The organism is Pseudomonas sp. AK181, from assembly GCF_051122975.1.
Taxonomy (GTDB): Bacteria; Pseudomonadota; Gammaproteobacteria; order Pseudomonadales; family Pseudomonadaceae; genus Aquipseudomonas; species Aquipseudomonas lactis.
The window spans coordinates 6,466,739-6,522,020 of the sequence record NZ_CP146348.1; the positions used below are offsets into that span (position 1 = coordinate 6,466,739).

At 60.6% G+C, this 55,282-nt stretch carries 57 protein-coding genes and 1 pseudogene (2 of these 58 cut by a window edge); 21 read left to right on the forward strand and 37 right to left on the reverse strand.

Annotated features, from left to right (window positions below):
* The 5 genes and pseudogenes from V8689_RS29335 to V8689_RS29355 form a co-directional block, all read right to left on the reverse strand.
* Positions 1 to 1,489, reverse strand: partial view of a GGDEF domain-containing protein gene (locus V8689_RS29335; protein WP_056790623.1) — the 5' portion only. It extends 557 nt beyond the left edge of the window; 1,489 of the gene's 2,046 nt are visible here — the first part of the coding sequence; the start codon lies at positions 1,487 to 1,489; the stop codon falls past the left edge of the window.
* Positions 1,486 to 2,364 (reverse strand): endonuclease/exonuclease/phosphatase family protein, encoded by an 879-nt coding sequence (locus tag V8689_RS29340; RefSeq protein ID WP_003187377.1) that lies wholly within the window; start codon positions 2,362 to 2,364, stop codon positions 1,486 to 1,488. The genes V8689_RS29335 and V8689_RS29340 overlap by 4 nt, the downstream gene beginning before the upstream one ends.
* Positions 2,365 to 2,374: 10 nt before the next feature.
* On the reverse strand, positions 2,375 to 3,010 hold the full coding sequence (gene dsbA, locus V8689_RS29345) for a thiol:disulfide interchange protein DsbA (RefSeq protein ID WP_003187375.1): 636 nt from the start codon (positions 3,008 to 3,010) through the stop codon (positions 2,375 to 2,377).
* Between the two features lie 167 nt (positions 3,011 to 3,177).
* Entirely contained in the window at positions 3,178 to 3,789 is a 612-nt protein-coding gene (locus tag V8689_RS29350) for a c-type cytochrome (protein WP_056790626.1), read from the reverse strand.
* A gap of 33 nt (positions 3,790 to 3,822) precedes the next feature.
* Positions 3,823 to 4,030: pseudogene (locus V8689_RS29355) on the reverse strand (cytochrome).
* Positions 4,031 to 4,222: 192 nt separating this feature from the next.
* Here V8689_RS29355 and yihA point away from each other — a divergent pair.
* The gene (yihA, locus tag V8689_RS29360; protein ID WP_003187369.1) at positions 4,223 to 4,864 is read left to right on the forward strand and encodes a ribosome biogenesis GTP-binding protein YihA/YsxC; all 642 of its coding nucleotides are present in this window, start codon (positions 4,223 to 4,225) and stop codon (positions 4,862 to 4,864) included.
* Between the two features lie 271 nt (positions 4,865 to 5,135).
* Here yihA and polA read toward each other — a convergent pair whose 3' ends face one another.
* Positions 5,136 to 7,931 carry a DNA polymerase I gene (polA, locus tag V8689_RS29365; RefSeq protein WP_056790628.1) on the reverse strand — a complete coding sequence of 932 codons (2,796 nt, stop codon included), beginning with the start codon at positions 7,929 to 7,931 and terminating at the stop codon, positions 5,136 to 5,138.
* Between the two features lie 74 nt (positions 7,932 to 8,005).
* On the opposite strand from polA, the gene V8689_RS29370 reads away from it, so the two are divergent.
* Together V8689_RS29370 and V8689_RS29375 are read left to right on the forward strand one after the other, a co-directional pair.
* Entirely contained in the window at positions 8,006 to 8,296 is a 291-nt protein-coding gene (locus V8689_RS29370; protein WP_016978788.1) for a DUF2782 domain-containing protein, read from the forward strand.
* Between the two features lie 56 nt (positions 8,297 to 8,352).
* A complete protein-coding gene (locus V8689_RS29375) occupies positions 8,353 to 9,306 on the forward strand; it encodes a homoserine kinase (protein ID WP_056790632.1) in 954 nt (317 codons plus the stop codon).
* 107 nt (positions 9,307 to 9,413) lie between these two features.
* Here the strand turns inward: V8689_RS29375 and V8689_RS29380 are convergent, their stop codons facing one another.
* A complete protein-coding gene (locus V8689_RS29380; RefSeq protein WP_056790634.1) occupies positions 9,414 to 10,343 on the reverse strand; it encodes a zinc ABC transporter substrate-binding protein ZnuA in 930 nt (309 codons plus the stop codon).
* 58 nt (positions 10,344 to 10,401) lie between these two features.
* Between V8689_RS29380 and zur the strand changes: the two genes are divergently transcribed.
* From zur to V8689_RS29400, 4 genes are read left to right on the forward strand one after another with little or no spacing between them, the layout of a single operon-like run.
* Positions 10,402 to 10,884, forward strand: a complete 483-nt coding sequence (zur, locus tag V8689_RS29385; RefSeq protein WP_056790636.1) for a zinc uptake transcriptional repressor Zur — start codon at positions 10,402 to 10,404, stop codon at positions 10,882 to 10,884.
* Complete coding sequence (gene znuC / locus V8689_RS29390; RefSeq protein ID WP_003187361.1) at positions 10,884 to 11,654, forward strand: zinc ABC transporter ATP-binding protein ZnuC; 771 nt, start codon at positions 10,884 to 10,886, stop codon at positions 11,652 to 11,654. The genes zur and znuC overlap by 1 nt, the downstream gene beginning before the upstream one ends.
* Entirely contained in the window at positions 11,647 to 12,435 is a 789-nt protein-coding gene (znuB, locus tag V8689_RS29395) for a zinc ABC transporter permease subunit ZnuB (protein ID WP_003187359.1), read from the forward strand. The genes znuC and znuB overlap by 8 nt, the downstream gene beginning before the upstream one ends.
* A 37-nt stretch (positions 12,436 to 12,472) precedes the next feature.
* Complete coding sequence (locus V8689_RS29400) at positions 12,473 to 13,192, forward strand: PA5502 family lipoprotein (protein WP_014716334.1); 720 nt, start codon at positions 12,473 to 12,475, stop codon at positions 13,190 to 13,192.
* 86 nt (positions 13,193 to 13,278) lie between these two features.
* On the opposite strand, the gene katE is transcribed toward V8689_RS29400, so the two are convergent.
* A complete protein-coding gene (gene katE / locus V8689_RS29405) occupies positions 13,279 to 15,420 on the reverse strand; it encodes a catalase HPII (protein ID WP_056790639.1) in 2,142 nt (713 codons plus the stop codon).
* 265 nt (positions 15,421 to 15,685) lie between these two features.
* Between katE and V8689_RS29410 the strand changes: the two genes are divergently transcribed.
* From V8689_RS29410 to V8689_RS29420, 3 genes are read left to right on the forward strand one after another with little or no spacing between them, the layout of a single operon-like run.
* Entirely contained in the window at positions 15,686 to 16,693 is a 1,008-nt protein-coding gene (locus V8689_RS29410; RefSeq protein WP_034129230.1) for a methionine ABC transporter ATP-binding protein, read from the forward strand.
* Positions 16,693 to 17,367 (forward strand): methionine ABC transporter permease, encoded by a 675-nt coding sequence (locus V8689_RS29415; protein ID WP_003187354.1) that lies wholly within the window; start codon positions 16,693 to 16,695, stop codon positions 17,365 to 17,367. The genes V8689_RS29410 and V8689_RS29415 overlap by 1 nt, the downstream gene beginning before the upstream one ends.
* A 51-nt stretch (positions 17,368 to 17,418) precedes the next feature.
* Positions 17,419 to 18,189, forward strand: coding sequence for a MetQ/NlpA family ABC transporter substrate-binding protein (locus tag V8689_RS29420; RefSeq protein ID WP_056790642.1), 771 nt, complete (start codon positions 17,419 to 17,421; stop codon positions 18,187 to 18,189).
* A gap of 129 nt (positions 18,190 to 18,318) precedes the next feature.
* On the opposite strand, the gene V8689_RS29425 is transcribed toward V8689_RS29420, so the two are convergent.
* The 5 genes from V8689_RS29425 to V8689_RS29445 are packed head-to-tail and all read right to left on the reverse strand — an operon-like array spanning position 18,319 to position 22,242.
* A complete protein-coding gene (locus V8689_RS29425; RefSeq protein WP_056790646.1) occupies positions 18,319 to 18,954 on the reverse strand; it encodes an SCO family protein in 636 nt (211 codons plus the stop codon).
* On the reverse strand, positions 18,951 to 19,850 hold the full coding sequence (cyoE, locus tag V8689_RS29430; protein ID WP_044270274.1) for a heme o synthase: 900 nt from the start codon (positions 19,848 to 19,850) through the stop codon (positions 18,951 to 18,953). The genes V8689_RS29425 and cyoE overlap by 4 nt, the downstream gene beginning before the upstream one ends.
* Positions 19,838 to 20,917 carry a COX15/CtaA family protein gene (locus V8689_RS29435; RefSeq protein WP_056790649.1) on the reverse strand — a complete coding sequence of 360 codons (1,080 nt, stop codon included), beginning with the start codon at positions 20,915 to 20,917 and terminating at the stop codon, positions 19,838 to 19,840. Before V8689_RS29435 ends, cyoE begins: the two co-directional genes overlap by 13 nt.
* Before the next feature lie 10 nt (positions 20,918 to 20,927).
* Positions 20,928 to 21,512, reverse strand: coding sequence for a hypothetical protein (locus tag V8689_RS29440; protein WP_056790651.1), 585 nt, complete (start codon positions 21,510 to 21,512; stop codon positions 20,928 to 20,930).
* Positions 21,478 to 22,242 (reverse strand): SURF1 family protein, encoded by a 765-nt coding sequence (locus tag V8689_RS29445; RefSeq protein WP_056790654.1) that lies wholly within the window; start codon positions 22,240 to 22,242, stop codon positions 21,478 to 21,480. The genes V8689_RS29440 and V8689_RS29445 overlap by 35 nt, the downstream gene beginning before the upstream one ends.
* A 32-nt stretch (positions 22,243 to 22,274) precedes the next feature.
* On the opposite strand from V8689_RS29445, the gene V8689_RS29450 reads away from it, so the two are divergent.
* Positions 22,275 to 22,478: a twin transmembrane helix small protein gene (locus V8689_RS29450; RefSeq protein ID WP_003187345.1), complete on the forward strand. Its 204-nt coding sequence runs from the start codon at positions 22,275 to 22,277 to the stop codon at positions 22,476 to 22,478.
* 6 nt (positions 22,479 to 22,484) lie between these two features.
* Here the strand turns inward: V8689_RS29450 and V8689_RS29455 are convergent, their stop codons facing one another.
* From V8689_RS29455 to coxB, 4 genes are all read right to left on the reverse strand, one after another.
* Complete coding sequence (locus V8689_RS29455) at positions 22,485 to 23,372, reverse strand: cytochrome c oxidase subunit 3 (RefSeq protein WP_003187344.1); 888 nt, start codon at positions 23,370 to 23,372, stop codon at positions 22,485 to 22,487.
* 35 nt (positions 23,373 to 23,407) lie between these two features.
* Positions 23,408 to 23,959 (reverse strand): cytochrome c oxidase assembly protein, encoded by a 552-nt coding sequence (locus tag V8689_RS29460; protein ID WP_003187340.1) that lies wholly within the window; start codon positions 23,957 to 23,959, stop codon positions 23,408 to 23,410.
* A 135-nt stretch (positions 23,960 to 24,094) separates the two neighbouring features.
* Positions 24,095 to 25,678, reverse strand: a complete 1,584-nt coding sequence (gene ctaD, locus V8689_RS29465; RefSeq protein WP_056790658.1) for a cytochrome c oxidase subunit I — start codon at positions 25,676 to 25,678, stop codon at positions 24,095 to 24,097.
* A 58-nt stretch (positions 25,679 to 25,736) separates the two neighbouring features.
* Positions 25,737 to 26,864, reverse strand: a complete 1,128-nt coding sequence (coxB, locus tag V8689_RS29470; protein WP_056790661.1) for a cytochrome c oxidase subunit II — start codon at positions 26,862 to 26,864, stop codon at positions 25,737 to 25,739.
* A gap of 369 nt (positions 26,865 to 27,233) precedes the next feature.
* On the opposite strand from coxB, the gene V8689_RS29475 reads away from it, so the two are divergent.
* Positions 27,234 to 27,881 carry a hypothetical protein gene (locus V8689_RS29475; RefSeq protein WP_056790662.1) on the forward strand — a complete coding sequence of 216 codons (648 nt, stop codon included), beginning with the start codon at positions 27,234 to 27,236 and terminating at the stop codon, positions 27,879 to 27,881.
* 166 nt (positions 27,882 to 28,047) lie between these two features.
* Here the strand turns inward: V8689_RS29475 and V8689_RS29480 are convergent, their stop codons facing one another.
* The 6 genes from V8689_RS29480 to V8689_RS29505 all read right to left on the reverse strand — a co-directional run bounded on the left by V8689_RS29480 (position 28,048) and on the right by V8689_RS29505 (position 35,626).
* On the reverse strand, positions 28,048 to 29,589 hold the full coding sequence (locus V8689_RS29480; RefSeq protein ID WP_014716321.1) for a SulP family inorganic anion transporter: 1,542 nt from the start codon (positions 29,587 to 29,589) through the stop codon (positions 28,048 to 28,050).
* A gap of 85 nt (positions 29,590 to 29,674) precedes the next feature.
* Positions 29,675 to 30,406, reverse strand: a complete 732-nt coding sequence (locus tag V8689_RS29485) for a carbonic anhydrase (protein WP_003187331.1) — start codon at positions 30,404 to 30,406, stop codon at positions 29,675 to 29,677.
* Positions 30,407 to 30,634: 228 nt separating this feature from the next.
* Positions 30,635 to 31,693, reverse strand: coding sequence for a PA0069 family radical SAM protein (locus V8689_RS29490; protein WP_056790665.1), 1,059 nt, complete (start codon positions 31,691 to 31,693; stop codon positions 30,635 to 30,637).
* 82 nt (positions 31,694 to 31,775) lie between these two features.
* The gene (locus V8689_RS29495; protein ID WP_056790668.1) at positions 31,776 to 33,074 is read right to left on the reverse strand and encodes a cytochrome c; all 1,299 of its coding nucleotides are present in this window, start codon (positions 33,072 to 33,074) and stop codon (positions 31,776 to 31,778) included.
* 12 nt (positions 33,075 to 33,086) lie between these two features.
* On the reverse strand, positions 33,087 to 34,871 hold the full coding sequence (locus V8689_RS29500) for a GMC family oxidoreductase (RefSeq protein ID WP_032894333.1): 1,785 nt from the start codon (positions 34,869 to 34,871) through the stop codon (positions 33,087 to 33,089).
* A 2-nt stretch (positions 34,872 to 34,873) separates the two neighbouring features.
* Positions 34,874 to 35,626, reverse strand: coding sequence for a gluconate 2-dehydrogenase subunit 3 family protein (locus V8689_RS29505; RefSeq protein ID WP_003187325.1), 753 nt, complete (start codon positions 35,624 to 35,626; stop codon positions 34,874 to 34,876).
* A gap of 275 nt (positions 35,627 to 35,901) precedes the next feature.
* On the opposite strand from V8689_RS29505, the gene V8689_RS29510 reads away from it, so the two are divergent.
* Entirely contained in the window at positions 35,902 to 36,552 is a 651-nt protein-coding gene (locus V8689_RS29510; RefSeq protein ID WP_056790671.1) for a dual specificity protein phosphatase family protein, read from the forward strand.
* A 108-nt stretch (positions 36,553 to 36,660) separates the two neighbouring features.
* Here the strand turns inward: V8689_RS29510 and V8689_RS29515 are convergent, their stop codons facing one another.
* Together V8689_RS29515 and prlC are read right to left on the reverse strand one after the other, a co-directional pair.
* Complete coding sequence (locus tag V8689_RS29515; protein ID WP_010207776.1) at positions 36,661 to 36,936, reverse strand: YheV family putative zinc ribbon protein; 276 nt, start codon at positions 36,934 to 36,936, stop codon at positions 36,661 to 36,663.
* Entirely contained in the window at positions 36,933 to 38,984 is a 2,052-nt protein-coding gene (gene prlC / locus V8689_RS29520; RefSeq protein WP_056790675.1) for an oligopeptidase A, read from the reverse strand. The genes V8689_RS29515 and prlC overlap by 4 nt, the downstream gene beginning before the upstream one ends.
* A gap of 101 nt (positions 38,985 to 39,085) precedes the next feature.
* Here prlC and V8689_RS29525 point away from each other — a divergent pair, with 101 nt between their 5' ends.
* Positions 39,086 to 39,628 carry a gamma carbonic anhydrase family protein gene (locus V8689_RS29525; protein WP_044270245.1) on the forward strand — a complete coding sequence of 181 codons (543 nt, stop codon included), beginning with the start codon at positions 39,086 to 39,088 and terminating at the stop codon, positions 39,626 to 39,628.
* The gene (locus V8689_RS29530; protein WP_056790678.1) at positions 39,625 to 40,284 is read left to right on the forward strand and encodes an HAD family hydrolase; all 660 of its coding nucleotides are present in this window, start codon (positions 39,625 to 39,627) and stop codon (positions 40,282 to 40,284) included. Before V8689_RS29525 ends, V8689_RS29530 begins: the two co-directional genes overlap by 4 nt.
* A gap of 95 nt (positions 40,285 to 40,379) precedes the next feature.
* Here V8689_RS29530 and V8689_RS29535 read toward each other — a convergent pair whose 3' ends face one another.
* On the reverse strand, positions 40,380 to 41,423 hold the full coding sequence (locus V8689_RS29535) for an aminopeptidase (RefSeq protein ID WP_056790681.1): 1,044 nt from the start codon (positions 41,421 to 41,423) through the stop codon (positions 40,380 to 40,382).
* 109 nt (positions 41,424 to 41,532) lie between these two features.
* Here V8689_RS29535 and V8689_RS29540 point away from each other — a divergent pair, with 109 nt between their 5' ends.
* Positions 41,533 to 41,955 (forward strand): hypothetical protein, encoded by a 423-nt coding sequence (locus V8689_RS29540; protein ID WP_056790685.1) that lies wholly within the window; start codon positions 41,533 to 41,535, stop codon positions 41,953 to 41,955.
* A 1-nt stretch (position 41,956) separates the two neighbouring features.
* Here V8689_RS29540 and V8689_RS29545 read toward each other — a convergent pair whose 3' ends face one another.
* Positions 41,957 to 42,196, reverse strand: a complete 240-nt coding sequence (locus V8689_RS29545; RefSeq protein ID WP_056790688.1) for a DUF1161 domain-containing protein — start codon at positions 42,194 to 42,196, stop codon at positions 41,957 to 41,959.
* Between the two features lie 211 nt (positions 42,197 to 42,407).
* Positions 42,408 to 42,839, reverse strand: coding sequence for an OsmC family protein (locus V8689_RS29550; protein ID WP_003187311.1), 432 nt, complete (start codon positions 42,837 to 42,839; stop codon positions 42,408 to 42,410).
* A gap of 220 nt (positions 42,840 to 43,059) precedes the next feature.
* Between V8689_RS29550 and V8689_RS29555 the strand changes: the two genes are divergently transcribed.
* Positions 43,060 to 44,061: an LLM class flavin-dependent oxidoreductase gene (locus V8689_RS29555; RefSeq protein WP_034129211.1), complete on the forward strand. Its 1,002-nt coding sequence runs from the start codon at positions 43,060 to 43,062 to the stop codon at positions 44,059 to 44,061.
* A gap of 57 nt (positions 44,062 to 44,118) precedes the next feature.
* Here V8689_RS29555 and V8689_RS29560 read toward each other — a convergent pair whose 3' ends face one another.
* Positions 44,119 to 44,346: a DUF1161 domain-containing protein gene (locus V8689_RS29560; protein WP_034134138.1), complete on the reverse strand. Its 228-nt coding sequence runs from the start codon at positions 44,344 to 44,346 to the stop codon at positions 44,119 to 44,121.
* 116 nt (positions 44,347 to 44,462) lie between these two features.
* Entirely contained in the window at positions 44,463 to 44,678 is a 216-nt protein-coding gene (locus V8689_RS29565; RefSeq protein ID WP_005783406.1) for a dodecin, read from the reverse strand.
* 157 nt (positions 44,679 to 44,835) lie between these two features.
* Between V8689_RS29565 and V8689_RS29570 the strand changes: the two genes are divergently transcribed.
* A complete protein-coding gene (locus V8689_RS29570; protein WP_003187304.1) occupies positions 44,836 to 45,162 on the forward strand; it encodes a DUF883 family protein in 327 nt (108 codons plus the stop codon).
* Between the two features lie 8 nt (positions 45,163 to 45,170).
* Here the strand turns inward: V8689_RS29570 and V8689_RS29575 are convergent, their stop codons facing one another.
* Positions 45,171 to 46,067, reverse strand: a complete 897-nt coding sequence (locus V8689_RS29575) for a LysR family transcriptional regulator (RefSeq protein ID WP_056790691.1) — start codon at positions 46,065 to 46,067, stop codon at positions 45,171 to 45,173.
* Positions 46,068 to 46,176: 109 nt separating this feature from the next.
* Here V8689_RS29575 and trpB point away from each other — a divergent pair, with 109 nt between their 5' ends.
* From trpB to V8689_RS29590, 3 genes are all read left to right on the forward strand, one after another.
* Positions 46,177 to 47,403 (forward strand): tryptophan synthase subunit beta, encoded by a 1,227-nt coding sequence (gene trpB / locus V8689_RS29580; RefSeq protein ID WP_014716306.1) that lies wholly within the window; start codon positions 46,177 to 46,179, stop codon positions 47,401 to 47,403.
* Positions 47,403 to 48,212, forward strand: coding sequence for a tryptophan synthase subunit alpha (trpA, locus tag V8689_RS29585; RefSeq protein ID WP_044270232.1), 810 nt, complete (start codon positions 47,403 to 47,405; stop codon positions 48,210 to 48,212). The genes trpB and trpA overlap by 1 nt, the downstream gene beginning before the upstream one ends.
* A gap of 327 nt (positions 48,213 to 48,539) precedes the next feature.
* Positions 48,540 to 50,198, forward strand: coding sequence for an FAD-dependent oxidoreductase (locus V8689_RS29590; protein ID WP_150073522.1), 1,659 nt, complete (start codon positions 48,540 to 48,542; stop codon positions 50,196 to 50,198).
* A gap of 32 nt (positions 50,199 to 50,230) precedes the next feature.
* On the opposite strand, the gene V8689_RS29595 is transcribed toward V8689_RS29590, so the two are convergent.
* The 6 genes from V8689_RS29595 to V8689_RS29620 all read right to left on the reverse strand — a co-directional run.
* Entirely contained in the window at positions 50,231 to 51,535 is a 1,305-nt protein-coding gene (locus V8689_RS29595; RefSeq protein ID WP_032894350.1) for an MFS transporter, read from the reverse strand.
* Positions 51,536 to 51,697: 162 nt separating this feature from the next.
* Entirely contained in the window at positions 51,698 to 52,846 is a 1,149-nt protein-coding gene (gene dgoD, locus V8689_RS29600) for a galactonate dehydratase (RefSeq protein WP_003187297.1), read from the reverse strand.
* 48 nt (positions 52,847 to 52,894) lie between these two features.
* On the reverse strand, positions 52,895 to 53,515 hold the full coding sequence (locus V8689_RS29605) for a 2-dehydro-3-deoxy-6-phosphogalactonate aldolase (RefSeq protein ID WP_056790697.1): 621 nt from the start codon (positions 53,513 to 53,515) through the stop codon (positions 52,895 to 52,897).
* Between the two features lies 1 nt (position 53,516).
* Positions 53,517 to 54,476 (reverse strand): 2-dehydro-3-deoxygalactonokinase, encoded by a 960-nt coding sequence (locus V8689_RS29610; protein WP_056790700.1) that lies wholly within the window; start codon positions 54,474 to 54,476, stop codon positions 53,517 to 53,519.
* Between the two features lie 176 nt (positions 54,477 to 54,652).
* A complete protein-coding gene (locus V8689_RS29615; protein ID WP_032894353.1) occupies positions 54,653 to 54,979 on the reverse strand; it encodes a DOPA 4,5-dioxygenase family protein in 327 nt (108 codons plus the stop codon).
* 30 nt (positions 54,980 to 55,009) lie between these two features.
* Positions 55,010 to 55,282 carry the end of a choline sulfate utilization transcriptional regulator gene (locus V8689_RS29620; protein WP_032894354.1) on the reverse strand. Its footprint extends 678 nt past the window's final position, so 273 of the gene's 951 nt are visible here — the last part of the coding sequence; its start codon lies beyond the right edge, outside the window; its stop codon occupies positions 55,010 to 55,012.

Below are 55,282 nucleotides of genomic sequence, written 5' to 3' on the forward strand. Positions count from 1 at the left end.
CCAGGCCTTTTAGGCGTGCGGCCACTTCCTGTTCGCGCAGGTCACGCTGCTGCTGGTGTTCGTCCATGGTGCCGAGCAAGCCTTCAAGGTGGCTTTCGAGCACCTGCTTGAGGCTGTCCAGGTCGGCGGCGTCCTGCACGCTGCTTTGCAGGCCGTCGACCTGCTCACGAATCTGTGTGTCCAGTTCCCGCGCAGCCAGGCTGCTATCGGCGTGGCCCTCGCTGGCGACCTGCAGATGGCCCTGGAATGCCTCGAGACGCTCGTTGAGCTGCTTGAGATAAGCCTCGAACTCATGCTGGCCACTGTCGGTGATCGCCAGCATCAGCACCGCCAGGTCATCGAGGATCGGCAGCAGTTCGTACCAGTTCAAGCCGTGGGCGAGACGCTCACGCATTGCCTCGGCCTGGGGTTGGTGACGTTCGGGCAGGGAAAGATCTTCCAGCAGGCCGAGCAAAGTGCCTTCAATGTGCTTGGCCACCGAGCTGTAGGACGGTTCAGGCGAATCGGGCAGGGCGTAGGTGCCGTCCGGTTGTAGCTCGTCAGGCTCGGGGCTTTCCAGCACGGGGGGCAATGACAAGCTGCCGATAGTGGTCTCATCCGGCGTCTCAACTGGAACCGGCGGCGGCTCGATAAAGGCGGCGAGTGCGCTTTCGTGAGCAGGTTCCGCAACCGGTGGCGCCTGCACGTCGGGTTCAGATAATTGCGCAGGCGCAATCGATGACGGCTCTGGAGCGTCGAATACCGGCGTTTCGCTGGCGACCTCTTGCACTTCGGCCGCTGCAACAGGCACAGGCTTCAAGGGTGGCAACGGTGCAAAAGCACGCAAGGCTTGGGTCAATTCTTCTGATTGCGCAGGTTCTTCCGGTTCGGGCACGGGCTTGGGCGCTGCGGGTTTGGGCGCTGCCGATTGCGCTGCCGGCAGTGGCTCGGCATCAACCGCAAGCGCTTCGCTGGCGGCTTCTTTACTGCCGAACAGGCGCTGCAACAGGCCCGGGCCTGGGCGTGCAGTTTCGCCATCAGGCTCCAGATTATTCAGCGCCTGCCCCTGCAGGCTGCTCAGCTCACTGAGTAGCAGGGGTATCTCCCGCGCTTGCGCCACGCGACCATCGAGTTGCTTGGCGAAGGTTTTCAGCGGGCGAGCCACCTCGCGGGGCAGCGGCAGCTTTTGCAACTGGGTGACCAAGGCGGTGAGCGCGGCGCTCATCTGATCGACGCGGGTTTCGCGGCGCTGCTCCGAATCCAGCACGGCCTTTTCCAGACGCGGCAGTAAAGCGGCGAGGGCAGCGTCCATGTCGTCCGTGCGCACGACATCGCGCATTTCCTTCATGCATTGATCGACGGCGCGGTCGGTGCCTTCGGCGGCCAGCGTGCTGCGCACCAGCCCGCGGCGCAGCAAATCGAGGCGGGCAGCCCAGCGGCGTTCGAGTTTGTCTTGTTGCTCGATGCTCTGGAGGTACTTCTCTTTCCAGCGCTGGGCGTCGTCGCTCATGCAAGGGGTCCGCGAGGGCCTGGGCTCAACGCGGGTAATGCATCAGCCGTGAGCGAACCCGGCAGACGAATCTCTACCGCGACCGGCAGGTGATCGGAAATGGGCTGCGCCAGCACCTGCACACTTTCCAGTGTGAGGCTTGGGCTGAGCAGGATATGGTCAAGACAGCGCTGCGGGCGCCAGCTGGGAAACGTGGCTTCGACTTGCGGGGCCAGTAACCCCAGGTCGCGCAGCGGAGAATTCTGCAGCAGGTCGTTGGCATGGGTGTTCATGTCACCCATGAGCACCTGGTGCTTGTAGTTACCAATCAATTCACGCACGTAGGCCAACTGCAGGTTGCGCGTACGCCCCCCGAGAGCCAGGTGCATCATCACCACCACCAAGGCTTCCGGGCCTTCGCCAAAACGCACAAGGATCGCCCCGCGCCCTTTGGGGCCTGGCAACGGGTGATCTTCAATGGCAGTGGGTTTGAGACGGCTGAGCACGCCGTTGCTGTGCTGTGCCAGGCGCCCTAGATTACGGTTGAGTTGCTGATACCAGTACGGAAAAGCTCCCAACTGAGCCAGGTGTTCCACCTGGTTGATATAGCCGGAGCGCAGGCTGCCACCGTCGGCTTCCTGCAGGGCGACCAAGTCGAAGTCGCTGAGCAGGTCGCCGATTTTCTGCAAGTTACCGGTACGCCCCTTGTGGGGCAGCAGATGCTGCCAGCCACGCGTGAGGTAGTGCCGATACTTCTCGGTACTGTTGCCCACCTGGATATTGAAGCTGAGCAGGCGCAAGCGGCTGTCTGCCGGCAGGCCTGTGGACTCCAGGTGATGCTCGTTGACCTGCGGTTCATGCAGGCCAACGACACGCTCGGTACCCCAGCGGCGCATGGCGAGCCCCTTACTTGGCAGCGCGTTCTTTGGCAATCAGTTGGTCAGCAACGTTCAGGGTCGCTTCAGGACCACCGGTGCTGCCCAGGTCGAAACGGTATTTGCCGTTGACGATCAGGGTTGGAACGCCTTGCACGCCGTACTTCTGCGCGAGTTCCTTGGCCTGTTTGATCTGGCCCTGGATAGCGAAGGAGTTGAAGGTCGCCAGGAACTTGTCCTTGTCGACACCCTGAGTGGCAACGAAGTCAGCCATTTCGTCCGGCTTGGTCAGGCGCTTGCCTTGTTTCTGGATCGCTTCGAAGACGGCGTTGTGGACCTTGTGCTCAACACCCATGGCTTCCAGGGTCAGGAACAGTTGGCCGTGGGCGTCCCATGGGCCACCGAACATGGCGGGAATGCGACGGAAGTTAACGTCCTTGGGCAGCTTTTCAGCCCATGGGTTGATAGTCGGCTCGAAGGCGTAGCAATGCGGGCAGCCGTACCAGAACAGCTCCACCACTTCGATCTTGCCCGGTACTGCAACGGGAACCGGGTTAGCCAGCTCAACATAGGTTTTACCGGCTTCAAGCGGCACATCGGCAGCTTGTGCGGTCATGCCGAAGAGGCTGGCAGTGACGAGAGCGGCGCTGAGGATCAGATTACGCATGCTTTACTCCTGGACAAATAAAGTCGCCTCACGCGACCTTTGTTGTGACAGGTCTACGCGGACATGAGTTCGTTAGTGTAACGGCAGCGGCCACAAAAAAGGGCGGCCTGAGCCACCCTTTTTATGCTTGCATCGCGGGATTAATCGAGCGTTAACGCCCGGCCAGGTCAGTGCAGGCCCTGGATATAACTGGAGAGGGCTGCGATGTCTTCGTCGCTCAGCTTGCGAGCGATGGTGCGCATGGTCATCGCGTCGCCATCGTTGGCCCGGCCGGCTTCTTCTTTGCGAAAGTCGGTCAACTGCTTGGCGATGTAGGTGGCGTGCTGGCCGCTCAGGTGCGGGAAGCCTGCGGTAGCATTTCCTGCGCCATTGGGCGAGTGGCAACCGGTGCAGGCAGGCAAGCCTTTTTCCAGGTTACCGCCACGGAACAACTGCTCTCCACGGGCGACCAATTTAGGATCGGCAGCTCCCACGCTACCCTTCTGGCTGGCAAAATACGCCGCGATATCCGCCAGGTCCTGATCGCTGAGATTGGTGAGCAGGCCGGTCATTTCCAGCACCGTGCGCTTGCCGCTCTTGATATCCTGCATCTGCTTGGTCAGGTAACGCTCACCCTGGCCGGCCAGCTTGGGGAAATTCGGCGCCGGGCTGTTACCATCCGGTCCGTGGCAAGCACCACACACGGCGGCTTTCGCCTGGCCCGCTGTAGCGTCGCCTGCAGCATGGGCAACACTGGTGATGCCCAAGGTCAACAGCAGACTCACGATCAGTTTGTTCATCAGCTAATCCAACTACGGCTAAGGGTTTAAGAGTTATCTACCGGGTTTACTCACCATCACATCAGCGACGGCCTGGTAATCCTCAGTACTGCAGTCCATGCACAAACCACGCGGCGGCATTGCCTTGAAACCCTGGGTCACGTGCTGCGTCAGCCTGACCATGCAAACTCGGTTGATCCTGTGTAGCCTGAGCGCCGTAAAGCGGAATCAGGGCAGCAGAAGCGAGCAACCGTCGGTCCATACATCGACCTTTTCAGGGTTTGAGAGCGTTTTGCGTTCTAATGCGCAATAAAGGTCTTTCGCTCCCGTGAACTTCATCCTTCGCTGGGACAAAGCACACACAAAATCTGCGGCATTATATACTGGCGCTACTGAAACGGAAACGACACCGCTTGCCGCACCCTTTCTCGGCACCGCCCACATCGGAAATCTCATGCAACTCAAGAACCCCATCCTCGGCCTGTGCCAACAGTCCACCTTCATGCTCAGCGCCGCCAAAGTGGACCAATGCCCCGATGACGAGGGCTTTGAAGTCGCCTTTGCCGGCCGTTCCAACGCCGGTAAATCCAGCGCACTGAACACCCTGACCCACGCCAGCCTGGCGCGCACCTCGAAAACCCCGGGCCGCACGCAACTACTCAATTTCTTCAAGCTAGACGATGATCGGCGTCTGGTCGACCTGCCGGGCTACGGTTATGCAAAAGTACCTATCCCGCTGAAGCTGCACTGGCAGCGTCACCTCGAGGCTTACCTGGGCGGTCGCGAGAGTTTGAAGGGTTTGATTCTGATGATGGATATCCGTCATCCAATGACCGACTTCGACTTGCTGATGCTCGACTGGGCGGTCGCCAGCGGCATGCCGATGCACATTTTGCTGACCAAGGCCGACAAGCTCACCTACGGTGCAGCCAAGAACACCTTGCTCAAAGTGCAGTCCGAAATCCGTAAGGGTTGGGGCGATACCATCACGATTCAGCTGTTCTCCGCCCCCAAGCGCATGGGCCTGGAAGAAGCCTACACCGTACTGGCCGGCTGGATGGAATTGGCGGACAAGGGCGCAGAAATCGCCGAATAACTTTTCTGCGGGCAAAAAAAACCCCGGACTTCTTTTGGGGAGGGGAAGTTCGGGGTTCAAGTTCCGGACCGCTAGGGCGGGGTCTGGAATTATCTGCCAACACTTAACACAACATAGGAGCATTGAAGGGCTTCACCACCCATTCAGTAACTCTGAGTGGCAGTTCACAGGTTAAGTTCCGACAGGCCCAAAAAACTATTGGAAATAACTGACCGCGGTTTGCGCTCTAAACCGCCTCGCCACCGCGCAATGTGATGGCGAAGCCGCAGAATCAGTGCGCCTCGTCCCAGTTATCGCCTACGCCTACGTCCACCACCAAAGGCACGTCCAACTGCGCCGCCGCGCTCATATGCTCGCGAATCTTCTCGCTGACCTGCGCGACCAGGTCTTCGCGCACCTCCAGCACCAATTCGTCGTGCACTTGAAGGATAACCTTGGCATCCAGGCCCGACTCGGTCAGCCAGTTATCCACCTGCACCATGGCTTTCTTGATGATGTCCGCCGCCGTGCCCTGCATCGGCGCGTTGATCGCCGTGCGCTCGGCCGCCGCGCGCTCCTGAGGCTTGTTGGAGTTGATGTCCGGCAAGTACAGGCGGCGCCCGAAGAAGGTTTCGACGTAGCCCTGATCCGCCGCCTGGGCGCGGGTGCGCTCCATGTATTCGCGAACCCCTGGATAGCGGGCGAAGTACACATCGATGTAAGCCTTGGCGGTCTTGGTATCGACGCCAATGTCCTTGCCCAGCTTCTGGGCACCCATGCCGTAGATCAGGCCGAAGTTGATCGCCTTGGCGCTGCGGCGCTGGTTGGACGTAACCTCGTTCAACTCGACCTTGAACACTTCGGCCGCCGTGGCCGTGTGCACGTCCAGGTCATTGCGGAAGGCGTTCATCAAGCCTTCGTCCTTGGACAAATGCGCCATGATCCGCAGCTCGATCTGCGAATAGTCCGCCGCCAGCAGCTTGTAGCCCTTGGGCGCGACAAACGCCTGGCGAATGCGCCGCCCCTCGGCGGTGCGCACCGGGATGTTCTGCAGGTTCGGATCGCTGGAGGACAAGCGCCCGGTCGCCGCGACGGCCTGATGGTAAGACGTATGAATACGCCCGGTACGCGGGTTGATCTGTTCTGGCAGGCGGTCGGTATAGGTACTTTTGAGCTTGCTCATGCTGCGGTACTGCATGAGTACCTTGGGCAGCGGGAAATCATCTTCGGCCAGTTTGGCCAGCACTTCTTCAGCCGTGGAGGCCTGGCCTTTGCCGGTTTTTTTCAACACCGGCATGCCGAGTTTCTCGTACAGGATCGCCCCGAGTTGCTTGGGCGACCCCAGGTTGAATTCTTCACCGGCGATCTCGTACGCCTGGCGCTCCAGTTCAACCATCTTGTTACCCAGCTCGATGCTCTGGATGCCGAGCAGGTCCTTGTCTACCAGTGCGCCCTGGCGCTCGATGCGTGCCAGCACCGGCACCAGCGGGATCTCGATGTCCGTCAGCACACTGGCCAGGCTCGGGATCGCGGCCAGTTGCGCGTACAAGTGCTGATGCAGGCGCAAGGTCACGTCGGCATCTTCGGCCGCATAGGGGCCGGCTTGCTCAAGGGCGATCTGATCGAACGTGAGTTGCTTGGCCCCTTTGCCGGCGATGTCCTGGAAACTGACCGTGTCGTGGTCCAGGTACTTCTTCGCCAGACTGTCCATATCGTGACGCGTCGCGGTGGAGTTGAGCACGTAGGATTCGAGCATGGTGTCGAAGGCGATGCCGCGCACGGTAATGCCCTGGGTAGGGTCGCCACCAATGGCGCAGTTGGCGAGGATATTCATGTCGAACTTGGCGTGCTGGCCCACCTTGAGTTTGGTCGGATCTTCCAGCAGCGGCTTCAAGGCCAGCAGCACGGTGTCGCGGTCCAGTTGTTCCGGTGCACCGATGTAAGCGTGCGTCAGCGGAATGTAGGCAGCCTCATGGGGCTGCACGGCGAACGAGAGCCCGACCAATTGCGCCTGCTGGGCGTCGATCCCGGTGGTTTCGGTATCGAAGGCAAACAGCTTGGCGTCGTTGAGCTTCTTCAGCCACAGATCGAACGTGGCCTGGTCAAGAATGGTGGTGTAAACCGTCTCTACGGGCACCGATACCACTGCTTCCACTGCGACATCCGCGACAGGCGCAACTTCATTGGCCGCCTTCAGCTCGACACGCTTGGTGTCGCGTTGGATCTCGTCGTACCAACTCTTGAACTCCAGCAATGCGTACAGCTCAAGCAGCTTTTCGCGATCCGGTTCGATCAGGTGCAGGTCATCCAGCCCGATATCCAGCGGCACATCGATCTTGATCGTCGCCAACTGATAGGACAGGAATGCCATCTCCTTATGCTCTTCCAGCTTGGCCGGCAGGGTTTTGGCCCCACGGATAGGCAGGGTCGGCACAATATCCAGCTGCTCATAAAGCTCTTTGAGGCCGCCATTGACCCCAACCAGCAAGCCGGAGGCGGTCTTGGGGCCAATGCCCGGAACGCCGGGAATGTTGTCGGATGAATCCCCCATCAACGCCAGATAGTCGATGATCTGTTCCGGAGCGACGCCGAATTTCTCCTTAACGCCCTCGATGTCCATCGAACTACCGGTCATGGTGTTGACCAAGGTAATGTGGCCGTCCACCAGTTGCGCCATGTCTTTGTCACCGGTCGAGATCACCACCGGGCGGCTCGCGGCCGCACTGCTGCGGGCCAGGGTGCCGATCACGTCATCGGCCTCGACGCCCTCGACGCACAGCAACGGGAAGCCAAGAGCGATCACGCTTTGATGCAGCGGCTCGATCTGCAGGCGCATGTCATCGGGCATGCTCGGGCGGTTGGCTTTGTATTCGGCGTACATCTCATCGCGAAAAGTCCCACCCTTGGCGTCGAAAACCACGGCAAATGGGCTGTCCGGGTACTGCTTGCGCAGGCTTTTGAGCATGTTCAACACGCCCTTGACCGCACCGGTGGGCAGGCCTTTGGAGGTGGTCAGCGGTGGCAGCGCGTGGAAGGCGCGGTACAGATAAGAAGAACCGTCCACCAGGACGAGGGGCGCTTGGCTCATGAGCAGGATCAACCTTTTCGGCGGGTCAGGCGCTAGAATAGCCGGACCAATGAAAACAAAGGGACAAGGTTATCATGCGTACATTCAATCGCCTGCTGTTGACCGGTTTGATTGCACTCGCTCCGATGGCTGCCATGGCGGCAGACAGTGCCCCTGGAGGTGATCCGGAAGTTACCATTCGCACGGAAGGCGACAAAACCATCCAGGAATACCGCCAAAACGGCTTCCTGTACGCAATCAAGGTCACCCCGAAGGGCGCACCACCGTACTTTCTGGTACGTGCGGACGGCACCGACGCGAACTTCATCCGCTCTGACCAGCCGGATATGCTGATCCCGTCATGGAAGATCTTCGAATGGAAATGATTTCTTAATTTTAACCGGCGCTGCCCACCGCAGCGCCCGTAACGGCAGTTTTAACCATGTCTGTGTTCACCCCCCTGGCTCGGCCCGAGCTGGAAACCTTTCTCGCCCCTTATGGGCTCGGCCGCCTGCTTGATTTCCAGGGGATTGCCGCCGGCAGCGAAAACACCAATTTCTTTATCAGCCTGGAGCAGGGCGAGTTCGTCCTGACCCTGGTTGAGCGTGGCCCGGTGGCGGAAATGCCGTTCTTCATCGAACTGCTCGACGTGCTCCACGACGCCGACTTGCCCGTGCCGTACGCCCTGCGCACTACCGACGGCATCGCTTTGCGCGAACTCAAGGGCAAACCGGCCTTGCTGCAACCGCGCCTGGCGGGCAAGCACATCAAGGAGGCCAATGCGCAGCATTGCGCCCAGGTTGGCGAACTGCTCGGCCACCTGCACTTGGCCACCCAAGGCGAAAAGGTACTTGAACGCAAGACCGACCGCGGCCTGGAGTGGATGCTCAGCGAGGGCGCGCAGCTTATTACGCACCTCAACGAGACCCAACAACGCCTGTTGCGCGATGCGCTGGCCGAGATCGACACCCACAAGGCCGACATCCTCGGCCTGCCGCGGGCGAATGTGCACGCCGATCTATTTCGCGATAACGCGATGTTCGAAGGCACACACCTGACGGGTCTGATCGACTTCTACAACGCCTGTTCGGGGCCGATGCTCTACGACGTGGCCATCGCCTTGAATGACTGGTGCTCGGATGCCGATGGCGTGATTGACGGTCACCGCGCCCAGGCGTTGCTGGGCGCTTACGCGGGGCTACGGGCCTTTACCGCGAAGGAAGCCGAGCTATGGCCGACCATGCTGCGGGTGGCGTGCGTGAGGTTCTGGCTGTCCCGGCTGATCGCGGCCGAGTCATTTGCCGGGCAGGATGTGTTGATTCATGACCCGGCTGAGTTCGAGCACCGCCTGGTGCAGCGTCAGCAGGTCACGCTCCACCTACCGTTCGCGCTTTAAAAGACCGACTCGGTCAATGTGGGAGCTGGCTTGCCTGCGATAGCGGTATCGACTGACACACCGCTATCGCGGGCAAGCCCGCTCCCACAGGGGTTTTGTGTTGCCTGTTAGAGCGACTCCAGGCAACCGGCGAGGTCATTGCCGAGTTTTTCCAGCACCTGCTCATAGCCCTGGGCCGTCGCCGGGGTATAGCCACCCAACGCATCCAATTCCGCCAGCTTCACCGGCAACCCGGCCACCAGGGTTTCGGCCAAGCGAGGTCGCAATGGCGGCTCGCTGAACACGCAAGTCTTGCCCACTTCCTGCAAACGCGCGCGCATCGCCGCTACGTGCTGTGCGCCCGGCTGCACTTCGGCGGCCACGCTGAACACGCCAGCATGTTTCAAGCCGTACGCCTCTTCGAAGTAATCAAAGGCTTCGTGGAACACGAAGTAAGGTTTGCCATCAACACCCGCCAAACGCTGCTTCAGGCGCGCATCCAGCGCGTTCAGGCGTTCTTCGAAGGCTTTGGCATTGCTCTGATAATGCTCGGCATTGGCCGGGTCGGCGGCGCTGAGGTCGGCCGCCATCCGTGCGGCGATCACGCGCGCATTGACGGTCGACAACCACAGGTGCGCATCCACGCTGCCTGGACGGTGATCGTGGTCATGTTCGTCGGCTTCGTCGGCATGAGAATGGCTATCTTCGCCGAAAATTCGCAGTTTCATGCCCGGCAGGTCCTGCACGGCCACCGTTGCCGCTGTACGGCTTTTAAGCACACGCGGCAAAAACGTTTCCATGTCTGGCCCAATCCAGTACAGCAGGTCGACCGACTGCACGCGCCGTACGTCGGATGGGCGCAAAGCAAAGTTATGCGGCGACGCGCCTGGCGGCAGCAATACCTCTGGAACAGCCACCCCGTCCTGCACGGCAGCCGCGATCAGCTGCAACGGCTTGATGCTCGTCAGCACCTTGACCTCGGCCTGAGCGGCACCCGCAACGAACAAACTGGTGACAAATACGACAAAAACGGGAAAAAGTCGGGACACGATGACCACTCGATGGCGTAGGAACGGGTAACATAATAACGTCTCTATCAAATATCTGTCGCCGCTCATGCCTAAAACACCGCTTGCCAGCCGTCCCCACGACCACTCTCACTGCGTGCACACCGCATTGTCAGAGGCCGACACCCTGTGCGCGAAGAAAGGCTTGCGCCTCACCGCCTTGCGTCGCCGGGTGCTGGAGCTGGTGTGGCAGAGCCATAAGCCTTTGGGCGCGTACGACATTCTTGGCGTCCTCAGCGAGCAGGACGGCCGCCGCGCCGCGCCGCCTACCGTTTACCGTGCGCTGGATTTCCTGCTGGAAAATGGCCTGGTGCACCGTATCGCCTCGCTTAACGCCTTTGTCGGTTGCAACCACCCGGAGCATGCGCATCAGGGCCAGTTCCTGATCTGCCGCGAGTGCCACGCCGCCATCGAGCTTGAACAAAAAAGCATCAGCGACGCCATTATCAAAAGCGCTGCCGACGTCGGCTTCAAGGTCGAAGGGCAAACGGTCGAAGTGGTCGGCCTGTGCGCAGGCTGCCAGGGGGTTTGATGAGCAATGCGTTAATCCGCCTGGAGCAGGTCGGGGTCACGTTCGCCGGGCAAAACGTGCTGGAAAACATCGCACTGAGCGTGGAACCGGGGCAAATCGTCACCTTGATCGGCCCCAACGGCGCCGGCAAGACCACCCTGGTGCGCGCCGTACTCGGGCTGCTCAAGCCCCACAGCGGCACGGTTTGGCGCAAGCCCAAGCTGCGCGTGGGCTATATGCCGCAAAAGCTGCATGTGGACCCGACGCTGCCGCTCTCCGTATTGCGCTTCCTGCGCCTGGTGCCCGGCGTAGACCGCGCCCGCGCCCAGGCTGCGCTTAAGGAAGTGGGCGCCGAACACGTCATCGACAACCCGGTGCAAAGCATCTCCGGCGGCGAAATGCAGCGCGTGCTGCTGGCCCGCGCCTTGCTGCGCGAGCCCGAGCTGCTGGTACTCGATGAGCCCGTGCAAGGCGTCGATGTCGCCGGCCAGGCCGAGCTGTACAGCCTGATCACCCGCCTGCGCGACCGCCATGGTTGCGGCGTGCTGATGGTCTCCCACGACTTGCACCTGGTCATGAGCACCACCGACCAAGTGGTCTGCCTCAACCGCCACGTGTGCTGCTCCGGCCACCCGGAGCAAGTCAGTGGCGACCCGGCGTTCGTGGAGTTGTTCGGCAAGAACGCCCAGAGCCTGGCTATCTATCATCACCACCACGACCACGCCCATGACCTGCATGGCGCCGTCGTCGATACCCCCCACGTTCATGGAGATAGCTGCAAGCATGGCTGATTTTCTGCTCTACGCCCTGCTGGCAGGCTTGGCTTTGGCACTGGTAGCGGGCCCATTGGGCTCGTTTGTGGTCTGGCGGCGCATGGCCTATTTCGGTGACACCTTGTCCCATGCCGCCTTGCTGGGCGTGGCCATGGGCTTTCTGCTGGACGTAAGCCCGGCCATCGCCGTGACCGTCGGCTGCCTGCTGCTGGCGGTGTTGCTGGTGACCCTGCAGCAACGCCAGCCACTCGCCTCCGACACACTGCTGGGCATCCTCGCGCCCAGCACCTTGTCCCTGGGCCTGGTGGTGCTGAGCTTCATGCATGAAGTGCGCATCGACCTGATGGCCTACCTGTTCGGCGACCTGCTGGCGATCAGCCCGACGGACCTGGCCTGGATCCTCGGCGGCAGCGCTGCCGTGCTGGTGTTGCTGGTGACCCTGTGGCGCCCGTTGCTGGCGATCACCGTGCATGAAGAACTGGCCAAGGTAGAGGGCTTGCCCGTCGCAGGCCTGCGTATGGCCCTGATGTTGCTCATCGCCGTGGTGATTGCTGTCGCGATGAAGATTGTCGGCGTATTGTTGATCACGTCGCTGCTGATCATTCCAGCCGCCGCCGCCCAGCGCCACGCTCGCTCTCCGGAGCAGATGGCGATTGGCGCCAGCCTCCTGGGAATGCTTGCAGTGTGTGGTGGCCTGGCGCTGTCCTGGTTCAAGGACACACCGGCCGGGCCGTCGATTGTGGTTACGGCGGCCGCCCTGTTTCTGCTGAGTTTTGTCCTGCCCCGTCGAGGGGTGTAGACTTGCTCGCTTTTTGCGCAAATAGAGAGTCGCAGGAATGAAGCCGTTCACCTCCCGTTATCTGCTCCTTGCCGCATTTTCACTGCTGCTGGGCGCCTGCCAAAGTACGCCGCCCGCTGCCCCCCAGGCTCCGGATCCGCGGGCTGCGGCCATCGCGCAGCTGGAACAAAACCTGGCCAGCAGCGAATTGGCCACCGCCGAAGACCAGTTGGCCGCACTGCAGGCCCAATCGCCCAATGACCCGGCACTTGAGGCCTACCAGCGTCAATTGGCCGAAGCCTACCTGCAACGCAGCCAGATCGTGCTGCAAAAAGGCGACGTCAACGCGGCCGCCACGGCCCTGAGCCGTGCCCGCGCCCTGATGCCCAAGGCCCCTGCGCTGACCGGTGGCGTCAACAGCGCCATCAGCCATGCGCGCAAAGCCGAATTGGACCAGGCAGAAGCCGCATTGAAAGCCGCTGAGGCCAAGCCTGCCGCCAAGGTCATCGACCCGGCAGCGCCGAGCACCACCGTGGCGCTGAACCTTGCGGATGTTGAAGACATGCGCCATCAGTTGGACGCCATCGCCACCGATGTGGTGAATTACCAGTGCGACGTCAGCATCCAGGTGCCACGCACCCAGGATTACCCGTGGCTGGCCACGTTGCTGACCAAACGGGTAAAGCGGATTGATTCGGGGTATGACCTGAAAATTCACCGGCAGATTCTGAAACACATTCCGGCACAGGTTGTGCTGATTCCGCGCAAGGCGGACTAAAAGCATCGCAGGCAAGCCAGCTCCCACATTTGAACAGTGTGGGAGCTGGCTTGCCTGCGATGACGACCTAACAAACAACCGATAAGTTAAGCCGGAATCGCCTTGGATTTCGGCTCACGCTCCCATACCCGATGCTGGGCAATCGCCGCAAAAAACGCTTTGAACGCCTTGGCATCCGCGCCCACGATCAACCCCGCATCCGCCTCCAGTTTCAGCAGGTCCAGCAACGGCTTCACATCGCTGGCTACCGCAATCGCCTTCAGGTGTTTGTAGGCTTCCAGTACGTAATGCAACGCCACGCCATCACCGCTCAGCGCCTTCACGGACTCTTTGCCACCCGGGATAAACACTGCGTCGAAGGCAATGGACGGCATGCCTTCCATCGAGGCGTCGACCGGCAGCGCTTTGCCCTGCGCGGTGGTCACAGGCGCCGAAGTAGGCCCCAGCAACTTGGCATGGGCGCCTTCAGCTTCCAGCGCGGCTTTTAGCGCGTCAATGGCCGCACCATCAACGCCGTTGGCTGCCAGAATCGCCACTTTGCGCGTTTTGATATCGCCCGACAGCAAGTTCACCTGGCTCAAGGCTGGCGATTCTTTCAACGACGTTTCACGGGCTGGCACGGTGCCCTTGGTCGGCGCCGGCAAGCCCAGGTTCTGCGCCACGCGCTTGGCCAGCTCCAGGTCGATATTGGCCAGGATCTCGTTGACCTGGCGCGCACGGATGAACTCGCGCTCCACCTTGCCCAGCTCAAAGCTGTAGGCCGCGATGATGTGCTCTTTCTCGTGGTGGCTCATGCTGTTGTAGAACAGCGTCGCCTGGGAGAAATGGTCACCGAAGGATTCGCTGCGCTCACGCACTTTGTTGGCATCGACGCGCTCGTAGTAGGACTCAAAGCCTCCATCGGTAGGACCAGCAGGGGTTTCCTTCGGCCAGCCACCATCAATGGAGTTTGGTTCGTAGGACGCACGGCCCTTATCGATCACCGTACGATGCTGAGCGTCGCGCTGGCCGTTATGGAACGGCACGACAGGCCGGTTGATTGGAATCTCATGAAAGTTCGGCCCGCCCAGTCGGCTGATCTGGGTATCGGTGTAGGAAAACAGACGGCCCTGCAGCAATGGGTCGTTGGTGAAATCGATGCCCGGCACGATGTGGCCCGGGCAGAACGCAACCTGCTCGACTTCAGCGAAGAAGTTGTCGGGGTTACGGTTGAGCACCATTTTGCCCAGCGGCGTGATCGGTACCAGTTCTTCTGGAATGATCTTGGTCGGGTCGAGCAAGTCGAAATCAAACTTGTGCTCGTCTTCTTCGGCCACGATCTGCACGCCCAGCTCCCACTCGGGGTAATCGCCGCTTTCAATCGCTTCCCACAGGTCACGGCGGTGGTAGTCGGTGTCTTTACCGGCCAGCTTTTGCGCCTCATCCCATACCAGGGAGCAGGTGCCGACTTTCGGACGCCAGTGGAATTTCACGAAGCTGGACTTACCTTCGGTATTGATCAACCGGAAGGTGTGCACCCCAAAGCCCTGCATGGCGCGCAGGCTTTTTGGAATGGCACGGTCGGACATGGCCCAGATCACCATGTGCGCGGATTCCGGTTGCAGCGAAACAAAGTCCCAGAACGTATCGTGGGCCGAACCGCCGGTAGGAATCTCGTTATGAGGCTCGGGTTTCACCGCGTGGACGAAGTCTGGAAATTTGATCGCATCCTGGATGAAGAACACCGGCATGTTGTTGCCCACCAGGTCGAAGTTGCCTTCGTCGGTGAAGAACTTCACGGCAAAACCGCGCACGTCACGCACGGTGTCGCCGGAACCACGCGGGCCCTGCACCGTGGAAAAACGCGCGAACACTGGGGTTTTATGCTCAGGCGTGCGCAGGAAACCTGCCTTGGTCAACGCCGAATGATCGCCGTAACTCTGGAAATAGCCATGGGCGCCCGTACCACGGGCATGCACGATGCGCTCCGGGATGCGCTCATGGTCGAAGTGCGTGATCTTTTCACGCATGATGAAATCTTCCAGCAGCGACGGGCCGCGCGCGCCGACTTTGAGGCTGTTCTGGTTGTCGGAAATCTTCACGCCCTGGTTGGTGCGCAGGGCCTGGCCGGTCGCATCGGAACGGAATTCTTCCAACGCCTGCAGTTTGGCGTTGGTGTTGCCACGGTCCAGGGTGTCGGTACCCGCAAGTTCACTCTTGGGCGGGGTGGCTGGCTTCTTGGTACTCATCAGTCAAAACTCCTTATTCAAAGTGGCCAGAGCGGTCCCCGGCTCGTTTGAGCAAAACCCCAGGCACGGCACCTGGGAAATCGAGTTGCTTAAGTAGTGACTGACGTGGTTTTGCACCGTTCCTTTTTTATGACCTTTGATCGCGTTATTGCCAAATGACTGGATGAATACGAAATAAATGCTAAGAAACGCTATACGGACAGGCTAAAATGCGCGCCCGGCTAACCGCTGATCCCTTTTCAATGCGCCCCACAAGGTTCGCTACGTGATCGAGTTTCAAAACGTCCATAAAACCTACCGCGTCGCCGGTAAGGATATCCCCGCCCTGCACCCCACCAGCCTGCGCGTCGAGAACGGCCAGGTGTTTGGCCTGATTGGCCACTCGGGTGCCGGTAAAAGCACCCTGCTGCGCCTGATCAACCGCCTGGAAGAGCCCAGTGGCGGCCAGATCAAGGTGGATGGCGAGGAAGTCACTGCGCTGGACGCCAACGGCCTGCGCCGCTTCCGGCAGCAGGTCGGGATGATCTTCCAGCACTTCAACTTGCTGGCGTCCAAGACCGTGGCCGACAACGTCGCGCTGCCGCTGACGCTCGCCGGCGAACTCTCGCGCAAGGAAATCGACCAGCGTGTGGCTGAGCTGCTCGCCCGCGTAGGCCTGTCGGACCATGCCAAAAAGTACCCAGCGCAGTTGTCCGGTGGCCAGAAACAGCGCGTCGGCATCGCCCGAGCCCTGGCGACCAAACCAAAGATCCTGCTGTGCGACGAAGCCACCAGCGCCCTCGACCCGCAAACCACGGCGTCGGTCCTGCAATTGCTGGCCGAGATCAACCGCGAGCTGAACCTGACCATCGTGCTGATCACCCATGAAATGGACGTGATTCGCCGCGTATGCGACCAGGTCGCGGTGATGGACGCCGGGGTGATCGTCGAGCAAGGCTCGGTGGCCGATGTGTTCCTGCACCCCAAACACCCGACCACCAAGCGCTTCGTACAAGAGGCCGAACAGGTGGACGAAGGCGAGCAGCGCGACGACTTTGCCCATGTGCCAGGCCGTATCGTGCGCCTGACGTTCCAAGGGGACGCGACCTACGCGCCATTGCTGGGTACCGTCGCCCGGGAAACCGGGGTGGACTACAGCATCCTTGCCGGTCGTATCGACCGCATCAAAGACATCCCTTACGGGCAACTGACCCTCGCCGTCACCGGCGGTGACATGGAAGCTGCGTTTGCGCGCTTCACCGCCGCCGACGTTCACATGGAGGTCCTGCGCTGATGGACGTTTTCCTGAGTTTCTTCGCCAATATCGACTGGTCTGAAATCTGGCTCGCCACCGGCGACACCATGACCATGCTGTTCGGCTCGCTGTTCTTCACTGTGCTGCTCGGCCTGCCCCTGGGCGTGCTGTTGTTTCTGACCAGCCCGCGCCAACTGTTCGAACAAAAAGGCCTGTACGCGCTGCTGTCGCTGATCGTGAACATCCTGCGCTCGCTGCCGTTCATCATCCTGCTGATCGTGATGATTCCGTTCACGGTACTGATCACCGGCACGTCGCTGGGTGTTGCCGGCGCGATCCCTCCGCTGGTCGTCGGTGCCACGCCATTCTTTGCGCGCCTGGTGGAAACCGCCCTGCGCGAAGTGGACCGTGGCATCATCGAAGCCACCCAAGCCATGGGCGCTACCACCCGCCAGATCATCACCAACGCCCTGTTGCCCGAAGCCCGCCCTGGCATCTTCGCGGCGATTACGGTGACGGCGATTACACTGGTTTCCTACACCGCGATGGCTGGTGTGGTCGGTGCTGGCGGCCTGGGCGACCTGGCAATCCGTTTTGGCTACCAGCGCTTCCAGACCGATGTGATGGTGGTCACCGTGGTGATGCTGTTGATTCTGGTGCAAATTCTGCAAACCGTCGGCGACCGGCTGGTGGTGCACTTTTCTCGTAAATAACGGCCATTGCCGGCACACAGCCGGCAGATGCCCGAACAAGGAGCTTGCTGGATGAAAAAACTACTGGTTGCTTTCGCCGCCGTGGCTGCGTTTTCCGCCCACGCCGAGACCATTACGGTCGCTGCTTCGCCGGTGCCTCACGCCGAAATCCTCGAATTCGTGAAGCCTGCCCTGGCCAAAGAAGGCGTGGACCTGAAGGTCAAAGTCTTCACCGACTACGTGCAGCCGAACGTACAGGTGGCTGAGAAACGCCTGGACGCCAACTTCTTCCAGCACCAACCGTACCTGGATGAATTCAACAAGGCCAAAGGCACTCACCTGGTGAGCGTCGGCGCTGTGCACCTGGAGCCTCTGGGCGCTTACTCCAGCAAGTACAAAAAATTGGCCGACCTGCCTGACGGCGCCAACGTGGTGATCCCGAACGACGCCACCAACGGCGGCCGTGCGCTGTTGCTGCTGGCCAAGAACGGCCTGATCACCCTGAAGGACCCGACCAACATCCTGTCGACCATCAAGGACATCACCGGCAACGATAAAAAACTCAAGTTCCGCGAACTGGAAGCCGCCACCCTGCCGCGCGTGCTGACCCAGGTCGACCTGGCGCTGATCAACACCAACTACGCCCTGGAAGCCAAGCTGGACCCGTCCAAGGATGCCCTGGTGATCGAAGGCAGCGATTCGCCTTACGTGAACATCCTGGTAAGCCGCGAAGACAACAAGGATTCAGACGCGGTGAAGAAGCTGGTTGCAGCCCTACACACGCCTGAAGTGAAGAAATTCATCGAAGAGAAGTACAAAGGCGCGATCAAGCCAGCGTTCTAACCCCGCCCGATCTGATCGTTCCCACGCTCCGCGTGGGAACGCCTCTTGTGACGCTCTGCGTCACGCTTGGGGACGCAGAGCGTCCCTAACTGCATTCCCACGCAGAGCGTGGGAACGATCATTAGGTGTTCACTTTCGCTGCAGCAGCCCCGGCAACTGCGCCACCAGCTTCTGGTTGTTCAACGGCGCACGAATAAACCCACGCTGAGTACCATCCGGGCCGATCAGTGCCAGGTTACCGCTGTGGTCGACGGTGTAGTTCGGCTTGCTGGTATCTGCCGGAATGAAGGGAATGCTCACCGCATTCGAGACCTTCTGCACATCCTCCACATTCGCGCCAGTCAGGCCTTGGAACTGTGGGTCGAAGTAGCCCAGGTACTGCTTGAGCTGCGCCGGGGTATCGCGGTGCGGATCGACGCTGACCAGAATCACCTGCAACTTATCCACAGCCTCTTTAGGCAGCTCGCTCTTGATCTGGCGAAGCTGGGCGAGGGTGGTCGGGCAGATATCCGGGCAGAAGGTGTAACCAAAAAACAGCAGGCTCCACTTGCCCTTCAACTCGTTGACCACCACCGGCTGGCCTTCCTGGTCGGTCATGGTCACCGCTGGCAACTGGCGGCTTTGCGGCAGCAGAATGATGCCCGCGTCGATCAGCGCGGTTGGGTCGCCCTGGCCTTTGCCCGAGAGCACTTTGTTGACGGTCAGGCCCATGATCAACGCCACCAGGGCCACGAGGATGAAGACGGTTTTTTGAGTTCGAGTCATAGGTTCAACAATAAGTAGTGGTCTACGAGCAGGGCGATAAACAGCAGCAGCAAGTACCAGATAGAGTACTTGAACGTGTTGATCGCCGCGTGCGGCTGGCTGCCACGGTACAACACCCAGGCCCATTGCAGAAAGCGCGCACCCAATACCAGCGCACAGCCCAGGTAGAGCAGCCCGCTCATGTGGATAACGTAGGGCATCAGGCTCACCGCCAGCAGGGCAAAGGTGTACAGCAGGATATGCACCTTGGTGTAGTGCTCGCCATGGGTGACCGGCAGCATCGGGATGTCGGCCTTGGCGTACTCCTCTTTGCGGTGAATGGCCAGGGCCCAGAAGTGTGGCGGGGTCCAGGCGAAGATGATCAGCACCAGCAGCAAGGGTTCGGCACTCACATGCCCGGTGACAGCCACCCAGCCCAGCAGCGGCGGCGCCGCACCGGCCAGACCGCCGATGACGATATTCTGCGGCGTCGCTCGCTTGAGAAAACCGGTGTAGATCACCGCATAACCCAACAGCGAAGCCAAGGTCAGCCAGGCCGCCAGCGGGTTGGTGAACGCCAAAAGCAGAGCCAATCCTGCAATCGCCAGGAACAACGCAAACGCTAGCGCCGCCATCGGCGAGACACGGCCCTCAGCCATCGGCCGCTTGTGAGTGCGCGCCATCACGGCATCAATCCGTCGATCAACCACATGGTTCACCGCCGCCGCGCCGCCGGCACACAGGGCAATGCCGAGGTTGCCAAACACCAGCACGGTCCAGGGCACCCCGGCGCGGGTGGCGAGGAACATGCCCACCAGCGAGGTGATCAGCATCAGCACCACCACTTTGGGCTTGGTCAGCTCCAGATAGTCACGCCAGATCGCCCGGTCGCGACGTGCGCCGATCACGGTCGCCATGGCAGTTCTCCTTTAAGAGTCATCAGGCCCGCCCCCTGTTTGCGCAGGATAAAACGCCAGCCGAACAGACGCGGGTGACGCACCCGAACCAGGCTGGTGCGCGCGTGGTAATTGACCAGCACCAGCGTCAACAACAACGTTGCCCCGCCAGCGTTGTGCGCGACTGCCACCGGCAACGGCAGGCCGAACGCCACATTGCTCAGCCCCAGGCAGATTTGCGCGGCCAGGGCGATCAACAGCAGACCGGCCAGGCGCGTCATCCCCACTGCCCGCAGTTGCCAGGCCAAACCGAGCAGCACCAGCGTGACCAGCACGGCGCCGATGCGATGCGTCAGGTGGATAGCAGTGCGCGCCTCGCTGTCGAGCTGCCCGCCCAGGTAATTGGGGCCGATGTGCTGGGTCAGGTGAAAGCCATTGGCAAAGTCCGCCGTCGGCCACCACTGACCATGGCAGGTAGGCAAATCGACACAGGCCACCGCTGCGTAGTTGGAACTGACCCAGCCGCCCAGGGCAATCTGCCCGATCACCAGCACCAGGCCCGCCGTTGCCCAATATTGCAGGCGCTTGGGCACGACCAACGCCGGCAGTACACCAGACAGCCGCAGCGTCAGCAGAAACAGCAGGCTCAAGGTCGCAAAGCCGCCCAACAGGTGCCCTGTGACCACTTGCGGCCAGAGCTTCAAGGTCACGGTCCACATGCCAAACGCCGCCTGGGCGAATACCACCGCCAGCAGGAACAGCGGCAGCTTCACTGGCTGGCCCGGATCACGCCGATGACGCCACGAACGCGCCGCCAGCAGCGCGATCATCAGGCCCAGGCTGCCCGCGAAGTAGCGATGGGTCATCTCGGCCCAGCCTTTGTCGGCCTCCACCGGCGTGTCGGGAAAGTGCAACTCGGCATGGGCCAGTTGGGCTTCGCTCTGCGGCACGCTGATAAAGCCATAGCAGCCCGGCCAGTCCGGGCAGCCGAGGCCGGCGTGGGTCAGGCGGGTATAGGCGCCGAGCAGCACGACAAACAACGCCAGTAACGTGGCAAACAGCGCGAGGCGAAATCCAGGCTTGGCCATGACGGTGCCCTTATCCGATGTTCGACAGTTTCAGCAGCAGGCGCAGGTCGTTAAGCAAGTCCTTGCCCTTGACCTTGGCGTCATAGCGCAGCACCAGATTGCCGTGGGGGTCGACGATCCACAGTTGCGCCTCACCAGGTGCGGCAGCGTTCCTGGCAAAGGTCGACACATCCAGCGGGTAGCGTTGCAGCTGTGGATATTCGGCCTTGAGCTTGGTCTCGTATTCGCGGCTCAAAGGTTGCGCGCCGGCCAGGGCATGGCTGGCACGGGATGCATCACGGCCAAGGCTGATCTGCAGCTGGCGCGCCAGGTACACCAGTTGCTGGCAATCGGCAGCGCAGGCGGTGGGGGCGGTGACCAGCAGTTGCCAGCGCTGTTCATCGGCCTGTACGCCAATGTCGTCACGGGTCTGGCCGTTGCCGATCAGTTCGCCGTGATAGCTGCGGCTGTCCGGCACCCAGAACTGCAATTTGTACATGAAGGTGGCCAGCACCATCGGGCCGATCACCATCATCAGGATCAAAATCAGCTGCCAGCGCCCCTTGCGCCGATCAGGCGTGTCAGATGTGCTGGGTGGATTCATGGCCGCTCCCATGGGGCTTCTCCTTTTTGTTATGCCATCCGAGGTAGAGGTAAAGCGCCAGCAACGCCACGGCCATGGCGAACCATTGCACGGCGTAGGCCAGGTGTTTTTCCGGGCCCATGGCGACGACGGGCCAGTGGGTTTCGTAGGTGCCGGGGCCCGCTTCGGCACGCAGCTCATAGGCAAAACCGCTGCGCCCCAGTTCGTCCCACAGTGCGGCGGGGTGCAGCGCGGTGAGCAGGCGCGGCCATTGCGTGCTGGCTGGGTCGGCATGCAGTTGGAAGGTCTCGCCGGGGGCCACGTATACCCAGGCGTCGAGGTTCAATGCATGCTCAGGGGTAGAGAAATTGGGCGCAGTGCGCCGGTCCGGCCAAGGCAGCCAGCCGCGATTGAGCAACAGCCACAGGCCGCTGGCCTGATCATGAAAGGGTTGCAGCAGCTCGACACCAGCCTTGCCGTCACGCATGCGGTTATCCAGCAATACGCTGTGTTCGCCATCCAGTTGCCCGCGAAGATGAACGCGGCGGAAGGCCGGATCAGCCATGTCATTGAGCTGCGCACTGCTGACCGGCTCGGCTGCGCGGCGCTCGGCATAACGGTCTACCAGCAGTTGCTTTTCGTGCCCCCGGGCCAGTTGCCAGAACCCCAGGCCCACCATCAAGGGCAGCAACACCAGCACCACCAGCGTCGGCGCGATACCCGGACGAAAGCGTTGCAGGGCACTGGCTATACTCGATCTCATCGCCCCTCCTTCAATAAGCCCGGAGCCAGACCATGCTCAAAGCCGCCATTGCCCTGATGCTGATCGCGACCGTCGTGAGCCTGTTCAGTGGCTTGTTCTTCCTGGTCAAGGACGAGGGCAACTCCAACCGTCTCGTCACTGCATTGACCGTGCGTGTCACGCTGGCCGTGATCACCGTGGGCTTGATCGCCTGGGGCTTTTTCAGCGGCCAACTGGTCTCTCATGCGCCGTGGTAAGCGGCGTCACAGCACATAGACAAAGAAAAACAGCCCGATCCACACCACGTCCACAAAGTGCCAATACCAACTGGCCGCCTCGAAACCGAACTGGTGCTCGGCATTGAAATGCCCGCGCAGGATGCGCATCAGCATCACAAACAAAATAATGGTGCCGATGGTCACGTGGGCGCCGTGAAAGCCCGTGAGCATGAAGAACGTCGCGCCGTACACGCCTGAACCCAGGGTGAGGCCCAACTCTTTGTAGGCGTGGATGTATTCCTCGGCCTGGAACCCAAGAAACGCCAGGCCCAGCAGCACGGTGATCGCCAGCCAGAGTTTCAGCGCACCACGATGGCCTTTGCGCAGGGCATGGTGGGCAATGGTGATGGTCACGCTGGAACTCACCAGCAGGATGGTGTTGACCAATGGCAGGCCCCAGGGGCTGATGGTGCCTTTGGGCGCTGGGTAGAGCTTGGGGTCGGGGTTGTTCAGCAGGGGCCAGGCAAACTCAAAGTTCGGCCACAGCATGTGGGCAATACCTTTGGGCCCTTCGCCCGCCAACCAAGGCCCGGCCCAGACGCGCACGTAGAACAGCGCACCGAAAAAGGCGATGAAGAACATTACCTCCGAAAAGATGAACCAGGTCATGCCCCAGCGGAACGAACGGTCCATCTGCGCGCTGTACAGCCCGGCGCGACTTTCCTTGATCACCGCGCCAAACCAGCCAAACAGCATGTAGGCCAGCAACAGACCGCCCACAAAAAAGATCCACGGCCCGTGGGATTCGGGGCGTGCGGCCTTCAAGTCGTTGAACCACACGGCCAGGCCATACACGGTGACCAGCAGTCCAATCGTGGCAATTATTGGCCATTTGCTTTGCGCTGGTACGTAGTACGTATCATGAGTCGACATGTATTCGCTCTCCTGATTGAGGGGGCAAACAGTAGCTAGCCCCCGGTCCTGACGGCCACGGGCGGCTGGCGCGCAGTGATATCGAACAGCGTGTACGCCAGGGTCAAATGCTTCACATCCTTGGGCATCGCGCGGTCGACGATGAAACGTACGGGCATCTCAATGCGCTCACCGGGCTGCAACACTTGCTGGGTGAAGCAAAAGCATTCGGTCTTGTGGAAGTACATCGCCGCTTCGGCCGGGGAAATACTGGGTATCGCCTGGGCGGTCATCGGCTTATCGGTGGGGTTGTAGGCCACGAACAGCATCTCGTTGACTGCACCGGGGTTGACCACAATCTCATCGGCCTTGGAATGAAATTCCCAGACCATATCGATAGCGTTGGTAGACAGGAATTGCACCCGCACCTGGCGCGAGGGGTCGACCATTTGCTCACCCTCGTACTGCCCGGCGGTCTTGCCGTTGATGCCGAATGCCTTGCACATCACGTCATAGATCGGCACCAGAGCGAAGCCGAAGGCGAACATCGCCAGCACCAAAATCAGCAGGCGGGTGACCAGGCGCTTGAGCGGCACGGAGTCAGCCATGGCGCCCACCCGGCTTGGGACTTTCTGTGGGAGCTGGCTTGCCTGCGATGAGGACCTCAAAGCCAGTAGATTCAGCGCCTGATATACCGCCATCGCGGGCAAGCCCGCTCCCACAGGGGGAGTATAGAGAGGGCTTCATTTGACCTCCGGCGGCGTGGTGAAGGTGTGATACGGCGCGGGCGAGGGCACGCTCCATTCCAGGCCCTCGGCGCCATCCCAGGGCTTGGCCGGCGCAGGCGGGCCGCCACGAATGCACTTGATGACAATGAACAGGAAGAAGATCTGCGTGGCACCGAACATGAAGGCACCGATGGACGAAACCATGTTGAAGTCAGCGAACTGCAGGTTGTAGTCCGGCACCCGGCGCGGCATACCGGCCAGCCCCACAAAGTGCATGGGGAAGAACGCCATGTTCATACCCACGAAAGACAACCAGAAGTGCAGCTTGCCCAAGGTTTCGTCGTACATGTGGCCGGTCCATTTCGGCAGCCAGTAGTAGGCCGAGGCGAAGATCCCGAAGATCGCGCCGGGCACCAGCACGTAATGGAAATGCGCCACCACAAAGTAGGTGTCGTGGTACTGGAAGTCCGCCGGGGCAATCGCCAGCATCAGCCCGGAGAAACCACCAATGGTGAACAGGATCACAAAGGCCACCGCAAACAACATCGGCGTCTCGAACGTCAGTGAGCCCTGCCACATGGTGCTGACCCAGTTGAACACCTTCACCCCGGTGGGCACGGCGATCAGCAGGGTGGCGTACATGAAGAACAGCTCACCCACCAGTGGAATGCCCACCACGAACATGTGGTGCGCCCACACGATGAACGACAGGAACGCGATGCTCGCGGTGGCGTAGACCATCGAGGTGTAACCGAACAGCGGCTTGCGTGAGAAGGTCGGGATGATCGAGCTGACGGCGCCAAAGGCCGGCAGGATCATGATGTACACCTCGGGATGCCCGAAGAACCAGAACACATGCTGGAACAGCACCGGATCGCCACCACCGGCCGCACTGAAGAAGCTGGTGCCAAAGTGGATGTCCATCAACATCATGGTCACGCAACCCGCCAGTACCGGCATCACCGCGATCAGCAGGAACGCGGTGATCAGCCAGGTCCACACGAACAGCGGCATTTTCATCAGGGTCATGCCCGGCGCGCGCAGGTTGAGGATGGTGGCGACCACGTTGATCGCACCCATGATCGAACTGATGCCCATCAGGTGAATGGCAAAGATAAAGAACGTCACGCTTTCCGGCGCATAGGTGGTGGAGAGCGGGGCATAGAAGGTCCAACCGAAATTCGGCCCACCGCCGGGTGTGAACAAGGTAGACACCAGCAGCAAAAACGCGGCCGGCAGCAGCCAGAAACTGAAGTTGTTCATACGCGGCAGGGCCATGTCCGGCGCGCCGATCATCAGTGGGATCATCCAGTTGGCCAGGCCGACGAACGCCGGCATCACCGCGCCGAACACCATGATCAGGCCGTGCATGGTGGTCATCTGGTTGAAGAACGCCGGCTGCACAATCTGCAGGCCCGGCTGGAACAACTCGGCGCGGATCACCATGGCGAACGAGCCACCGAGCAGGAACATGGTGAAGGCAAACCACAGGTACATGGTGCCGATGTCTTTGTGGTTGGTGGTCAGCACCCAACGCATAAAGCCTTTGGCGGGGCCGTGGGCATGGTCGGCATGACCATGGTCGATCACAGTGCTCATGGCCGTTCTCCTGCAAGCGAGTGAGCGGGGCGATTCAGGGCATTGGCAATGAAAGTCGTCATTTGCTTTCCGCCTGTTTCAAAGCCAGCACGTCTTTGGGCGTGACCATGTCGCCTTTGTTATTGCCCCAGGCGTTACGCTCATAGGTCACCACAGCGGCGATATCCACTTCAGAGAGCTGCTTGCCGAAGGCTGCCATCGCGGTGCCGGGCTTGCCGTGATACACGATGCTCAGATGGTCTTTGGCCGGCCCCGTGGCGATTTTCGAGCCCTTGAGCGCCGGGAACATCGGTGGCAAACCTTGGCCCTCAGCCTGGTGACAGGCGACGCAGGTGGTGTGGTAGACCTTGTCGCCACGGGCCACCAGCTCGTCCAATGTCCACTCCTTGGAGGTCAGTTCCTTGAGCTTGGCCGCTTCCTCCTTGCGCTCGCCCAGCCAGGTGTCGTAGTCGGCCTTGGACTTGACCTCCACCACGATGGGCATGAAGCCATGGTCCTTGCCACACAGTTCGGCGCACTGGCCACGGTAGATGCCGGGCTTCTCGACGCGAGTCCAGGCCTCGTTGACGAAGCCGGGGATGGCGTCGCGCTTGACCGCAAAGGCCGGCACCCACCAGGAGTGGATCACATCGGCGGCGGTCACCAGAAAGCGCACCTTGGCGCCCACCGGCAACACCAGCGGCTGGTCGACTTCCAACAGGTAGTGTTCGCCCTTGGTGGCCTGGTTATGGATCTGCTCGGCGGGCGTGGCCAGGTTGCTGAAGAACTCCACATCCTGTCCCAGGTATTTGTAATGCCACTTCCACTGATAGCCGGTGACCTGGATATCGATATCCGATTCACTGCTGTCGTAGATGTTGATCAGGGTCTTGGTGGCCGGAATGGCCATGGCCACCAGAATCAGCAAGGGCACCACGGTCCAGAGGATTTCCACGGTGGTGCTTTCGTGGAACTTGGCCGCTACCTGGCCCGTGGATCGGCGGTGCAGGATCATCGACCAGAACATCGCGCCAAACACGACGATGCCGATCACCACACAGATCCAGAAAATGGTCATGTGCAGGTCAAACACAGCGTGGCTGACTTCAGTAGCCCCTGGCGCCATATTCGTAGTCCAGGCGGCGTGCGCCTGGTCGAATACCGACCACAACAGGAGGCCCATCCAAACGTGTGGATGTCGCGTCATTGCGGGTTCCCCTTTATGTTTCTTGTTATCCCGCCGGTTTGCACCTGCGGCGAAGGGAGCGGCTTCCATACTGCTTACAACCGCCAAGCCTTGCCTGCGTCATGCAGTTGGGCGTCATCAGCTAATTGCGTACAAAATCGAGTATAGACAGCCGTAGCAACCCCGCAATGTGTGGGGGCAAATGAATAGAAACAGACAGACGGAGCCCGTAAAATGGGCGGCGGAATCGTTTATCCGACGAACGATGGCATTTCGATATAACCCCTGCCTATAACCATGAAATAATTATGACAAATGCGTCTTAGGCGCTCGTATAAACGAACTACCTTATCTTCTCCCTTTTCCTACGCCTGCTTCACTGGAGCCCTCATGAACACCGCCGCATTGCGCGAGCAGATTTCCCGTGCCCATCAACACGAAGCCACCACCGGCCAACTTGTCAGCCAGCTTAAAAAACAAATGCCGCACCTGCATTCGTCCATCGCCCTGGCTGAAGGTGATCGCAACTTAGTCATGACCCGCTTTGTAACCGCTTACATCGACCTGGTTCCTGATTTGCTCGACGCTGCCAATGACGTGGCCCGTGAGGCCGGGATTGAAAGCCAGATCAAACCAGTACTGAAAATCGCTGAACATTTCTTCCTGCAGCCGCCAGCGATTCTGGCCGGCCACGACGGCCTTGATGGCCTGCTGGATGAGGCCTACCTGGCGCATCGCCTGGTCGAAGAAGTGAACGACCTGTACATCAAGCATTTCGGCCAGCCGTTGATTCCAGCGGATACCACCGTGGCCAACGTGATCGCCCATCAACTGATCGGCGAAGACTTCGCCAACCAATTGGATGAAGCCGTGCACCTGGCGGTGGATGAGATGCTTAACGAGGAAAGCTTTGCGCTGGAGTCGGTCGAGGCCTATCGCGAACAGCTCAAGAGCCCGCAGACCGAAGCGTCCTGGAAGCGCTGGCCGTGCCTGTCGCGCCAGCTTGGGGTTGAGCTGTCGCTGGATCAGCCGGCATAAATCACAGCTCCAACAGGGGAGCTGGACAAGCTTTTTGTAGGAGCGAGCTTGCTCGCGAAAAACTCACAGACGCCGCGTTTATTCAGCAAGCTCGCGTTATCGTTAGCGTTTTTCGCGAGCAAGCTCGCTCCTACAAGGAACAATGACACCCACAGTATTTTGGGGGTCAGGCAGGGGCTGAGCCGATCCCCACCGTCGTTCTCACCCGACCTTCCAACCGACGCTTCAACCCACGTGCCTCGATCACCAACGTCGAACCCTTGGCCGCATTGGCTCGACCCCATTCTTCCAGCAACTCCAGGCAAGAGTGGTCGATGTAACTCAAGTTACTCAGCGGCACATGCAAGGTGGTCCCCGCAGGCACCGCCGACAGCACCTGAGTCAACGCCGGCACCTTCAGAAAGGTCGCCGCCCCCGTCAAACGCAGCTCCATCTCACCCTCTTGGGGCAGGTCGATCAGGCTGACTTTCAGGCGCGAAGCCTTGAAGGCCAACTTGAGCAATGTGAGCCCGAAGCCCACCAGCACGCCGGTCAGCAAATCGGTAAAGATAATTGCCAGCGCGGTGGCCGCGTAGGTGAACATCGGCATCCGCCCATAGCGGCCCAGCGCCTTGAACGCCTTGACGTCCACCAGCTTGATGCCGGTGTACACCAGCACACCCGCCAGGCTCGCGACCGGAATGCTTTGCAGCACGCTCGACAGCAACAGCACGAAGCCCAGCAGCCACAGGCCATGGAACATCGCCGACAGACGCGTGGTAGCACCGGCCTGGACGTTAGCCGAGCTGCGTACGATCACGCCGGTCATTGGCAATGCACCCACCAGGCCGCAGAGCATGTTGCCCACCCCTTGGGCCGACAATTCCTTATCGAAATCGGAACGTTGACCACTGTGCATGCGGTCCACCGCGGCGGCAGACAGCAGGGTTTCGGCACTGGCAATAAACGCCACGGCGAATGCCGCGATCAGCAACTGTGGATCCGCCAGGTTCAGCAAGTCGCTGGGGCGCAGCCAGTCGATAGCGTCGGCAAGGTTTTCCGGGACTTCCACGCGCTTGACCTGCAACGCCAGCACCAGGCTGGCAACAGTCGCCAGGCCCACGCCAAGCAACGCGCCAGGCACAAACCGCAGTTGTTGCGGGCGGAATTTGTCCCACAGGTACATCACCAACATCGTCGACAAACCAAGTACGCCAGCCTGCCAGCCGAGCCCGCCGCCGAAGGTAGGAATTGCTTCAGCCAGCGCTGCCGGGAAGCCTGCCAGGTTATCCAGCCCTGACGGCTTGGGCGCGCCGTCGAGCATCACATGGATCTGCGACAACACGATCAACACGCCAATCCCGGCCAACATGCCGTAGACCACCGCCGGGGCGGTAACGCGAAACCAGCAGCCCAGGCGCAAACGCCCGGCCACCAGTTGCAGGAAGCCGGCCAGCAACAGGATCGGCCCCAGCATCAGCATGCCGTGCTGGCGCACCAGCTCGAACACCAACACCGCCAGACCCGCCGCCGGGCCGCTGACTTGCAGCGGCGAGCCGGCCAGCCAGCCCACCACCAGGCCACCGATGATGCCGGTGATCAGGCCCTTGGCTGGCGGCATGCCGGAGGCAATCGCGATGCCCATGCACAGTGGCAAGGCGACCAGAAAAACAACCACCGAGGCGAGCAGCTCCCGTGGCAATACAGCTTTCAATTGAGCAGCACGCATGATGACTCTCCCGAGGCATTCGCCGGGCGCGGTAAAGCCTGGCTGCATCCATGGCAGCCACCGCATTACCCGGCAGGGAAGTGTTTTAGAAGCGCGCTTTAGGCGTCGCTGAAGGGATCGGCTCGGTGCCGTTCAGCGGTCGGAACGCCGCTTTGTCCGCATCGTAGGCCCGTATTTCGCTGGTCTCGATGTTGTAGATCCAACCATGGATAAACAAATGACCATTGGCCATGCGCGAAGCCACGGAAGGGTGGGTGCGCAAGTGTTGCAGTTGGGCAATGACGTTTTCTTCGGTCAGCACCGCCATGCTCTCGCCTTCGTTGGCGCAGTCGCAGTTGTCATGGACCATGGTCTTGGCGACCTCGGCGTGACGCAGCCAGGCCTTGACCGTTGGCATCTTTTCCAGGCTGTCGGGGTTGAGCACGGCACGCATGGCGCCGCAGTCCGAATGCCCGCACACGATGATGTGCTGTACGCCAAGGGCGAGCACCGCGTACTCGATAGCGGTGGAAACACCGCCGTTCATCTGGCCGTAAGGCGGCACCACGTTACCGACGTTACGGGTCACGAACAGGTCGCCGGGGGAGCTCTGGGTGATCAGCTCGGGCACGATGCGCGAGTCGGCGCAGGTAATGAACATTGCCCGTGGGCTCTGGGCAGTAGCGAGTTTCTTGAAGAGTTCTTCCTGCTGGGGGAAGACGTCGTGATGGAAATGCAAAAAGCCGTCAACGATATGCTGCAGCGCTGCATCGGCGGATTCCGCCACCTGAGGGGCTGAAGCCGACGCAGCCAACGGCTGTTTATCCTTGTCACTCATGATTCATCCTCTTGATCAATGCAGGGGAGGGTTCAGGTCAGTTCGACGCCATGGCGGTGAAATAGTTGTAAAACACACACCGGCCAAGCCGCCGACTCATCAGTCACTCGCTGAACAAGGTAACCGCCGAAACTTAACTCAAACTGAATGAACCGCTCTAGAACGCGGGTTTCAGTGATGTCAAAACGCGACTATTCCTACAGCAAAGGTGCACGTCTCTCCATCAGTCTACAACAAAGCCATCTGCCTGCCCGGTGGGCAAAACGCTGTGCAATCGAGGTTGAACCCTTCCCGCCGATTCAGCCCAAGGCGTTTGATTGCCTTGGTGAAACGCTGCGCCAGCAAATCGGCAAACGGCCCCTCACCGCGCATGCGAACGCCAAACCGGCTGTCATACACCTGCCCCCCGCGTACCTGGCGCACCAGACTCATCACATGGGCCGCACGCTGCGGGTAATGGGCCGCCAGCCACTCCTCGAACAACGGCGCCACCTCCAACGGCAGGCGCAGCATCATATACGCCGCGCTTTGTGCGCCGGCCGCGTGAGCTTCGGTAAGCAGGCTCTCCAACTCGCTGTCGTTGATCATCGGGATCATCGGCGAGCACAGCACGCCCACCGGGATACCCGCGTCGCGCATTACCCGAATCGCCCGCAGCCGCGCCTTGGGCGCTGCCGTGCGCGGTTCCAGGATGCGCTTGAGTTCATCGTCCAGGCTGGTGAGGCTGATCATCACCGCCACCAGGCGCTGGCGGGCCAACTCGGTCAGCAGGTCGAGGTCGCGCAGGATCAGCGAGCCCTTGGTGATGATGGTCACCGGGTGCCGGTAGCGCAGCAAGACTTCAAGGGTTTGCCGGGTGATCCGGTATTCGCGCTCGATAGGCTGGTACGGATCGGTATTGGAGCCCAGGTTGATCGGCGCGCACACGTAGCCCGGCTTCGACAGCTGCTGTTCCAGCACATCAGCCGCGTTGCTCTTGGCAATTAATCTGGTTTCAAAGTCCAGCCCGGGCGACATGTCCCAATAGGCATGGCTGGGCCGCGCATAGCAGTAAATGCAACCATGCTCACAACCGCGATACGGGTTGATGGACCGATCAAACGGCAAGTCCGGCGAGTTGTTGCGAGTGATGATGGTCTTGGCCGTTTCGATACGCACTTCGGTGCCTTGGGTCGGCGGCACTTCCTGGTACCAACCGTCGTCCTCGGCCACGCTGACGGTGGGTGCAAACCGATTGTGCAGGTTGGTGGCCGTACCCCGGCCACGGGGCGGCAGCGCAGTAGACATGAAAACGCCTCGATACTGTTTTTATATACAGTATCGAGGCGCGAGGTGTCTGACCAGTGCCGTTGGGCGGCCAGCGAACTTATCAGTGCTTTTGCGTCACCTGCCCCAAGTCATCCCCCGAGGTGGTGTGCAGATCGTTTTTGCGCAGGTCCGCCATATCGCTCGCCTTGACCGGCGCGCCCTGGTTGCCCCAGCTGTCACGGATAAAACTGACTACATCCGCCACTTCCTGGTCCGACAGACGCCAGGCGAACGCCGGCATGGTGAAGGTTGACGGCGCCGCATGGGTGGCCGGCAAGGTGCCGCCGTTCAACACAATGTTGATCAACGACGTGGCATCCGCCGTCTGCAACACCGGGTTGCCCGCCAGCGCCGGGAACACGCGGGTATAGCCATGGCCGTCGGTACGGTGGCAGGCCGCGCAGTTGTCGATATACACCGACGCACCCGGCTTGCTGTCATCGCCCTTCCACAACGCTTGCGCTACCTGCTTGTCGTACTGGTGCGGCTGGTCCTTGGGATCGACCGCCGGCAGGCTCTTGAGGTAGCGGGCGATAGCCGTCAGGTCCTCTTGGGACATGTACTGCATGCTGTGCACCACCACATCACTCATGCCGCCGAACACCGCGCTGCGGTCGCTGCGACCGGTCTTGAGGAACTGCACCAGTTGCTCCTCGCTCCAGCTGCCGAGGCCGTCCTTGTGGTCGCCGCGCAGGCTTTTGGCAATCCAGCCTTCCAACGGCGCACTGCCAGACAGGAAGGCGCTGCCGTCCGTGGCACTCAAGGCTTTTTCCTGCATGGTCAGGGCGCGCGGCGTATGGCAGGCGCCGCAATGTCCGAGACCTTCCACCAGGTAGGCACCGCGATCAATCACCGGGTCGGCAGCAGCTTGCGGCTGATGCGCCTCGACCGCCGGGGCAAACATCCAGCGCCAGGCCGCCAGCGGCCAACGCATGCTCAGGGGCCAGGGAATATCGCTGTCCTTGTTTTCTTGGGCGACCGGTTCGACCCCCTTCATGAAGTACGCATACAACGCTTGCATATCGCTGTCGCTGACGCGTGCGTAGGACGGGTAGGGCATCGCCGGGTAAAGCGTACTACCGTTCTTGGCGACGCCATGGCGCACGGCCTTGTCGAAATCCTCGAAGCTGTAGTCGCCCAGGCCGGTCTTGTCCGGGGTGATGTTGGTGGAATAGATCACGCCAATCGGGGTTTCCATCGGCAGTCCACCAGCGAAGGGCTTGCCACCCTTGGCGGTATGGCAGGCAACACAGTCGCCGGCACGCGCCAGGTACTCGCCCTGCTTGATCAAGTCGGTTTCGGCGGCGCTGATCGAGCAGCTGCTGAACAGCGCCAGAGAGGCGATAACGAGTGCTTTCATGGTCATCGCTCCTTATGCCTGAACCAGTGGGCCGGGGTTTTTGAGGTACTGCTCGCGAATCGCTCGCGCCGACCAATAGGTCAACGCTGCCACCAGGCCGGTAGGGTTGTAGCCCAGCCCTTGTGGGAAAGCGGAAGCACCGGGGACAAATACGTTGTGCACATCCCAGCTCTGCAAGTAGCGGTTCAACGCACTGGTTTTCGGGTCGGTGCCCATGATCGCGCCACCGTTGAGGTGGGTGGTCTGGTACGAGGCGGTATTGAAATGCTCACCGACCTTTTTACCCAGCACGGCGATGGCCTTGGGGTTCATGGCCTGGGCCACTTTGCCCATTTTTTCCATCATGAAGCGGTTCATCTTGATGTCGTTTTCTTGCCAGTCGAAGGTCATGCGCAGCAGCGGCAGGCCGTAGGCATCGCGGTAAACCGGGTCCAGATCCAGGTAGTTGCTGCGGTAGGACTGATGGGCGCCGTGGGAGTCCATGGAGACCTGATGGGTGTAGTAATCGGCGGTGGCGCGCTTCCAGGCGCTGCCCCAGGCCGGCGTGCCCGGCGGGTTGGACGTACCGGCAATCGGCCGGCTGCCCGCCTGGTTGACCCACATCGGCGAACCGCCCACGAAACCGTGGGGGCCATGGTCGAAGTTGTCGGCGTTGAAGTCGTCGATGGCCACGCCATTGCCGCCCGCGCCAATAAAGTTGTTGGTGTGGGTGTCCTTGTCGAAGAACGCCTTGATGGTGCCCATGTTCTGGTAGGCGAAGTTGCGGCCTACCACACCCTCGTTGGTAATCGGGTCGTAGGGTTTGCCGATGCCGGACAGCAGCATCAGGCGCACGTTATGGAACTGGAAGGCGCCAAGAATCACCAGGTCCGCCGGTTGTTCACATTCGCGGCCCTGGGCGTCGATGTAAGTCACGCCGGTGGCTTTCTTCTTGGTGCTGTCGAGGTTGACCTTGAGCACGTGGGAATTGGGCCGCAGCTCGAAGTTCGGCACCTGGCGCAAGGCCGGCAGGATGTTCACGTTCGGCGAGGCCTTGGAGTACATGTAGCACACGTAGCCGCTGCAAAAGCCGCAGAAGTTGCACGGGCCCATCTGCGCACCGTAGGGGTTGGTGTACGGCCCCGACGTGTTGGCCGACGGCAGGTTGTAAGGTTTGTAACCTACGTCGGTCGCCGCTTTCTGAAACAGCTGGGCGGAGACGGTATTTTTCTGCGCTTCCAGCGGGAACGGGTTGGAACGATCCGGCGCGTAGGGGTTGCCGCCACGGCCTTCGCCGACCAGTTGGCCCTTGACCGTCCAGGCTTGGCCGGAGGTGCCAAAGACTTTTTCCGCATAGTCGAAAAACGGCTCCAGCTCTTCATAGCTGACGCCGAAGTCCTGGATGGTCATGTCCTTGGGAATGAAGTTCTTGCCGTAGCGCTCCTCGTAATGGCTGCGCATGCGCAGCTCAATCGGGTCGACGCGAAAATGCACGCCCGACCAGTGCAGCCCCGCACCACCGACGCCATTACCCGGCAAGAAAGCGCCCAACTGACGATTGGGCAGGGCGACGTCATTCACGCTGTGGCGAATGGTCACCGTTTCTTTGGAGATGTCCTGGAACAGCTTCTTACGCACGCTGTAGGTCAATTCGTCGATGACCTGGGGATAGTTGCCGTCTGGGTATGTGTCCTGCATCGGGCCGCGCTCCAGCGCTACCACGTTGAGGCCTGCTTCTGTCAGCTCTTTGGCCATGATCGCGCCCGTCCAGCCGAAGCCCACAATCACTGCATCCACTTTCTTCATGATGGTCGCCACGTTTATGCCCTCTCGCCGCGAATGGAAACAGCCGGGAAGGGGTATTGCTCGTTGCGTTCCACCCAATCCATGAAGTCGGCGCGGGCGCCGGGGAAGCCGATCATGGTCCAGCCGACCATGCCTTTATTGCCACCGTGGATAGGGTCGCAGAAGAAGCCTTCCTTGGTGTTTTGCAGCAAAAGGTTGAAGAACATCTTGGGCGGCACGGCGTCGAAGTGCGCCGCCACTTCACTGCCGCCAGCCTCCAGACGCCTCAGCATATCGTCTCGGGTAGCGCTGTCTTGCGCAGCAAAAGCTTTACCGTTGAACGCTTTCGACCAGGCATCCGTGGCAGCAATGCCCAGGCGATAGATCTCCTTGGGCACCAATTTGCTCTGCCAGCCCATCTCCGGCGCTGCATCGGCGTTGAACGGGCCTTGCATGAACCACAGGGCGCCACTGGCGTAAGGGGTGTTCATCTGGCGGTCGATGTATTCCGGCGCGCCAGCCTCCAAGGCACCTGGGCCCTGGGCGTCAGCGGGAATCAAGCGCTCGACGGCGGCGTTGATAAACGCCCATTCCTCGGCCGTGAAATAGCTTGGCTCGTAGGCTTTATCGCTGACCGCAGGCTTGGCCGGCTCGGCCTGGGCAGGCTCCGGCGTGGCCATCAACATCGAACCGCCAAGGCCGGTGCTGGCAACCGTGACCACCGGGATCAAGGTCAAGGATTTGCGTAAAAAGTCACGCCGGGGGTTGTCTTGATCTTGATCAGACATAGGTACACCTCATCATGTGGTCACGGGTTTATCCGCCGCTTCTGGGAGCAGCGTGAAGGCTTTGCGGCTAATTGGATCCAAGCAGATACAGCACAATGGCAAACATTAGTTACAAATGATAGCAGGCTAAGAATTCAGCGGCGTCAATTGGGCGACAAAAACACCGGATCAGATCGCAAGTATCACGATTCTTTGACGCGGACCTCACGCCGTATTGACCCGCCTTGAGCAAGTCTGTGGCCCATCAGCCACTTCCTCCCTCGGTCACAACGTTCATGTTCAACACACGCATACTGCTCGTTCTCGGCCTGACGCTCATGAGCCTGCTCAACACCGTACAAGCCGATGAGGCTGCGTCGATCCGCTCGCCGGAATGGGCCCAGCCGGTGGGTCACCAATACAACCTGCATCAAATGACACCCACGCTCTATCGCAGTGCATTGCCGGACGAGCGTGCGCTGCCCCTGTTGCAAACGCTCAAGATCGCTACGGTCATCAACTTCCTGCCGGAATCTGATGCGCAGTGGCTCCAATCATCTGATATCAAACAGGTGCAGTTGAGTTATCGCACCAACCACGTCGACGATTCCGACGTGCTGGCGGCGATCAGGGCGATTCAGGCAGCAGAGGCCGATGGCCCGGTGTTGATGCACTGCAAGCATGGCGCCGACCGCACCGGCCTGATGGCAGCGATGTATCGGGTGGTGGTGCAGGGGTGGAGCAAGGAGGACGCGCTGAACGAAATGACCTTGGGCGGCTTTGGCAGCAGCAATGGTTTCAAGGACGGCGTTCGCTACATGATGAGAGCCGATGTCGACAAGTTGCGCATAGCTTTAGCAAATGGGGATTGCAGCACCAGCGCGTTTGCGTTGTGCTCAATGAAAGACTGGATCACCACAACGGGCCAGCAAGAGAAAAAACTGTAGGAGCGAGCTTGCTCGCGAAAAACTCAACAGCGCCGCGCTTATCCAGGATAACGCGCGTTATCGTTAACGTTTTTCGCGAGCAAGCTCGCTCCTACAGGGGGTGCGGGGTTAGTCTTTTTTCAGCTTCGGGTTTGGGAAGAACTGCACTGCCTGCACTTTAGGGTCCGCCGGGGCTTTCAACGCGGAGGTATTGACCCTTGTGCCCAATTCCTTGGGCACCGACAGGCCTTGATCATTGAGCGTATCGGTATACCCGCAGGCCACGCACTCGCGGTGCGGCACGTTGTCTTCGGTCCACATCTTCAATTTGTCCGGCTCGCTGCACGCCGGGCAGACAGCCCCGGCGATAAATTGCTTTTTGGTGATCACAGGCCCTTCACTCATGCTGCCGCGTCCTCACTCAGGCCGCTGTGGCGCAAGAGTGCGTCAATCGACGGCGCGCGTCCGCGGAAGTCGACGAACAGCACCATCGGCGCCTGGGAACCGCCACGCGCCAGGATGGCTTCACGGAACGCACGCCCGGTCTGGGCATTGAGCACGCCGTCTTCTTCAAACTTGGAGAACGCGTCCGCCGACAGCACTTCCGCCCATTTGTAGCTGTAGTAACCCGCCGCATAACCGCCGGCGAAGATGTGCGCGAAGCTGTTGGGGAAGCGGTTGTAGGCCGGCGGGCGCATCACCGAGACTTCATCGCGCACGCCTTCCAGCACCTGGGCCACGCTGCGACCATCGCCATGGGTGGCGTGCAGCTCAAAGTCGAACAGCGAGAACTCCAGCTGACGCACCATCATCAGGCCGGACTGGAAGTTTTTCGCCGCGAGCATTTTCTCCAGCAGGTCCTGGGGCAGGGGCTCGCCGGTTTCGTAGTGGCCGGAGATCAGCGCCAGGCCTTCAGGCTCCCAGCACCAGTTCTCCATGAATTGGCTCGGCAGTTCCACCGCGTCCCACGCCACACCGTTGATACCGGATACACCGGCGTGCTCCACGCGGGTGAGCAGGTGATGCAGGCCATGGCCGAATTCGTGGAACAGGGTGGTGACTTCATCGTGGGTCAGCAGGGCAGGCTTGCCGCTGTCGGCCGGAGTGAAGTTGCACACCAGGTTGGCGACGGGGCTTTGCAACACGCCATCCAGGGTGCGGCGGCGGTCGCGGGCGCCGTCCATCCAGGCACCGCCACGCTTGTTGGCGCGGGCATACAGGTCGAAGAAGAAACGCCCGACGTGCTCGCCGCTCTCTTTGATCTCGAACAAGCGAACATCCGGGTGCCAGGTGTCGAAGCCTTTAAGCTCGGCGATCTCGATGCCGTACAGGCGTTGCACGATGGCAAACAGGCCGCCCAGCACTTTGTCGATGGGGAAGTAGGCGCGCAAGGCTTCCTGGGAAACGCTGTAGCGCTGCTCTCGCAGTTTTTCGCCGTAGAAACCGCTGTCCCAGCTTTGCAGATCAGGGCAGCCTTGCTCGGCGGCATAGGCCTTGAGCTGTTGCAAGTCCTGGGCGGCAAACGGCTTGCTGCGCTTGGCCAGGTCACGCAGGAAGCTCAACACCTGGTCGCTGGACTCGGCCATCTTGGTGGCCAGGCTCAGCTCGGAGAACGACGCATAACCCAACAATTGGGCCAGTTCCTGACGCAGGTCGAGGATCTGTTCCATCACCGGGCCGTTATCGTTCTGACCGGCATTCGGGCCTTGGTCCGACGCACGGGTGCAGTAGGCGGCGTACACCTCTTCACGCAGGGCACGGTCCTGGGCGTAGGTCATGACGGCGTAGTAGCTGGGGAATTCCAAGGTGATCAGCCAGCCGTCGAGGCCCTTGGCCTGGGCGGCAGCGGCCATTTGCGCCTTGGCCGAGTCGGTCAGGCCGGCAAGGGTGGCTTCATCGGTGACGTGCTTGGTCCAGGCCTGGGTGGCGTCCAGCAACTGGTTGGAGAACTTGCTGCCCAACTCAGACAGCTTGCTCTGCACCTCGGCGTAGCGCTTTTGCTGCTCCGGCGGCAAGTCGATGCCCGACAGGCGGAAATCACGCAGGGAGTGTTCCAGAATGGTTTTTTGCGCCACATCGAAACCGGCAGCTTCCGGGCTGTTGGCCAGGGCTTCAAAGGCCTGGAACAGCTCACGGTTCTGGCCCATTTCGGTGGAGTAGGCGCTCAAGGCCGGCAGGCACGCCTCGTAGGCTTCGCGCAGTTCGGCGCTGTTGCACACGGCATTGAGGTGGCTGACCGGGCTCCAGGCCGCACCGAGGCGATCATTGAGTTCGTCCATGGCCAGGACCAGGCCCGCCCACGTCGGATTTTTACCCTGGCTTTGCAGGATCTCTGCGATTGCCACGCGGTTGTCGGCGAGGATCTGTTCGATGGCCGGCTGCACGTGCTCGGCACGGATCGCCGAGAACGGCGGCAGGTCGTAGGACTGCAAAAGAGGGTTGTTCGCGCTCACGGTGGGCACCTTGGCTGAAGAAACATGTAGAACAAAGATGGGGCCATCTTAATTACAATCAACACCCACCGCAGCTATCAGCAGAAGAGAGAGAGGCTATCGTGACCCTTCGCACCTATCAGAACCACACGCCAACCCTCGGCGCCGGGGCGTTTGTCGATATTTCGGCGGTGGTGATCGGCGACGTCGAAATCGGCACTGACAGCTCGGTTTGGCCGCTGACAGTGATTCGCGGCGACATGCACCGCATCCGCATCGGTGCGCGCACCAGCGTGCAAGACGGCTGCGTGCTGCACATTACCCACGCCGGGCCGTTCAATCCTGAGGGTTTCCCGCTGCTGATCGGCGACGACGTGACCATCGCCCATAAGGTCATGCTGCATGGCTGCACCGTGGGTAGCCGCGTCCTGATCGGCATGGGCAGTATCGTGATGGATGGCGCCGTGGTCGAAGACGACGTGATCATCGGCGCCGGCAGCCTGGTGCCGCCAGGCAAGAAACTCGACAGCGGTTTTTTGTATGTGGGCAGCCCGGTTAAACAGGTTCGCGCATTGACTGACAAAGAGCGCGCCTTTTTCACCTACAGCGCGGCGAACTACGTGAAGCTCAAAGACCTGCACCTGGCCGAAGGATTCGATCAATGACCCTGCATCACCCCACCGTCCTGTTCGACCTGGACGGCACCCTCACCGACCCGCGTGAGGGCATTACCCGTTCGATCCAGTACGCCCTGGCCAAACTGGGCATTGATGAACCCGACCTGACCAAGCTCGAACACTTCATCGGTCCGCCCTTGCTGCAGGCGTTCATGCAGTTTTACGCCTTCGACGAGGCCAAGGCATGGGAGGCGGTGAATTTCTACCGTGAGCGCTTCAAGGTTACCGGCCTGTATGAAAACCGCGTGTTCGACGGCGTCATGCCGTTATTGGAAGAGTTGAACAGCCAAGGGCGCCAGCTGTACGTCGCCACCTCTAAACCGTGGGAATTTGCCCGCGAGATCGCGCGGCATTTCGACTTCGCCAAGCACTTCAAGGTGATCTACGGCAGCGAGTTGGACGGCACTCGTACCAACAAGGTGGAATTGATTGCGCATTTGATGCATGAAGAACGGTTGGACCCGGCCACCACCTTGATGATCGGTGATCGCAAGCATGACCTGATCGGGGCACGCAGTAATGGGCTGGATTCGGTCGCCGTGGGGTATGGGTTTGGTAGTTTTGAAGAGCTGCATGCCGAGGCACCGACCTGGCATTTCGAGACGTTAGACCAGATGCACCAGGCGTTTTTGCAGCGGTCTTAAGAGCGATTTCGCAGGCAAGCCAGCTCCCACAGTTGACCGCATCCTCATGTTGAAAATCGGTCAACTGTGGGAGCTGGCTTGCCTGCGATAAGGCCCTAACGGCCAACCCTCTCCAACTGCCTCAACGCCGCTTTCCGCTGCTCCACCGGCAACCCACCCAACCGCTCCACTGCCGCATAAAACCTCACCCAATCCCCACCTTCCTGCGCAAACAACGCCGCAAACGCTGGCACCCATTGGTCATACAACCCAAACGGCAACAGTCGGGCATTGTTCATCGGCTGGTTAATCCAGGCGTCGTAACGCTTGTCACCACCCCATTGGCTATCGCGCAGGTGCCGGTATTCGCTGCGCAACTGTTCGAATTGCGCCGCTTTGGCCCGGCGCATGGCGTCCGCTGCCAACGGCTGCGTGTACAACGTCTCCAGGCGTTTACGGGTATCGAGAATCAGCCGGATAAATTGATCGCGTTGCTTCAACGCCGTATCGCCGACAGGCGCCAGGCCCCGCGCCGCACGCCATTGTCGGGTGCCTTCCTGCTCGACAAAACTGGCATAGGACTCGTTGAACTCGGTGTCGTCCTTCACGTAGAAGCGCTGGTGGGCCAGCTCATGGAAGATCAGCGTGGAGAGGCGCTCATCGCCCCAGCTCATCATCGAACTCATGATCGGGTCGTTGAACCAGCCCAGGGTGGAATAGGCCTCCACGCCACCGATCGACACGTCCATGCCCTGTTGCCGCAACAGCGCCGCTTCGCCGCGCGCCGCGCCTTGGTTGTAGTAGCCGCGATAGGCGACGCACCCGGCGATGGGAAAGCAATGGTTCTGTGGGGACAGAGAAAATTCCTGCGTGGCGAAGACATTCCAGACCACATAGGGTCGGCCGATATCGGCGTACAGCCGATAACTTTGGTTGTCAGGCAGATGCAGGTGTTCACTGGCAAAGGTTCGGGCTTTCTGCGCTTGAGCCAGATGCTCGCGCAGCACTGGCGGGCGAGCAGGGTCGGCGATGACCTCGGCAACCGGCTCCCGGGCTCGCAACAGCTGCCACTGGCCGCTCGCCAACTGGCTGTAATAACTGACACTGGAGCAGCCGCTGAGCAGCACAACCATCAGCCCTGGAAGAAAACGTCTGATCATGCCTGACAGCTCCTGGGAGATTGGTTCGCCAGACTATCGCGCTTGCAGGGGATTTTTCCACGGCGTGGCGTGTTTATACTCAAGCCTCTCTTCGTGTTGAGTACCTGCCATGCGCCAGCTTGTGCTTCCCCTCGCCGCTGTGCTCCTCAGCGCTTGCGCCTATACCCCCATCCCCCCTGTGGACCCGCAGCAGGCCTGGGTCGATTTCACCACGCCAACACCGGGTTCCAAGTTGGTGATGGCTCAGCGCCTGGACGGAAAAAACCTCGACGACGGGCGCTTTTTTCAAATGCCTCCCGGCCCTCATGAGCTGATGGTGCGCTTTGACTTTGAAGTGCCCGCCGGCGGCGGTTTGGGTGGCCTCAGCCAGATGATGTATCGCACCTGCTTCATGACGCTGCAGTACGACCACTTTCAGGCCGGCCAGCGCTATGTGCTGGAGGGGCGCTCACTGGCGTTCACGCCCAACATTCGGCTGTACGACTCAAGCCGCCAGTTATTGGCCGAAGAGCGCAGCGTGAATTGCATCTGAGTCAGTCGTTGTTCTTTTGGTAGAGGATGCGCTTGGTGCCGTTTTCGCAAGAACCAACAATCATGGCTTCGTCATGGTTCTTGGCTTCTTCGGCGGTGATGATTTCCAGGGTGTAGGACGGAATCGCCTTGGCCTGGATATTCACTTCGATTTCTTTCCTGAGCTCTTCACAATCTTTTGGCGCGGCCACGGCCGAAGTGGCCAATACGCCGCAGATGATTGCCAAGGCAAAACGTTTCATGTGTGGAGCTCCCTGAATGCGCTGCGCACGAGTGTGCGCCTAGGCTGCATGGGCTATTCGACCACATTTTTCGAACACGAGTTCTAATTTAACGCAGGACTAAAATGTGGGAGCGGGCTTGCTCGCGAATGCGGTGGATCAGCCGATATCTTTGGTGACTGACACTGCGCATTCGCGAGCAAGCCCGCTCCCACATAAGATGACTGCTGTGTCAGTTGACCAGCGTGGCATCCAAGGTGATGGTTGCATTGAGCACCTTGGACACCGGGCACCCTTCCTTGGCCTTTTTGCTCAGTTCATCGAACTGCGCCTGGCTTGCGCCTGGGATTTTGGCCTTCAGGATCAGATGCACTGCTGTAATCGCAAAGCCGCCCTCGACCTGGTCCAGGGTCACTTCAGCCTGGGTGTCGATGCTGTCAGCCTTGAGCCCAGCGTCGCCGAGAATCATGGAGAACGCCATGGAGAAACAGCCTGCGTGAGCTGCGCCGATCAGTTCTTCAGGGTTGGTACCCTTGCCGCCCTCGAAACGGGCCTTGAAGCCGTAGGGCGCTTCGCGCAGCACGCCGGTTTCCGTGGAAATGGAGCCCAGGCCAGTCTTCAGGTCGCCTTCCCAATGCGCGGATGCCTTTTTAACGATACTCATAGCTTTCTCCTCGAACGGTGGTTTTGCGTCGGTAAGGGTTCTGAGGATAGACGCCACGGCAAAGTTCATCTTGTCGGAAAAACCTAGCAATCCAGTAGGAAATTTCAGACCCTCCTATTGAATCTCGGGTATATGCCCTCATTGCATAGAACATGCACATGCAGCGGCAGGTTTTGGCTCGTTTACAAAAGCCTGTGCGCCCTATTGGAGAAGCAGGCTTATGAAATCGCTGTCCGACGTAAAATTTTCGACCCTCGACCTGGTGCCCGTACGCGCCAACGGCAGCCCGGCGCAGTCGCTGCGTAATTCCCTGGACCTGGCCCAGCATGTGGAGAAGTTCGGCTACCACCGTTTCTGGGTAGCCGAGCACCACAATATGGACGGTATCGCCAGTTCGGCCACCTCGGTACTGCTCGGTTACCTGGCAGGCGGCACCTCGACCATCCGCGTGGGTTCCGGCGGCGTGATGTTGCCTAACCACGCGCCACTGGTGATCGCCGAGCAGTTCGGCACCCTGGAAAGCCTCTACCCTGGCCGTATCGACCTGGGCCTGGGGCGCGCCCCCGGTTCCGACCAGATGACCGCCCGCGCCCTACGCCGTGAACGCTCCGGCAGTGCCGATGACTTCCCCGAAGATGTGGCCGAGTTGATGGCCTACCTGGGCCCACGTACGCCCGACCAACGGGTTATCGCGGTACCGGGCACCGGCACCAATGTGCCGGTGTGGCTGTTGGGTTCGAGCCTGTTCAGTGCGCAATTGGCCGGTGAGCGGGGCTTGCCTTACGCCTTCGCCTCGCATTTCGCACCGCGCTTGATGCATGAGGCGATTCGCGTGTATCGCAATCACTTCAAGCCTTCAGCAGTGCTGGATAAGCCCTACGTGATGCTCGGCATTCCGCTGGTGGCGGCCGACACCGATGAGCAGGCCGATTACCTGGCCACCTCGGTGTACCAGCGTATTCTCGCGTTGATGCGCGGCCAGAGCCTGGTGCAGCGCCCTCCAGTCAAAACCATGGACGGCCTGTGGTTGCCCCATGAAAAAGACGCGGTTGGCAGCTTCCTCGGCCTGGCCATGGTGGGCAGCCCGGCGAAGATTCGCGGCAAGCTGGAGGTGTTGATCGAGCAGACCGGCGCCGATGAGCTGATTTTTACCAGTGACCTGTACGAGCACGCCGATCGGATTCATTCCTACGAGCTGCTTGCACAAGTGATGAAGGGCTGAAATTCAGGCGAAAAAAACCGACGCACTTGCGTCGGTTTTTATATCCACAACACGAGATTAACCGCGCTTGTAGGCAATTTCCTTGGTTCCACCTTCGCAAGTGCCAACTACTTTGTGGTCACTTGGCGTAGCACCTTTGTCCACCACTTCCAGCGAATACCCCGAAGCACCCTTGGCGTCGATTTGCGCGGCAATTTCGCTTTTCAGCTCTTCACAAGGCTTGCCCGCCGCCATAGCGGTACCCGCAATGCTCAACAACCCTACCGCCAACAGAAACGTCTTCATCCGTTACTTTCCTTGCGCTGATCAAAAAGAGCGTGCCGACGCTCATCGCGTCGGCACCCGTTGTTTGTAGCGCAGGTTATGGCAATCGGCCAGCGGGCAAAGTTCAACTCTGCCGATCAACTACTGGCAATGCGGAATCCCACTTTGAGCGTGACCTGGAAGTGCGCAGCCTTGCCATCCTTGATGTGACCACGGGTTTCGGTCACCTCAAACCACTCCAGATGCTTGATGCTTTTGTTGGCTTCAGCCAGGGCATTGTTGATCGCGTCTTCGATGCTGGTGGTGGAAGAGCCTACCAGTTCGACTTTCTTGTACGTGTGATGATCACTCATGGCGTTTCTCCTTTAGGTCGTCAATCAAGACTAGCAGCGAATGTGCGTACTGCTTCAGGCGACCGTTGGGAGGCGAAAGTTCAGAATTACTGCACTTTCTGAAACCGGCGCAGTCGGTATCTACACACGCCACTCAATCACTTCAGGAGATGTCCACATGGCCAACACTTCTTTACGCAAAGCGTCGCTGGAAAGCATGGAAGCCGAGATTTCGAGCCTGCTCAAATCTCTGGAGAGCCTCAAGGACGACGCGTCCGATGAGTCGCGCAAAACGCTGAAGGCCTTGAAAAGCAATGCCGAGAACGCGCTCAAGCACTCTCGTCACCTGATCAGCGACGCCTACGAAGAAAGCAAAGTCAAAATCCGTGAAACCAGCGCTGCCACCCGTGACTACGCTCAAGAGCATCCATGGACGACCGCTGGCGTCGCCGTTGGCGCACTGGGCCTGCTGGCGGCTTACCTGCTGTGCAAGCGCGGTGACTGATTGACCGGTTAAACCGGTTGGCGCAACAGCTCAGCCTTGAGCCATTGCGCCAACTGCCCGGCGCGCCCATCCGCGGCGCGCTTGGGTAACCACAACGCCAGGTGCGCCGGGGTTTCACTGAAGCCCCACGGCGCCACCAGGCGACCCGCTCGCAAGTCTTCTGCCACCAGCGGTTCTGGCGCAATGGCCACGCCCAACCCGGCAACCGCCGCTTCCAGCAAATAATACAAATGCTCAAACCCTTGGCCGAGTTTCAACGCGCCGGGCTCGATGCCGTGTTGCTGTGCCCAACTGGGCCAGGCCTGCGGCCTTGAAGTGGTGTGCAGCAAAACTTGCTCGGCCAGTGCCGACGCCGGAGCCTGGCGCAGCTGTTCAAAATCGGCGAAGCGTGGGCTCATAACCGGGCCGATACGCTCACTGGCCAGCTCATATACCTGCATATCCGCTGGCCACGGCGGCTCAGCGAACACCAGCAAGGCATCCAGCCCAGGGCGGCGCGGGTCCAGATCGCCTTCGCCCGCCGACAGGTGCAGGCGCAAATCCGGCAAGTCGGCATTCAACCGCCCTAGCCGAGGGATAAACCAGCGCGCCAGCAAGCTGCCTGAACAGCCGAGTACGAAAGGTGCATCGGCGCCGCGCTGAGTCAATTCGGCGCACACGTCGCGCAAACGCTCGAAAGCTTCCGCGCTCGCATCGCGAAGCCTTACACCCGCATCTGTGAGTTTAAGGCCGCGCCCATCTTTGACGAACAGGCTCACACCCAAGTGCTCCTCCAGCACTTTCAACTGGCGGCTCACGGCGCCGTGCGTCACATGTAATAGCTCCGCAGCCTGGCTGACACTGTTAAGGCGAGCGGTAGCTTCAAAAGCGCGCAAGGCATTGAGGGGAGGAAGGTCGCGACTCATCTGTGAGTTTTCCTGACAGGTTGCGGCGATCTTATCGGTTTTCAGGCCAAGGCGTCACGCGTAGAGTGACCGTCATTGCCTTTAAACACATTCTTTCCTGGAGCGTCCCATGACTCAGTCCCAGACCGATCTACGCAACGGCCCTGATGCCAACGGCCTGTTTGGTGCGTTCGGTGGCCGCTACGTCGCTGAAACCCTGATGCCGTTGATCCTCGACCTGGCCCGTGAATACGAAGCGGCCAAGGTAGATCCGGCGTTTAACGAAGAATTGGCCTACTTCCAGCGTGATTATGTCGGACGCCCAAGCCCGCTGTACTTTGCCGAACGCCTCACCGAGTTCTGCGGCGGCGCCAAGATCTACCTCAAGCGCGAAGAGCTCAACCACACCGGCGCGCACAAGATCAACAACTGCATCGGCCAGATCCTGCTGGCCCGGCGCATGGGCAAAAAACGCATCATCGCCGAGACCGGCGCCGGCATGCACGGCGTGGCCACCGCAACCGTGGCGGCGCGCTTTGGCCTGCAATGCGTGATCTACATGGGCACCACCGACATCGAGCGCCAGCAGGCCAACGTGTTCCGCATGAAGCTGCTGGGCGCCGAAGTCATCCCCGTGGTCGCCGGCACCGGCACCCTCAAAGACGCCATGAACGAAGCCCTGCGCGACTGGGTCACCAACGTCGACAGCACCTTCTACCTGATCGGTACCGTGGCCGGCCCACACCCGTACCCGGCGATGGTGCGTGACTTCCAGGCCGTGATCGGCAAGGAAACCCGTACCCAACTGCAAGCCCAGGAAGGCCGCCTGCCGGACAGCCTGGTGGCGTGCATCGGCGGCGGTTCCAACGCCATGGGCCTGTTCCACCCGTTCCTGGATGACACCAGCGTCGAAATCATCGGTGTTGAAGCAGCCGGCCATGGCATTGAAACCGGCAAGCACGCCGCCAGCCTCAACGGCGGCGTACCCGGCGTGCTGCACGGCAACCGCACCTTCCTGCTACAGGACGACGACGGCCAGATCATCGACGCCCACTCGATTTCCGCAGGCCTGGACTACCCCGGCATCGGCCCGGAACATGCCTGGTTGCATGACATCGGCCGCGTCCAGTACACCTCGGTGACTGACGACGAAGCCCTGGAAGCCTTCCACAAATGCTGCCGCCTGGAAGGGATCATTCCTGCCCTGGAAAGCGCCCACGCCCTGGCTGAAGTATTCAAGCGCGCGCCAAACTTGCCCAAGGATCACCTGATGGTGGTCAACCTCTCGGGCCGTGGTGACAAAGACATGCAGACCGTGATGCACCATATGGAACAGTCCAAGCAGGAGAAACACTGATGAGCCGCCTGCAAACCCGCTTTGCGCAACTTAAAGAACAAAACCGCGCCGCCCTGGTGACCTTCGTCACCGCTGGCGACCCCGGCTATGACACCTCGCTGGCGATCCTGAAAGGCTTGCCGGCCGCTGGTGCCGACGTGATAGAACTGGGCATGCCCTTCACCGACCCGATGGCCGACGGCCCGGCCATTCAACTGGCCAATATCCGCGCCCTGGGCGCCAAGCAGAACCTGCTGAAAACCCTGCAAATGGTTCGCGAGTTCCGCCAGGACAACAACGACACGCCGCTGGTGTTGATGGGCTATTTCAACCCGATCCACAAATATGGCGTGTCGCAGTTCATTGCCGATGCCAAGGCAGCCGGCGTCGACGGCCTGATCGTGGTGGACATGCCGCCAGAGCACAACGGCGAGCTGTGCGACCCGGCCCAGGCCGCAGGCATCGACTTTATCCGCCTGACCACGCCAACCACCGATGACGTGCGCCTGCCTACTGTGCTCAATGGCAGCTCCGGGTTTGTGTATTACGTGTCGGTCGCCGGTGTAACCGGGGCCGGTGCCGCCACCCTGGAACACGTCGAAGAAGCCGTGACCCGCCTGCGCCGCCATACCGACCTGCCGATCAGCATCGGCTTTGGTATCCGCACACCAGAGCAGGCAGCGGCCATCGCACGCCTGGCGGACGGGGTGGTAGTGGGTTCGGCGCTGATCGATCACATCGCCACGGCCAAGAACGACCAGCAAGCCATTGATGGCGTGCTGACCCTGTGCGCGGCGCTGTCGGAAGGTGTGCGCAACGCACGCAAGTAACTGCCTGTTCGGTCGGTGATCAGACCGTCTAAATATCACCGACTTATACGCTAGGCTTTAGAAGGAGGCGGGCATCTCGCCTAATGTGTAAGAGCGAGCTTGCTCGCGAAAAACTTACGGGCGCCGCGTTCATTCAGCGAGCACGCGTTATCGTTGACGTTTTTCGCGAGCAAGCTCGCTCCTACACAAGGCTAGGCATCGCGTCTCTCCTTTTAACGCACTTCGTGCCCTTTGCCGTCTAACCACCTTCGCAAGCCCCGCAGTCCTTGCCCCTCGGTCGTTAAGTTAGCCGCATCAGAAGTCATTCTTGGCTCTTAGGAGTACATCATGGCATTTGATCTCATCACTGTTTCAGACCGTCGTCACTCAAGCCTGCAAAAGGGCTTCAACCTGCGCTGGCCCTTGGGCAACCTGCAGGGTCAGTCCTCGCCCAATGGCGCCAACCTGATTTACCTGTGCCGCAGCCCCCAAGACATCATGGACGCCGCCGCCCAGGCATTGGCCCTGCCCAATGGACGCATCACCGTACGCAGCGGCGGTCATTGCTATGAAGGATTTGTCGCCAACAAGATGCCCGACAGCCCGGATGAGGTGCTGTCGATCCTGGATATCAGCGCGCTGAGCCAAGTGGTGTACGACGCCAGCGGGCAGATTGGCTCTGAACTGAGCCCGACGCAGCCCTTCCGCTACCACTTTCGCCTGGAGGCCGGCAGCCAGATCTGGGACAGCTATAGCGCGTTGTACAAGCAGGCCAACAAGACCTTGCCCGGGGGCTCATGTTATTCGGTCGGATTAGGCGGGCACATTTGCGGCGGCGGCTACGGGTTGCTGTCGCGCAAGTATGGACTGGTGTGCGACTGGCTCAGTGGGGTCGATATCCTGGTGCCTGACAGCCAAGGCAAAGGGCTCGAACCGCGCCATGTCAGCAGGGACAGCACCCAACAGGACGAATTGGACCTGTTCGCCGCGTGCTGCGGTGCTGGGGGTGGTCAATTCGGCATTATCACCAGCTATTACTTCAAGGACCTGCCACCGGCCCCCAAAGAAGTACTGTGGCTGGTATTGGAATGGGACTGGTCAGTACTGACCCAGGATGCACTAAACAATCTGCTGGTGGCTTACCAGCTATGGTTCGCCAGTCATCAGAGCAACCCGGACACCTGGGGCCTGGCAACCAAACTGGAAATGCGCCACGAGCACACGGGCAATATCACCCTGGGCATCCATTATGTGGACAAGGAGGGCGAGCTGAACGACCGTGCGCCCTTCGATGATTTTGTCGACAAGATGCTCACGGCCATCGGTTTGCCTGCCACCGAGTCGCTGGTGCCGTTTCATGTGGTCCATTTGCCGCCTGGCACAGCTCGCGGGCGCCCCATCGACTCAGTGTCATCCGCCCAAGCTGCGACCCGGCGCCTGGATTGGCTGGTGTGCCAGCAAACCTTGAATGGCGCGGGAGATAACCAGCGCGGGCGCTATAAGTCGGCCTACCAGAAAGGAGAGTTCAGCCCTCAAGTGCTACAGGCCATCTGGACTACCCTGACCTGGCCAGACCCTGACAACCACCTGACACAAAGCCTGATCCAGATCCAGTCCTTCGGCGGCCAGATCAACGCCGCCAGCGCGCCCGTGCGCAAGGAGTCGTCGGCCGCCCAGCGTTCGTCCTTCCTCAAGTGGCAACCCCAATGTTACTGGCACGGCGACAGCGCGGCCGCGGATCAAGCCCATGCCGACTGGATCCGTGGGCTGTACGTCAATGCGTTTGCCGATGCTCAAGGCGTGCCGCTCAACAACGCGTTCGAAGGCTGCTACATCAATTATCCCGACCTCGACATGACCTACGCAGGCGGTAATCCGGCCAACGGTAAAAACCCCCAGTGGTACAAGATCTTCTTTCCCGACCTGATGATCGAGAGCCGCTTGCGCCGTACCAAGCAGCGCTGGGACCCGCACAATGTATTTCGTAACGAGATGTCGGTGCCGTAGAACGAAAAAGGGCGACCCGAAGGTCGCCCTTTTTACAGCTCGATCCGCTCGACCTTGCCTACCAGCAATATGTAGGAAAGCGCGCCGAGCAACGCCAAGACCGCGATATAGGTAATGGCCGGCGCAAAGGACGAGCCACTGGCCAGGAAGCCAATCACGATAGGCGTGGCAATCGCCGCCAGGTTGCCGATGAAGTTGAACACCCCGCCGGTCAGCCCCAGCAGACGGGCAGGCGCCAAGGTCGACACCAACGACCAGGTGATCGACGCCAGGCCATTGCCGAAAAACGCCACCGCCAGAAACGCGATGACCCACCCCGTGGAGTCCACATAATTGGCCCCGATGATCGCCGTGGAAATCAGCAGCCCGCTGATGATCGGCAACTTGCGCGCAAAGCCCACCGACGCCCCACGGCGAATCAGCCAATCGGAAAACACCCCCGAACACAGCACACCCACAAACGCGGCGAGGAACGGCAAGGAGGCCAGCAAGCCAGACTGGATAAAGTCCATGCCGCGATATTTCACCAGGTACGTCGGAAACCAGGTCAGGAAGAACCACAGCGTGGAGTTCAGGCAAAACTGGCCCAGGTAGATGCCCCAGAGCTTGCGTTTGCTCAGCACAATGCCTAGATCGGTCCAGCTGAAAGGTGCCTTGACGGTTTTAGCCTGCATGTCCACCAGCCCGCCACCATCGCGGATCAGCTGGATTTCGGCTTCGTTGGCGCCTTTGAAATCTTTGGGCTCGCGGTACACCGCGTACCAGATCGCGGCCCATAGGATGCCGACGCCACCGGTTACCACAAACACCATGTGCCAGCCGTACTGATGTTGCAGCCACGCCAGTACCGGAGTGAGGAACGCCAGGCCGACGAATTGCCCAGAAGTGTAGACGCCGATAGCCGTGGCGCGCTCGCGCTCGGGAAACCAGGTGGTGACCACGCGGCTATTGATGGGATAAGCCGGTGCCTCCAACGCGCCCACGGCCATGCGCAGCACGAACAGCGCGATAAAGCTGGCGGCGAAACCGAGCATCACGGTGGCAATCGACCACAGCAGCAGGGCCGCCGTGTAGAGAATGCGCGGTGGCACCCGGTCTACCAACCAGCCACCCGGGATTTGCATGGCGGCGTAGGTCCAGCCGAAGGCGGAGAAAATCAGCCCGACTTGCACCGGGTCGATCCCCAGCTCGCTGGTCAGCGCCGGCGCAGCAATCGACAGGTTGCTGCGGTCGAGGTAGTTGATGACCACGGTGATGAACAGCAGCACCATGATGAAAAAGCGCTTTCTGCTAGGCGTGACTAAAGAAGCCTGCCCGGTGAGGGATTCAGGGTGCATGGGGGTGCCTCTTTTTATATTTGTTGAGGAAGGAACGCGCTCAATGTGGGAGCTGGCTTGCCTGCGATAGCAATAGGTCAGTTACCCATGTGCTGGCTGACCCACCGCTATCGCAGGCAAGCCAGCTCCCACATTTTTTAGCGCGTTCCAATCAGGTGCAAATCACCACTCGGCAAAACTGCCATCGGCATGGCGCCAGATCGGGTTGCGCCAGCGATGGCCGATGGCCGCGCGCTCAACCACATACTCCTCGTTGATCTCAATGCCCAAACCCGGGCCGTTGGGGATCTTCACAAAGCCCTGGTCGTAGTCGAACACGCCCGGGTCTCGCACATAGTCGAGCAGATCGTTGCTTTCATTGTAGTGAATGCCCAGGCTCTGCTCCTGGATAAACGCGTTGTAGCAAACCGCATCCAGTTGCAGGCACGCCGCCAAGGCAATCGGGCCCAGCGGGCAGTGCAGGGCCAGGGCCACGTCGTAGGCTTCGGCCATGTTGGCGATCTTGCGGGTTTCGGTGATACCGCCGGCGTGGGAGGCGTCCGGCTGGATGATGTCGACGTAGCCTTCGCTGAGCACGCGCTTGAAATCCCAGCGCGAGAACAGGCGCTCGCCCAGGGCGATCGGCGTACTGGTCAGCGGTGCCAGTTCTTTCAGCGCTTCGTAGTTTTCGCTGAGCACCGGCTCCTCAATGAACATCAGCTTGTAGGGGTCGAGCTCTTTCATCAGCACCTTGGCCATCGGCTTGTGCACCCGGCCATGGAAGTCGACGCCGATCCCCACGTTAGGGCCGACCGCATCGCGCACGGCAGCGACGTTGGCCAGGGCCAGGTCGACTTTTTCGAAGCTGTCGACGAACTGCAATTCTTCGGTGCCGTTCATTTTTACCGCCGTAAAACCACGGGCCACAGCCTCTTTGGCGGCACGGGCAGTGTCGGCGGGGCGGTCACCGCCGATCCATGAATACACGCGGATTTTGTCGCGCACCTGGCCGCCCAGCAGATCGCTGACCGACACACCGAGGGCCTTGCCCTTGATGTCCCACAACGCCTGGTCGATGCCAGCGAGGGCGCTCATGTGCACCGCGCCGCCTCGGTAGAAGCCGCCGCGATAGAGCACGGTCCAGATATCTTCGATGTTGCGTGGGTCTTTGCCGATCAGGTAGTCGGACAGTTCTTCGACGGCGGCAGCCACCGTGTGAGCGCGGCCCTCGACCACAGGCTCACCCCAGCCGGTCACACCCTGGTCGGTTTCGACCTTGAGGAAGCACCAGCGCGGCGGAACGATAAAGGTCGTCAGTTTGGTGATTTTCATCTCTTGTCTCTCTTATAGATGCAGCGCCTGTGGGCGCGGAATATGCTCTCAGCCGAGGGCTTTCCAGGCGGCGACATACGCCTGGGCACGGCTCGCAACCTGATCCACTGTCATGCCCGGCTTGAACAGCCCGGAACCCAAACCGAAGCCTTTGGCGCCAGCGTCGGTAAACACCTGCATGTTGTCCGGGGTGATGCCGCCCACCGGCAGCAGCAACGTGCCCGCCGGCAATACCGCCAGCCATGCCTTGATCACTGAAGGGCCCATTTGCTCGGCCGGGAACAGCTTCAACACATCAGCGCCTTCGGCCAGCGCGGCAAAGGCTTCGGTAGGCGTGGCTACCCCAGGCGACAAATACAGACCCGCCGCTTTGGCCGCGCGCAACACCTTGGCATCGCTGTGGGGCATGACGATCACCTGGCCTCCGGCCGCCTTGACCCGCTCGACCTGCTCAGGCGTCAACACCGTGCCGGCACCGATCAGGCAATCGGCGGGCAAGCTGTCACGCAGGATGCGGATGCTGGTGTAAGGGTCTGGGGAGTTGAGCGGTACTTCGATCACGCGAAACCCCGCGTCGTACAGCACCTGGCCGACCGCCTGGGCTTCGTCGGGGCGCAGGCCGCGCAGGATGGCGATCAAACCGTTTTGTGCGAGTGCTTGCTTGAGCATGTCAGGCCTCCAGTACAGGTCGAATGAGCCCGGCGGCTAGCGCCAGTTGCCACAGGCCACGCTCGGTGGCTTCTTGCGCCAGGCTGACGTGGGCAAAGCCGCAAAGGGCGAGGGCGCGTTGATAGCGGGCGCAGAGTGGAGCAGCGCCGACCAGGATGATCGGCTGGTGTTTGGCGGAATCTGGCAGGCCGGCGAGTTCATGGCCGATGAGCAAGCCGGACAGGTAATCGGGTTGCTGGTCGGGCGCCAGCTGCGCAGTGAGCCCAAGGGTACGGGCACTGAACAGGGTTGAGAGCACGCCACGCTGGCCATCGTTGGACAGCGCCACATGCACGCCTCGATCAAACGCCTCGGCCTGGAACTGTTCGCTGGCCTGTTGGGTGCGCCCCAGAATGCTGTGCTTGCTCAACACCGCAAACACTTCGCCGGTCATGAAGGTATCGAAATGGGTAATGCGGCCTTCCACCACCTCGACCCATTTGGAATGGCTGCCGGGCAGGCCGATCAACACCTGGGGCCCAAGCCCTTGCAGCACGCCGAGCACTTGGGTTTCTTCGCCGCGCATCACATTGGGCAGCCCCACTTGCTCGATCACCCCCGGCACGATGTGCACCTGCACCCCGCGCAGGCTGCGTATGCCATGCAACGCCTGGCCCAGGCTGGCGACATCCACCGGCGTGCTGCGATAGGCCGCCTCGCTCCAACCCTGTGCGCTGCCGACCATGCCGCACGCGATCACCGGCAGCCCGGGCTGGGCGTCGAGCCAATCGCCGCAGGCGCTATCGAACGCCAGTTCAAAGCCGTCGGTGCACAGCACGCCGGAAATTTCCCGAGGCTCTGTGGGCAAATGCATGATGCCGGTAGCCAGCGAGCGCTGTTCCAGCACAACGCCCGCGGGGCCGAGTTTGTAAGCACGAAGGGAGCTGGTCCCCCAATCGAGCGCGATCAATTGCGCCTGCATCGCTTCACCTGAAATGAGTGGGTGCTGAAAAAAGCAGATGGGCGAATATAAACCTAGGGAGCTGGATATCTCAATATATAAATATCAATCCCACATAATGAGACAAGACAAGATAAATCCCACAACCCTTCCGGTTTTTACTTAGGGAACGACGCGGGTTTACCGGGTAAGAACGGTTAAAAAATCGACAGGTCCAGCTCGCGCATCGCACCCATCCAGATGGCGTAATCGGTGTGGTCCTTGAGGTCATCACCGGTTTCCGGGTGCAGGAACACCACCAGACCATCACGGTGCAGCGCCAGCCACGGCAACACCACGCCGATATATTCCGGCTCGAACGCCAGCTGGCAACTCCAATCCGGGTGCGGGCCCACCGGCCGCTCGTGCACGCGGCCCATGCGCAACGGGAACAGCCTGGCGGCGTCTTCACAGAGCGTGCGCGCCTGCTCGATCGTGCTGGCGTCGAAGTAGATATGGGCGTGGTAGCCCTTGATACGTTGCATGACGGACTCCGGTTCCACTGTGCGCCGATCCTAGACCGCAATCGATGGCAGGGCCAGCCCGGTCAACGACTGCGCACTGCTGGCCTGTTCCGCCACCAGCCACTCGACAAAGCGGTCCACCAACTGCCCACGGCGTTTGCGCTGGGGCTGCACCACGTAATAGCCAAATCGCGACGTCACCGTGGGGCTGATCGGTCGGCACAGCCAATTCTGCTCCAGCAGGTTATCCACCAGGTGGCGCCAGCCGATGGCGACACCCTGGCCGGCAATCGCGGCCTGGATCAGCAAGGTGTAGTTGTCGAA

What these genes read in the sequence shown, in the direction of transcription:
- V8689_RS29340 (WP_003187377.1), bottom strand. Translation starts at nt 2,364, where the DNA reads ATGCGCCGCTGGGGTACCGAGCGTGTCGTTGGCCTGCATGAACCGCAG.
- dsbA (WP_003187375.1), bottom strand. Translation starts at nt 3,010, where the DNA reads ATGCGTAATCTGATCCTCAGCGCCGCTCTCGTCACTGCCAGCCTCTTC.
- V8689_RS29350 (WP_056790626.1), bottom strand. Translation starts at nt 3,789, where the DNA reads ATGAACAAACTGATCGTGAGTCTGCTGTTGACCTTGGGCATCACCAGT.
- yihA (WP_003187369.1), top strand. Translation starts at nt 4,223, where the DNA reads ATGCAACTCAAGAACCCCATCCTCGGCCTGTGCCAACAGTCCACCTTC.
- polA (WP_056790628.1), bottom strand. Translation starts at nt 7,931, where the DNA reads ATGAGCCAAGCGCCCCTCGTCCTGGTGGACGGTTCTTCTTATCTGTAC.
- V8689_RS29370 (WP_016978788.1), top strand. Translation starts at nt 8,006, where the DNA reads ATGCGTACATTCAATCGCCTGCTGTTGACCGGTTTGATTGCACTCGCT.
- V8689_RS29375 (WP_056790632.1), top strand. Translation starts at nt 8,353, where the DNA reads ATGTCTGTGTTCACCCCCCTGGCTCGGCCCGAGCTGGAAACCTTTCTC.
- zur (WP_056790636.1), top strand. Translation starts at nt 10,402, where the DNA reads ATGCCTAAAACACCGCTTGCCAGCCGTCCCCACGACCACTCTCACTGC.
- znuC (WP_003187361.1), top strand. Translation starts at nt 10,884, where the DNA reads ATGAGCAATGCGTTAATCCGCCTGGAGCAGGTCGGGGTCACGTTCGCC.
- znuB (WP_003187359.1), top strand. Translation starts at nt 11,647, where the DNA reads ATGGCTGATTTTCTGCTCTACGCCCTGCTGGCAGGCTTGGCTTTGGCA.
- V8689_RS29400 (WP_014716334.1), top strand. Translation starts at nt 12,473, where the DNA reads ATGAAGCCGTTCACCTCCCGTTATCTGCTCCTTGCCGCATTTTCACTG.
- katE (WP_056790639.1), bottom strand. Translation starts at nt 15,420, where the DNA reads ATGAGTACCAAGAAGCCAGCCACCCCGCCCAAGAGTGAACTTGCGGGT.
- V8689_RS29415 (WP_003187354.1), top strand. Translation starts at nt 16,693, where the DNA reads ATGGACGTTTTCCTGAGTTTCTTCGCCAATATCGACTGGTCTGAAATC.
- V8689_RS29420 (WP_056790642.1), top strand. Translation starts at nt 17,419, where the DNA reads ATGAAAAAACTACTGGTTGCTTTCGCCGCCGTGGCTGCGTTTTCCGCC.
- V8689_RS29425 (WP_056790646.1), bottom strand. Translation starts at nt 18,954, where the DNA reads ATGACTCGAACTCAAAAAACCGTCTTCATCCTCGTGGCCCTGGTGGCG.
- cyoE (WP_044270274.1), bottom strand. Translation starts at nt 19,850, where the DNA reads ATGGCGACCGTGATCGGCGCACGTCGCGACCGGGCGATCTGGCGTGAC.
- V8689_RS29435 (WP_056790649.1), bottom strand. Translation starts at nt 20,917, where the DNA reads ATGGCCAAGCCTGGATTTCGCCTCGCGCTGTTTGCCACGTTACTGGCG.
- V8689_RS29440 (WP_056790651.1), bottom strand. Translation starts at nt 21,512, where the DNA reads ATGGGAGCGGCCATGAATCCACCCAGCACATCTGACACGCCTGATCGG.
- V8689_RS29445 (WP_056790654.1), bottom strand. Translation starts at nt 22,242, where the DNA reads ATGAGATCGAGTATAGCCAGTGCCCTGCAACGCTTTCGTCCGGGTATC.
- V8689_RS29450 (WP_003187345.1), top strand. Translation starts at nt 22,275, where the DNA reads ATGCTCAAAGCCGCCATTGCCCTGATGCTGATCGCGACCGTCGTGAGC.
- V8689_RS29455 (WP_003187344.1), bottom strand. Translation starts at nt 23,372, where the DNA reads ATGTCGACTCATGATACGTACTACGTACCAGCGCAAAGCAAATGGCCA.
- V8689_RS29460 (WP_003187340.1), bottom strand. Translation starts at nt 23,959, where the DNA reads ATGGCTGACTCCGTGCCGCTCAAGCGCCTGGTCACCCGCCTGCTGATT.
- ctaD (WP_056790658.1), bottom strand. Translation starts at nt 25,678, where the DNA reads ATGAGCACTGTGATCGACCATGGTCATGCCGACCATGCCCACGGCCCC.
- coxB (WP_056790661.1), bottom strand. Translation starts at nt 26,864, where the DNA reads ATGACGCGACATCCACACGTTTGGATGGGCCTCCTGTTGTGGTCGGTA.
- V8689_RS29475 (WP_056790662.1), top strand. Translation starts at nt 27,234, where the DNA reads ATGAACACCGCCGCATTGCGCGAGCAGATTTCCCGTGCCCATCAACAC.
- V8689_RS29480 (WP_014716321.1), bottom strand. Translation starts at nt 29,589, where the DNA reads ATGCGTGCTGCTCAATTGAAAGCTGTATTGCCACGGGAGCTGCTCGCC.
- V8689_RS29485 (WP_003187331.1), bottom strand. Translation starts at nt 30,406, where the DNA reads ATGAGTGACAAGGATAAACAGCCGTTGGCTGCGTCGGCTTCAGCCCCT.
- V8689_RS29490 (WP_056790665.1), bottom strand. Translation starts at nt 31,693, where the DNA reads ATGTCTACTGCGCTGCCGCCCCGTGGCCGGGGTACGGCCACCAACCTG.
- V8689_RS29495 (WP_056790668.1), bottom strand. Translation starts at nt 33,074, where the DNA reads ATGAAAGCACTCGTTATCGCCTCTCTGGCGCTGTTCAGCAGCTGCTCG.
- V8689_RS29505 (WP_003187325.1), bottom strand. Translation starts at nt 35,626, where the DNA reads ATGTCTGATCAAGATCAAGACAACCCCCGGCGTGACTTTTTACGCAAA.
- V8689_RS29510 (WP_056790671.1), top strand. Translation starts at nt 35,902, where the DNA reads ATGTTCAACACACGCATACTGCTCGTTCTCGGCCTGACGCTCATGAGC.
- V8689_RS29515 (WP_010207776.1), bottom strand. Translation starts at nt 36,936, where the DNA reads ATGAGTGAAGGGCCTGTGATCACCAAAAAGCAATTTATCGCCGGGGCT.
- V8689_RS29530 (WP_056790678.1), top strand. Translation starts at nt 39,625, where the DNA reads ATGACCCTGCATCACCCCACCGTCCTGTTCGACCTGGACGGCACCCTC.
- V8689_RS29535 (WP_056790681.1), bottom strand. Translation starts at nt 41,423, where the DNA reads ATGATCAGACGTTTTCTTCCAGGGCTGATGGTTGTGCTGCTCAGCGGC.
- V8689_RS29540 (WP_056790685.1), top strand. Translation starts at nt 41,533, where the DNA reads ATGCGCCAGCTTGTGCTTCCCCTCGCCGCTGTGCTCCTCAGCGCTTGC.
- V8689_RS29545 (WP_056790688.1), bottom strand. Translation starts at nt 42,196, where the DNA reads ATGAAACGTTTTGCCTTGGCAATCATCTGCGGCGTATTGGCCACTTCG.
- V8689_RS29550 (WP_003187311.1), bottom strand. Translation starts at nt 42,839, where the DNA reads ATGAGTATCGTTAAAAAGGCATCCGCGCATTGGGAAGGCGACCTGAAG.
- V8689_RS29555 (WP_034129211.1), top strand. Translation starts at nt 43,060, where the DNA reads ATGAAATCGCTGTCCGACGTAAAATTTTCGACCCTCGACCTGGTGCCC.
- V8689_RS29560 (WP_034134138.1), bottom strand. Translation starts at nt 44,346, where the DNA reads ATGAAGACGTTTCTGTTGGCGGTAGGGTTGTTGAGCATTGCGGGTACC.
- V8689_RS29565 (WP_005783406.1), bottom strand. Translation starts at nt 44,678, where the DNA reads ATGAGTGATCATCACACGTACAAGAAAGTCGAACTGGTAGGCTCTTCC.
- V8689_RS29570 (WP_003187304.1), top strand. Translation starts at nt 44,836, where the DNA reads ATGGCCAACACTTCTTTACGCAAAGCGTCGCTGGAAAGCATGGAAGCC.
- V8689_RS29575 (WP_056790691.1), bottom strand. Translation starts at nt 46,067, where the DNA reads ATGAGTCGCGACCTTCCTCCCCTCAATGCCTTGCGCGCTTTTGAAGCT.
- trpB (WP_014716306.1), top strand. Translation starts at nt 46,177, where the DNA reads ATGACTCAGTCCCAGACCGATCTACGCAACGGCCCTGATGCCAACGGC.
- trpA (WP_044270232.1), top strand. Translation starts at nt 47,403, where the DNA reads ATGAGCCGCCTGCAAACCCGCTTTGCGCAACTTAAAGAACAAAACCGC.
- V8689_RS29590 (WP_150073522.1), top strand. Translation starts at nt 48,540, where the DNA reads ATGGCATTTGATCTCATCACTGTTTCAGACCGTCGTCACTCAAGCCTG.
- V8689_RS29595 (WP_032894350.1), bottom strand. Translation starts at nt 51,535, where the DNA reads ATGCACCCTGAATCCCTCACCGGGCAGGCTTCTTTAGTCACGCCTAGC.
- dgoD (WP_003187297.1), bottom strand. Translation starts at nt 52,846, where the DNA reads ATGAAAATCACCAAACTGACGACCTTTATCGTTCCGCCGCGCTGGTGC.
- V8689_RS29605 (WP_056790697.1), bottom strand. Translation starts at nt 53,515, where the DNA reads ATGCTCAAGCAAGCACTCGCACAAAACGGTTTGATCGCCATCCTGCGC.
- V8689_RS29610 (WP_056790700.1), bottom strand. Translation starts at nt 54,476, where the DNA reads ATGCAGGCGCAATTGATCGCGCTCGATTGGGGGACCAGCTCCCTTCGT.
- V8689_RS29615 (WP_032894353.1), bottom strand. Translation starts at nt 54,979, where the DNA reads ATGCAACGTATCAAGGGCTACCACGCCCATATCTACTTCGACGCCAGC.